49 protein-coding genes, 1 tRNA gene and 4 pseudogenes (1 of these 54 running past the window's edge) are annotated in these 49545 nt (G+C 69.3%); 28 read left to right on the top strand and 26 right to left on the bottom strand.

Going from position 1 to position 49545, the window contains the following annotated elements; all coding sequences use genetic code 11:
- Together ABD357_RS17640 and ABD357_RS17635 are read left to right on the top strand one after the other, a co-directional pair.
- Positions 1–564 (top strand): annotated as a pseudogene (locus ABD357_RS17640) (hypothetical protein); the annotation flags it as partial.
- A 138-nt stretch (positions 565–702) separates the two neighbouring features.
- Positions 703–1278, top strand: a complete 576-nt coding sequence (locus ABD357_RS17635) for a TerD family protein (protein ID WP_344391158.1) — start codon at positions 703–705, stop codon at positions 1276–1278.
- Positions 1279–1338: 60 nt separating this feature from the next.
- Here ABD357_RS17635 and ABD357_RS17630 read toward each other — a convergent pair whose 3' ends face one another.
- Together ABD357_RS17630 and ABD357_RS17625 are read right to left on the bottom strand one after the other, a co-directional pair.
- Complete coding sequence (locus ABD357_RS17630) at positions 1339–1530, bottom strand: DUF397 domain-containing protein (protein ID WP_344391157.1); 192 nt, start codon at positions 1528–1530, stop codon at positions 1339–1341.
- Positions 1531–1541: 11 nt separating this feature from the next.
- Positions 1542–2396, bottom strand: coding sequence for a helix-turn-helix domain-containing protein (locus ABD357_RS17625; protein WP_344391156.1), 855 nt, complete (start codon positions 2394–2396; stop codon positions 1542–1544).
- A 231-nt stretch (positions 2397–2627) separates the two neighbouring features.
- Here ABD357_RS17625 and ABD357_RS17620 point away from each other — a divergent pair, with 231 nt between their 5' ends.
- Entirely contained in the window at positions 2628–3095 is a 468-nt protein-coding gene (locus ABD357_RS17620; protein WP_344391153.1) for an ATP-binding protein, read from the top strand.
- Between the two features lie 165 nt (positions 3096–3260).
- Here ABD357_RS17620 and ABD357_RS17615 read toward each other — a convergent pair whose 3' ends face one another.
- On the bottom strand, positions 3261–3788 hold the full coding sequence (locus ABD357_RS17615; RefSeq protein ID WP_344391152.1) for a DinB family protein: 528 nt from the start codon (positions 3786–3788) through the stop codon (positions 3261–3263).
- Complete coding sequence (locus tag ABD357_RS17610; protein WP_344391151.1) at positions 3785–4339, bottom strand: GNAT family N-acetyltransferase; 555 nt, start codon at positions 4337–4339, stop codon at positions 3785–3787. The genes ABD357_RS17615 and ABD357_RS17610 overlap by 4 nt, the downstream gene beginning before the upstream one ends.
- 83 nt (positions 4340–4422) lie before the next feature.
- Here ABD357_RS17610 and ABD357_RS17605 point away from each other — a divergent pair, with 83 nt between their 5' ends.
- Positions 4423–4884, top strand: coding sequence for an NUDIX hydrolase (locus ABD357_RS17605; RefSeq protein ID WP_344391150.1), 462 nt, complete (start codon positions 4423–4425; stop codon positions 4882–4884).
- Positions 4885–4923: 39 nt separating this feature from the next.
- Here ABD357_RS17605 and ABD357_RS17600 read toward each other — a convergent pair whose 3' ends face one another.
- Positions 4924–6330 (bottom strand): M1 family metallopeptidase, encoded by a 1407-nt coding sequence (locus tag ABD357_RS17600; RefSeq protein ID WP_344391149.1) that lies wholly within the window; start codon positions 6328–6330, stop codon positions 4924–4926.
- 113 nt (positions 6331–6443) lie between these two features.
- Between ABD357_RS17600 and ABD357_RS17595 the strand changes: the two genes are divergently transcribed.
- Positions 6444–6944 carry a hypothetical protein gene (locus ABD357_RS17595; RefSeq protein WP_344391147.1) on the top strand — a complete coding sequence of 167 codons (501 nt, stop codon included), beginning with the start codon at positions 6444–6446 and terminating at the stop codon, positions 6942–6944.
- 224 nt (positions 6945–7168) lie between these two features.
- Here ABD357_RS17595 and ABD357_RS17590 read toward each other — a convergent pair whose 3' ends face one another.
- Entirely contained in the window at positions 7169–7855 is a 687-nt protein-coding gene (locus ABD357_RS17590) for a pentapeptide repeat-containing protein (protein ID WP_344391146.1), read from the bottom strand.
- 185 nt (positions 7856–8040) lie between these two features.
- Here ABD357_RS17590 and ABD357_RS17585 point away from each other — a divergent pair, with 185 nt between their 5' ends.
- The 4 genes from ABD357_RS17585 (at position 8041) to ABD357_RS17570 (ending at position 12555) form a co-directional block, all read left to right on the top strand.
- Positions 8041–9219 (top strand): FAD-dependent oxidoreductase, encoded by a 1179-nt coding sequence (locus ABD357_RS17585; RefSeq protein WP_344391145.1) that lies wholly within the window; start codon positions 8041–8043, stop codon positions 9217–9219.
- Between the two features lie 69 nt (positions 9220–9288).
- Positions 9289–10269 (top strand): zinc-binding dehydrogenase, encoded by a 981-nt coding sequence (locus ABD357_RS17580; protein WP_344391142.1) that lies wholly within the window; start codon positions 9289–9291, stop codon positions 10267–10269.
- A 67-nt stretch (positions 10270–10336) separates the two neighbouring features.
- A complete protein-coding gene (locus ABD357_RS17575) occupies positions 10337–11791 on the top strand; it encodes an NAD(P)/FAD-dependent oxidoreductase (protein WP_344391141.1) in 1455 nt (484 codons plus the stop codon).
- A 14-nt stretch (positions 11792–11805) separates the two neighbouring features.
- Positions 11806–12555 carry an alpha/beta hydrolase gene (locus ABD357_RS17570; RefSeq protein ID WP_344391138.1) on the top strand — a complete coding sequence of 250 codons (750 nt, stop codon included), beginning with the start codon at positions 11806–11808 and terminating at the stop codon, positions 12553–12555.
- A 63-nt stretch (positions 12556–12618) separates the two neighbouring features.
- Here the strand turns inward: ABD357_RS17570 and ABD357_RS17565 are convergent, their stop codons facing one another.
- The gene (locus ABD357_RS17565; RefSeq protein WP_344391136.1) at positions 12619–13860 is read right to left on the bottom strand and encodes a lactonase family protein; all 1242 of its coding nucleotides are present in this window, start codon (positions 13858–13860) and stop codon (positions 12619–12621) included.
- A gap of 251 nt (positions 13861–14111) precedes the next feature.
- Here ABD357_RS17565 and ABD357_RS17560 point away from each other — a divergent pair.
- A pseudogene (locus ABD357_RS17560) lies at positions 14112–14384 on the top strand (transposase); the annotation flags it as partial.
- A 147-nt stretch (positions 14385–14531) separates the two neighbouring features.
- Here the strand turns inward: ABD357_RS17560 and ABD357_RS17555 are convergent.
- A complete protein-coding gene (locus ABD357_RS17555) occupies positions 14532–15326 on the bottom strand; it encodes an SDR family oxidoreductase (RefSeq protein ID WP_344391134.1) in 795 nt (264 codons plus the stop codon).
- A gap of 191 nt (positions 15327–15517) precedes the next feature.
- On the opposite strand from ABD357_RS17555, the pseudogene ABD357_RS17550 reads away from it, so the two are divergent.
- Positions 15518–15727, top strand: a pseudogene (locus tag ABD357_RS17550) (GP88 family protein); the annotation flags it as partial.
- Between the two features lie 304 nt (positions 15728–16031).
- On the opposite strand, the gene ABD357_RS17545 reads toward ABD357_RS17550, so the two are convergent.
- From ABD357_RS17545 to ABD357_RS17535, 3 genes are all read right to left on the bottom strand, one after another.
- A complete protein-coding gene (locus tag ABD357_RS17545; RefSeq protein WP_344391131.1) occupies positions 16032–16925 on the bottom strand; it encodes an IS66 family transposase in 894 nt (297 codons plus the stop codon).
- A gap of 270 nt (positions 16926–17195) precedes the next feature.
- Complete coding sequence (locus ABD357_RS17540; RefSeq protein ID WP_344391130.1) at positions 17196–17480, bottom strand: hypothetical protein; 285 nt, start codon at positions 17478–17480, stop codon at positions 17196–17198.
- Between the two features lie 207 nt (positions 17481–17687).
- Positions 17688–18176, bottom strand: coding sequence for a TetR/AcrR family transcriptional regulator (locus tag ABD357_RS17535; RefSeq protein WP_344391182.1), 489 nt, complete (start codon positions 18174–18176; stop codon positions 17688–17690).
- Positions 18177–18207: 31 nt separating this feature from the next.
- Between ABD357_RS17535 and ABD357_RS17530 the strand changes: the two genes are divergently transcribed.
- Positions 18208–19335: a hypothetical protein gene (locus tag ABD357_RS17530; RefSeq protein ID WP_344391129.1), complete on the top strand. Its 1128-nt coding sequence runs from the start codon at positions 18208–18210 to the stop codon at positions 19333–19335.
- Positions 19336–19531: 196 nt separating this feature from the next.
- On the opposite strand, the gene ABD357_RS17525 is transcribed toward ABD357_RS17530, so the two are convergent.
- Entirely contained in the window at positions 19532–19657 is a 126-nt protein-coding gene (locus ABD357_RS17525) for a hypothetical protein (protein WP_344391127.1), read from the bottom strand.
- A gap of 141 nt (positions 19658–19798) precedes the next feature.
- The gene (locus ABD357_RS17520; protein ID WP_344391125.1) at positions 19799–19990 is read right to left on the bottom strand and encodes a hypothetical protein; all 192 of its coding nucleotides are present in this window, start codon (positions 19988–19990) and stop codon (positions 19799–19801) included.
- Positions 19991–20905: 915 nt separating this feature from the next.
- Between ABD357_RS17520 and ABD357_RS17515 the strand changes: the two genes are divergently transcribed.
- Both ABD357_RS17515 and ABD357_RS17510 read left to right on the top strand, forming a co-directional pair.
- Complete coding sequence (locus tag ABD357_RS17515; protein ID WP_344391123.1) at positions 20906–21430, top strand: cupin domain-containing protein; 525 nt, start codon at positions 20906–20908, stop codon at positions 21428–21430.
- A gap of 273 nt (positions 21431–21703) precedes the next feature.
- Positions 21704–22255: pseudogene (locus ABD357_RS17510) on the top strand (pyridine nucleotide-disulfide oxidoreductase); the annotation flags it as partial.
- Between the two features lie 45 nt (positions 22256–22300).
- On the opposite strand, the gene ABD357_RS17505 reads toward ABD357_RS17510, so the two are convergent.
- Positions 22301–22678: an ArsR/SmtB family transcription factor gene (locus ABD357_RS17505; RefSeq protein ID WP_344391122.1), complete on the bottom strand. Its 378-nt coding sequence runs from the start codon at positions 22676–22678 to the stop codon at positions 22301–22303.
- A 48-nt stretch (positions 22679–22726) separates the two neighbouring features.
- Positions 22727–23782: a flavin-containing monooxygenase gene (locus ABD357_RS17500; RefSeq protein ID WP_344391120.1), complete on the bottom strand. Its 1056-nt coding sequence runs from the start codon at positions 23780–23782 to the stop codon at positions 22727–22729.
- Between the two features lie 108 nt (positions 23783–23890).
- Between ABD357_RS17500 and ABD357_RS17495 the strand changes: the two genes are divergently transcribed.
- Both ABD357_RS17495 and ABD357_RS17490 read left to right on the top strand, forming a co-directional pair.
- Complete coding sequence (locus ABD357_RS17495) at positions 23891–25258, top strand: NAD(P)-binding domain-containing protein (RefSeq protein WP_344391118.1); 1368 nt, start codon at positions 23891–23893, stop codon at positions 25256–25258.
- A gap of 28 nt (positions 25259–25286) precedes the next feature.
- Positions 25287–25757 (top strand): ArsI/CadI family heavy metal resistance metalloenzyme, encoded by a 471-nt coding sequence (locus tag ABD357_RS17490; RefSeq protein ID WP_344391117.1) that lies wholly within the window; start codon positions 25287–25289, stop codon positions 25755–25757.
- Between the two features lie 102 nt (positions 25758–25859).
- On the opposite strand, the gene ABD357_RS17485 is transcribed toward ABD357_RS17490, so the two are convergent.
- The 3 genes from ABD357_RS17485 to ABD357_RS17475 all read right to left on the bottom strand — a co-directional run bounded on the left by ABD357_RS17485 (position 25860) and on the right by ABD357_RS17475 (position 28749).
- Entirely contained in the window at positions 25860–26870 is a 1011-nt protein-coding gene (locus ABD357_RS17485) for a hypothetical protein (RefSeq protein WP_344391116.1), read from the bottom strand.
- Between the two features lie 1125 nt (positions 26871–27995).
- Complete coding sequence (locus ABD357_RS17480; protein ID WP_425584899.1) at positions 27996–28481, bottom strand: DUF2637 domain-containing protein; 486 nt, start codon at positions 28479–28481, stop codon at positions 27996–27998.
- Between the two features lie 192 nt (positions 28482–28673).
- Positions 28674–28749, bottom strand: a tRNA-Thr gene (locus ABD357_RS17475).
- 115 nt (positions 28750–28864) lie between these two features.
- Here ABD357_RS17475 and ABD357_RS17470 point away from each other — a divergent pair.
- From ABD357_RS17470 to ABD357_RS17455, 4 genes are all read left to right on the top strand, one after another.
- Positions 28865–29248, top strand: coding sequence for a zinc ribbon domain-containing protein (locus tag ABD357_RS17470; RefSeq protein WP_344391115.1), 384 nt, complete (start codon positions 28865–28867; stop codon positions 29246–29248).
- 359 nt (positions 29249–29607) lie between these two features.
- A complete protein-coding gene (locus tag ABD357_RS17465; protein WP_344391114.1) occupies positions 29608–30744 on the top strand; it encodes an ABC transporter ATP-binding protein in 1137 nt (378 codons plus the stop codon).
- Between the two features lie 230 nt (positions 30745–30974).
- Entirely contained in the window at positions 30975–31457 is a 483-nt protein-coding gene (locus tag ABD357_RS17460) for a hypothetical protein (RefSeq protein ID WP_425584897.1), read from the top strand.
- A gap of 81 nt (positions 31458–31538) precedes the next feature.
- Complete coding sequence (locus ABD357_RS17455; protein ID WP_344391113.1) at positions 31539–32270, top strand: nucleotidyltransferase family protein; 732 nt, start codon at positions 31539–31541, stop codon at positions 32268–32270.
- Between the two features lie 92 nt (positions 32271–32362).
- On the opposite strand, the gene ABD357_RS17450 is transcribed toward ABD357_RS17455, so the two are convergent.
- From ABD357_RS17450 to ABD357_RS17425, 6 genes are all read right to left on the bottom strand, one after another.
- On the bottom strand, positions 32363–34069 hold the full coding sequence (locus ABD357_RS17450; protein WP_425584905.1) for a DoxX family protein: 1707 nt from the start codon (positions 34067–34069) through the stop codon (positions 32363–32365).
- Positions 34070–34156: 87 nt separating this feature from the next.
- Positions 34157–35098: a 23S rRNA (guanosine(2251)-2'-O)-methyltransferase RlmB gene (gene rlmB, locus ABD357_RS17445; RefSeq protein ID WP_344391110.1), complete on the bottom strand. Its 942-nt coding sequence runs from the start codon at positions 35096–35098 to the stop codon at positions 34157–34159.
- Positions 35099–35216: 118 nt separating this feature from the next.
- A complete protein-coding gene (cysS, locus tag ABD357_RS17440; RefSeq protein ID WP_344391109.1) occupies positions 35217–36617 on the bottom strand; it encodes a cysteine--tRNA ligase in 1401 nt (466 codons plus the stop codon).
- Between the two features lie 265 nt (positions 36618–36882).
- On the bottom strand, positions 36883–37386 hold the full coding sequence (ispF, locus tag ABD357_RS17435) for a 2-C-methyl-D-erythritol 2,4-cyclodiphosphate synthase (protein ID WP_344391108.1): 504 nt from the start codon (positions 37384–37386) through the stop codon (positions 36883–36885).
- Positions 37376–38119, bottom strand: a complete 744-nt coding sequence (gene ispD / locus ABD357_RS17430) for a 2-C-methyl-D-erythritol 4-phosphate cytidylyltransferase (RefSeq protein ID WP_344391107.1) — start codon at positions 38117–38119, stop codon at positions 37376–37378. The genes ispF and ispD overlap by 11 nt, the downstream gene beginning before the upstream one ends.
- 442 nt (positions 38120–38561) lie before the next feature.
- On the bottom strand, positions 38562–39044 hold the full coding sequence (locus ABD357_RS17425) for a CarD family transcriptional regulator (protein WP_003953493.1): 483 nt from the start codon (positions 39042–39044) through the stop codon (positions 38562–38564).
- 653 nt (positions 39045–39697) lie between these two features.
- Here ABD357_RS17425 and ABD357_RS17420 point away from each other — a divergent pair.
- A complete protein-coding gene (locus ABD357_RS17420; protein ID WP_344391105.1) occupies positions 39698–40423 on the top strand; it encodes a copper chaperone PCu(A)C domain-containing protein in 726 nt (241 codons plus the stop codon).
- Between the two features lie 91 nt (positions 40424–40514).
- Here ABD357_RS17420 and phoP read toward each other — a convergent pair whose 3' ends face one another.
- Positions 40515–41195 (bottom strand): two-component system response regulator PhoP, encoded by a 681-nt coding sequence (phoP, locus tag ABD357_RS17415; protein WP_033322296.1) that lies wholly within the window; start codon positions 41193–41195, stop codon positions 40515–40517.
- Entirely contained in the window at positions 41192–42535 is a 1344-nt protein-coding gene (phoR, locus tag ABD357_RS17410; RefSeq protein WP_344391103.1) for a two-component system sensor histidine kinase PhoR, read from the bottom strand. Before phoR ends, phoP begins: the two co-directional genes overlap by 4 nt.
- 340 nt (positions 42536–42875) lie before the next feature.
- Here phoR and phoU point away from each other — a divergent pair, with 340 nt between their 5' ends.
- The 7 genes from phoU to ABD357_RS17375 form a co-directional block, all read left to right on the top strand.
- Positions 42876–43553 carry a phosphate signaling complex protein PhoU gene (gene phoU, locus ABD357_RS17405; protein ID WP_344391102.1) on the top strand — a complete coding sequence of 226 codons (678 nt, stop codon included), beginning with the start codon at positions 42876–42878 and terminating at the stop codon, positions 43551–43553.
- A 163-nt stretch (positions 43554–43716) separates the two neighbouring features.
- Positions 43717–43869, top strand: a complete 153-nt coding sequence (locus ABD357_RS17400; RefSeq protein ID WP_344391099.1) for a hypothetical protein — start codon at positions 43717–43719, stop codon at positions 43867–43869.
- A gap of 186 nt (positions 43870–44055) precedes the next feature.
- Positions 44056–44304 carry an SCO4226 family nickel-binding protein gene (locus ABD357_RS17395; RefSeq protein WP_344391097.1) on the top strand — a complete coding sequence of 83 codons (249 nt, stop codon included), beginning with the start codon at positions 44056–44058 and terminating at the stop codon, positions 44302–44304.
- Positions 44305–44447: 143 nt separating this feature from the next.
- On the top strand, positions 44448–44654 hold the full coding sequence (locus tag ABD357_RS17390) for a hypothetical protein (protein WP_344391095.1): 207 nt from the start codon (positions 44448–44450) through the stop codon (positions 44652–44654).
- Positions 44655–44802: 148 nt separating this feature from the next.
- Positions 44803–46221 carry an ATP-binding protein gene (locus ABD357_RS17385; RefSeq protein WP_344391178.1) on the top strand — a complete coding sequence of 473 codons (1419 nt, stop codon included), beginning with the start codon at positions 44803–44805 and terminating at the stop codon, positions 46219–46221.
- Between the two features lie 275 nt (positions 46222–46496).
- Positions 46497–47651: a serine hydrolase domain-containing protein gene (locus ABD357_RS17380; RefSeq protein WP_344391094.1), complete on the top strand. Its 1155-nt coding sequence runs from the start codon at positions 46497–46499 to the stop codon at positions 47649–47651.
- 812 nt (positions 47652–48463) lie between these two features.
- Positions 48464–49545, top strand: the 5' portion of a protein-coding gene (locus tag ABD357_RS17375; protein ID WP_344391093.1) for a non-reducing end alpha-L-arabinofuranosidase family hydrolase. It continues 352 nt past the right edge of the window; only the first 1082 of its 1434 coding nucleotides appear in the window; the start codon lies at positions 48464–48466; its stop codon lies off the right edge, out of view.

The raw sequence follows: 49545 nt of genomic DNA, 5'->3' as shown, positions 1-49545 counted from the left end.
TTCACCGACGCTCGCGCCACCGGCCGCGAGACCATGGGGCGCGGACGGCGCGGCAAGACCTTCCGCCGCACCGTCTCCGGCATCCCCACCGCCCGCTTCCGCGAACGGCTGCGCAACATGGCCTACCACCGCGGCCTGGTCGTCATCGCGGTGGACCCGGCCTACACCTCACGCTGGGGAGCCGCCCACTGGCAGCAACCCCTCCAGCAGCAGACCACGACCACAGTGACGCGGCACCACGCCGCTGCCGTGGCCATCGGACGACGTGGCCTGGGTCACCGGATCCGGCGTCGGCCAGGTGTGACCGCCAACGGCCGGAGGATCGTTGCGCGGAGAGCTACCGGCCAGACCGGACCCGCCCCCAGACCGCGAGGGACCACGAGCCCACCCAGGACAACGGGCACGCCTCATCGGGGCGGTAAGACCCGGCTGGACCACGGTGACCAACTCGTGCTGTGCCCCGCACCCAGGACCGTTCGGGGTGCACCCGACGCCAGACGCCTCACACCTGGCCCGGAATGCGCTGACTCGGCCAGCACTCGCCGACAACGCAAGGAACGGTAAAGAAAGTAAAGTGGGCGGAACCCGGGGGACCCCCCGCGACGTTCATAGGGGTGACGGTAGCTTCGTCCCCGTACGAAGCACTGAGTTCAACGCACCGCACTTGCCGTACGTACGTCAACGAGGGAAGGACTCCCAACAATGGCTGTAAGCCTGTCCAAGGGTGGCAACGTCTCGCTCACCAAGGAGGCTCCGGGCCTGACCGCTGTCACCGTGGGCCTCGGCTGGGACGTCCGCACCACCACGGGTACCGACTTCGACCTGGACGCCTCGGCCATCGCGGTCAACCCCCAGGGCAAGGTCTACTCCGACGGTCACTTCGTCTTCTTCAACAACAAGCAGACTCCGGACCAGACCATCGTCCACACCGGCGACAACCGCACCGGTGAGGGCGCGGGCGACGACGAGGCGATCAACGTCAACCTCGCGGGCCTCCCCGCCGACGTCGACAAGATCGTCTTCCCGGTCTCCATCTACGACGCCGAGACCCGCTCGCAGAACTTCGGCCAGGTCCGCAACGCCTACATCCGCATCGTCAACCAGGCCGGCGGCACGGAGATCGCCCGCTACGACCTCTCGGAAGACGCCGCCACGGAGACCGCCATGGTCTTCGGCGAGCTCTACCGCAACGGCGCCGAGTGGAAGTTCCGCGCGGTCGGCCAGGGCTACGCCTCGGGCCTCGTGGGCATCGCCCAGGACTTCGGCGTAAGCGTCTGAGTTTCGGCACGCCTGTTTTTGCCGGAGCCCCCAGTCACTTGGTGACTGGGGGCTCCGCCGTCATTTCCCCGCTTTGAAATCCTCGGCTTTGATGTGGCGTATGAGGCACGCCAGGCCAAGAAGGGGCAGGGCGAGTATGTCGGTGGGGGCGTCGCTTTCGCGGAGGAGGAGGTGCGCTTCGGTGCGGGCGACCTCTATGCAGTTCTCACCGCCGGCCCCGGAGAAGGACGACTTCTGCCAGTTCACGGGCATGGTGTGGGCTCTCACAATTCTCGCGCGATGTCGTGGATGAACCGTCGGGAGCGCTCGGCGTCGAGTGCTGCTTGCTCCGCGAGGTCCAGCAGGGTGCCGTACTTCTTGAGCTGAGTGGCGATGCTGAGGAAGACGCCGCCCACGGCGCTGTCCACCTGGACTGTGTCCAGGTGGGGGACAACTCCCCCGGCGTAGAAGACCGGCTGTGTTGCCTCGACGAAGTCTTCGCTCGTGAAGGGGATGACCTTCAGCGTGACGGTGGGCCACTCGGAGACCTCCAGCAGGTGGCCGAGCTGCGCCTGCGCGACCTTGCGCCCGCCGATCCGCATCCTCAGGGCCGCCTCGTGGATCACGACGGTGAAGGGCGGCGGAGCGTCGCGCTCGAAGACCTGGCGGCGCTTCAGCCTGAACTCCACCCGGACGTCCACCTCCTCGGCAGGGAGGGGAGGGATGTGACCGCCGTAGATCGCCCGCGCGTAATCCTCCGTCTGGAAGACGCCGGGGAGCGTCATCGGCTGGAGCGCACGCAAGTACGTTGCGTGGTGCTCCAGTTCGGCCACGTCCAGGAAACCGGGAGCGAGGATCCCGCGGTACGCATCCCACCAGCCCTGCCCACGAGACTCCCGGGCGATCGCGCACAACGCGTTGACGAGTTCGGCGTCATCGCACGCATAGAACACCGCCAGCCGTCGGATCCGCTCCTCGCTGATGCCCAGTCGGCCCGCCTCGATGTGGCTGATCTTGGCCTGGTCGGTCGAGAGCAGGCCTGCGGTTTCGCGGGCCGTCCTGCCTGCGGCCTCCCTCAACTTCCTTAGTTCCGTGCCCAGTCGGACCTGGCGAGCGGAGGGGTTTTCTCTCAGTGGCATGGGTTCCGTTCCTCTCGGCGTCCGAGTCTGCCGTGTCACGACGAGCAGGGTCCACTCACTCGAGTGAACCTTTCGGGGCAACCTTGCTCCACTGCAAGGTTGCCCCTACCTTCGAAACGGTCAGCGCGCGGCGGGCCAGTGAATCCGCAGTGCAGGTGCCCGCCCCACGGTGCCCGAGCCACGGTGGCCCCCGCCGCGCAAACCCTCGACACGGACAGAGATTTGAAGACCATGAACGCCAACGCCGGCCCGCCGACGTACCAGCTCACCACCCCCAACTCGCCCCTCAGCCCGAAGATCTGCCGAGACACCGTCGCCATACTCCTCGCCGCCAACGGCCACGCCCCGCACCTCGCCGACACCGCCCGCACACTTGTCTCCGAGGTCGTCACCAACGCCGTACGGCACACCGGCACGCCAACCATCAAGCTGGAGACAGCAGTTCTGGCCGAAGGCGTACGCGTGGCCGTATACGACGACGGCCCCGCAGGGCTGCTGCTCCCCTCCGAAGCCGCACAGGACAGCGAAGGCGGGCGCGGCTTACTCCTCGTACAAGCCCTCGCGCACACCTGGGGCGTCGGCCCGGCATACAGCCCCGGCCGGGACGGCAAACACGTCTGGTTCGAGCTTCAAAGCCCAGTGTGCCGCTGTAGGGATGACAGCTCGCGGGCTCATCACCCCTACCGCGCAAAAACGTGAACACTCAGCGGGAGTTTGTTCACGAGACGCTCAAACGAGCGCCTCGTGGACACCGCGGCGCGAAGTGCTCACGAAAACGTGCACCAGCACCCACAGACCCGACCCCCGGACCCGTCGGAGAACCGCTGCACGCGTCCACGGTCCGCTCAAGCCTCGTTCCCCTGCTCAAGCCGCGGACGCGGCCCGCAGCAGCCGGAGTTGGCCGATCTCGGTGACGTTCTTCATCAGTTCCGCGTTCGCCCAGGCGAGCATGTGGGCGATGGTGTGCTCGGGGTCGTTCTGCCAGGGGAACGGGGCCGTGGCGTCCAGGTCGGTGTCGGTGAGGCGGTCCAGTACCGCCAGCCAGTCACCGCGGAGGCCGCGCAGCCACTCGACGGCCGCCGTCCCGTCACCCGGCCATGTGATCTCGGTCCGCTCCCGAGGCGTACGCCCCCGCGCGTGATCGATGCTCACGCTCCACCACCAGCCGATATGCCAGCTCAGCCAGCCGATCGTGGGGACCGGGACGGGCTCGGGCTCGGTTTCCGCCCAGTCCGGCACCCATGTCCCGTCCTGGTTCGGGCGCACCGTCCAGCAGTGAGGCGTCGGCTCCCACAGGAAGTCCTCGGGCTCCAGCCTCTCCAGGTGGTACTCGAAGAGCGACCAGGTCAGCTCGAACTGCCGGCGCAGCAGGTCACATCGGGATACGTTCATCGGTCGCCTCGGGCCTTCCTCACAGGTGCCCACTCCTCGGCGAGGAGACCGAGGACGACTTCGTCGATGAAAGAGCCGTAGACCCAGGCGGAGCGGCGCAGGGTGCCCTCGAGTGTGAAGCCGGTTCTGGTCGCGGCCGCGATCATGGGGGTGTTGTCGGCGAGGGTCTCGACCTGCAGCCGTTGCAGGCCGCGTACCGCGAAGCCGTACTCGCACAGGACACCGAGGACGTCGGCCGCCAGACCACGTCCTCGGAAGGCGGGGAGCAGGGTGATCCCCAGGTGGGCCGTCCTGTTGTGCAGGTCGATGCCCCACAGCACGGCCTCACCGGCCAGCTCCTGCGACTCCAGTTCCTCCACCGAGAAGTACGCCCTCTCGTCCGACGGCTCGGCGCCCGCGGCGGGAGACTCCTCCGCGTCCGGCGGGAGGGGCCGCCACGGACGGGGGTCGGTGCGCGATCGCGTCACCACGTCGTCGTACAACTCGGCCTGAAAAACCGGGACATCACTGTCTTGCCGAGTGCGCAACCCGACCCTGTCACCACGTATCACGCGCCCTTGCTATCCCAGATGCCGTGGCCGGACAACGAAATTAGCCGACCGCGATCGACCAGCACTGGGCCTAGCCTGCGGACATGTCTCTCGAACCGCGCACCCCACGTCCGGCCGCCCGTATCGCCGTACTCGACCCGGAGGGAGCGGTCTTCCTCTTCCGGTACGACAACGAAGAGGTCGGCATCCACTGGGCCATGCCCGGCGGCGGTCTCGAACCCGGCGAGAGCCCGCGTGAGGGCGCCCTGCGCGAACTCCGCGAGGAGACCGGCTGGGCCGACCTCACCCCCGGGCCCCTGCTGTGCACCTGGGAGCACGACTTCACGCGCGCCGGCGTCCCCGTCCACCAACACGAGCACATCTACGTGGCGTACGGACCACGCCGCGAGCCGGACGGCGGCGACCACATCCGCGCCATGCACAGCGAGGAGGGCGTGCTGGGCTGGAAGTGGTGGACGCTGAAGGAGTTGGCCGACGCGGCGGAATCCGTCTGGCCGCCCGAACTGCCGCGACTGCTCGCGGCGTTGGACGGGCGTGAGGCGTGACGCGCGGGGCGCAGGGGGCGAACCCTGAGGCGGGTGCGGTCAGGCGTGGTCCGGCTTTCCGTCCCCGTACAGCCAGTCGTCCCAGATCGTGGTGAAGTCCTCGTCCGGTGCCTGCTGTTCCACGTACGCCGTGAAGTCGGATGTGTTCGCGTTGCCGTGGCGGCGGGTGGCCGGCCAGCCGCGGAGGATGTCGTGGAAGGTGGCGTCGCCGGTCGTTTCACGGATCTTGTGGAGGACCATGGCGCCGCGCTGGTAGACGGGGTCGTCGGAGATGTGCGCGTCGCTCGTCGGGCTCGCGGGCGGGAAGGCCCACAGGTTTTCGTAGGTGTCCTCGCCGTGGTCGTACAGCGCGTCGACGGTGTCCTGGGCGGTGTCGCCGCCGTGGTCCTCCTGCCAGAGCCACTCCGCGTACGTCGCGAAGCCCTCGTTGAGCCACATGTCGCGCCAGGACTCGGGGGTGACGGAGTTGCCGTACCACTGGTGGGCCAGTTCGTGGACGAGGAGGGCCATGTCGGGGGCGCCGGGGAAGACGGGGCGGGTCTGGGTCTCCAGGGCGTAGCCCGCGTCGTTCGCCCGGTCGACGATCGCGCCGGTGGAGGAGAAGGGGTACGGGCCGAAGTTCTCCTCCGCCCACCGCATGATCTCGGGGATACGCGCGAGGACCTTGGCGCTCGCCTTCGACTGGTCGGGGTCGACGGCCACGTACACCGGCAGGCCGTTCGCGGTCTTCGAGCGGCCTACGTCGTACTCGCCGATCGCGACCGTCGTCACGTACGACGCCATCGGCTCCCCGACGTGCCAGGCGAAGGTCGTGCGGCCCTTCTCCGTCCCCTCGCGCCTCAACTCGCCGTTGGACACCGCTTTCAGGCCCTCGGGGACGGTGATCGTGATGTCGTACGTGGCCTTGTCGCTCGGGTGGTGGTTGCCGGGGAACCAGGCCATCGAGCCGGTGGGCTCGCCGAGGGCGAGGGCGCCGTCCGCCGTCCTGAGCCAGCCCTCCTGTGAACCGTCCGGGTCGGTGATCGTGCCGGGGCGGCCGGAGTAGTGGACGGTGGTGCGGAAGGTGGTGTTCCTGTCGAGGGCGTCGTGCGGGCGGATGGTCAGCTCGTGGTCGCCGCCGCGGTGGAAGCCGGCGGACGTGTCGTCGACTTCGGCCGCGGTGACCTTCATGCCCTTGAGGTCGAGGTTGAACGAGGTGAGGTCCTGCTTCGTCCGCGCCTCGATCTCCGCGGTTCCCGACAGGCGGCGGGAGTTGGGGTCGTAGGCGAGGGTCAGGGCGTAGTGGGTCACGTCGTAGCCGCCGTTGCCCGCCTTCGGGAAGTACGGGTCGTTTATGCCGGGGGCACCGGTCGTGTCCCGCGCGCTGCCGGTGTCGCACGCGGTCAGGGTGAGCGCGAGGGCCACGGTGGACGCGACGGCCGGTACGAAGCGGGCATGGCGGGGCACGTTCGCGATCCTAAAGGGATCCGGGCCGGAGGGCAGGGCTGGGACCAGGGCTGGGATCGGGGCTGGGATCGGGGCATGTCAGGGCCCCACGCGAGCGTGACACCATCACATACGTGCTCGACATCGGCTACGCCCTCTCCTCCCGTTTCCCGGATCCTCCGCAGACCGACTACCGCCGCGCGGACGTCCGCGCCCTGCGGCACGATCTGTTCTGCGGCGACGTCTATCTCGCCGACACCAAGGCGGACCGGGAACTGTCCACAGCCTGGGGATGGGTGCCGGTGCTCGACTTCGCGTGGGCGCTGTGCGACATCGTGGAGCGGATCGACCGGGATCCGGCGGGCTCGCGGGCCTCGCGCCCGCAGCGGGCCGAGCTGGACTTCACCGAGTCGACCGACCGGATGCTCTTCGAGCGGCGCTTCGGGTGGGTGGACATCGAAGCCGACTGGATGCCGGTGGAGGAGCCTGCGCTGAGCTTCTCGCATGCCGAACTCCGGCGTGAGGCGCGGGACTTCTTGCACGATCTGATCGCCGACCTGTGCGATCTGCATGACGCTCTCGCGGAGAACCCGGCGATCTGGACCCTCCAGGCACGCTTTCCGAGGGTGCCCTGACGCGGTGCAGGGCGGGGGGTTTCTTTACCCAAGCCCGCCCCTTCCCGGCTGTATCGATGTGCGGCTCCGCCGCGTGAGGGGGCTGCGCCCCCAGAGCCCACGAGCAGGGGGTGGGGGGTGACAGGGCGTGTCGCGGCTGCGGGTTCGTTGTGGCTGGTCGCGCAGTTCCCCGCGCCCCTTACGGGGCGCTCCCCGAGCCGTGACGTCCCAACGGGCCCGACCGCTCAGCCGTCGGCGACGACCCGAACCCCCATCTCCGCCGCCAGCACCGCCGCCAGATCCAGCAGTTGCGCCGGACTGATCACCGCCCCCGCCAACCGGTCCACCCCCCGCGCGATATCCACCTCAGCCGCCCCCCGAAGGTCCACATCCGTCAGCGTCGCCGCGCTGAAGTCCACTCCCTTCAGCACGCAGTCGACGAACTCCACCCGCTCCAGCCGCGCGCCTCCGAAGTCCGGCTCCACCAGCACGCAGCCTTCGAAGACGACGTCCCGGAGCCGACCCTTGCGCAGGTTCAGGTAGTCGATCTTGCCGCCGCGGATCAGTACCCGTTCCAGTACGGCACCGTGCAGTTGGACGCCGCCCAGTCGCGCGTCCACCAGCTCCACATCGCGGAGGGTGACCTCGGCCAGATCGGTGCCGACGCCCCGTATCCCCGTGAGGACGGAGTCCATCACGCGCGCGTGGCGCAGTCGTGTCTCGTCCAGTGCGCACCCTGTCAGCGCGCAGTCCATGAAGCGGGCCCCCGCGCCGTCCTGCGCGGCGAGGTCCGCCTCCCGGAACTCCAGGCCGTCATAGTCCCCGTCCGGCTCCAGCTCGCCGCGCCCGTACGGCACGAGCGGCGGCAGCCGCACCTCGGGACGCCGTGCCCTCTTGACCGCCGTCTTCTCATCCGTCGCCCGCCTCACCATGCCCACCATCCTGCACCCCACCACTGACAAACCCCTTGAGCTGCACATACGCCCGCGATGTCACACATCGGGCCCCTCAACGAGTCATACCTACGAGTCACGCACACGCGCGCACCCACCCACACGCACGAACCCACACCCACGAACCACACTCACGCACCGGACCAGTAGGGAGACCCCCAGCCATGCACCGCATCACCGTCGTCGGCGGCGGCTTCGCCGGACTGACCGCGGCCATCTCCGCCGCCGAGGCGGGCGCCAAAGTCACCGTGTACGAGGCCCACCACACCCTCGGCGGCCGCGCCCGCACCGCGGAGGGGCCGTACAAGACGAACGAAGGCCCGCACGCCCTCTACAAGGGCGGCCCCCACTGGACCTGGCTCAAGCAACGCGGCCTGATCGGCGAACTCGCCCCGCTCCCGCCCCTGGAAGCGGCCCGACTGCGCCTCCGCCACAAGGGCACCCTCCGCCGCACCCCGCCCTTCGCGATGCTCAAGCTTCTCCGCCGTACGGCCCAACAGGCGCCCGTAGACGTCGACTTCAGGACGTGGGCCACCGACATCGCCGGAGAAGAGGGCGCGAACGCAGCCGCGTACTACTCCGCCGTCGCCCTCTTCCACCACGACCCGGGCGCCCTCTCCGCCGCCTTCGTGCAGGAACGGCTGCGGCGCGCCACGAAGCTGCCCCCGGAGGCGCACTACCCGCGCGGCGGCTGGGCGAGCGTCATCGACCGGATGGCGGCACGCGCCTGGAACCTGGGCGTACGCATGGAGACGCTGTCCCGTGTCGAGAGCCTTGACGAGTTCGGCAGGCAGGGGCCCGTCATAGTCGCCACCTCCCTCGACGCCGCCCGCCGTCTCCTCCGCGACGAGTCGCTGACCTGGACGAGTGGTCGTACGGTCCTGATCGATCTGGCCGTACGGACCCGCCGGGGCGACGCGTTCGCCGTGTCCGACCTGGACGCGGCGGGCTGGATCGAGCGGTTCACCGCCCAGGACCGTACGCTCGCCCCGGCCGGCGAACAGCTCATCCAGGGGCAGATCCCGATCGCGCCCCACGAGCCGCGGGCCGCCGGCATCGCCCGCGCCGAGGAACTTCTCGACCTCGGCTTCCCGGGCTGGCGCGAGCGCGTGGCCTGGCGCAGCGAGGCCATCGCCAACGGACGTACCGGCGCTGTGGACTTCCCCGGCACCAGCTGGCGCGACCGCCCCGCCGTCGACCGCGGCGACGGCGTCTACCTCGCGGGCGACCAGGTCGCGGCCCCCGGCGTGCTCTCCGAGGTGTCCTTCAACAGCGCCCTGACGGCCGTGTCCCTCGCCTTCGACATCCCGCGCAGAGCAGGGCTTGACCTCAAGCAAGCTTGAGGTACGAGGCTGAGGGCGCGAGCACGACAGCTCACGAACGCGACAGCTCGAGAACCCCAGGAGCCCTTCATGCACGCCATCCGCCTGCACGCCTTCGGCCCTGCCGAGAACCTCACGTACGAGCAGGTCGAGGACCCGGAGCCGGGCCCCGGCCAGGTACGCATCGCCGTCGCCGCGGCAGGCGTCCACCTCCTCGACACCGCGATCCGCGAGGGCGACCGGGGCCCGTTCCCCGAACTGCCCGACCTGCCCACCATCCCCGGCCGCGAGGTCGCCGGCACCGTCGAGTCCCTCGGCGAGGGCGTCGCCCGACTCTGGCTCGGCAAGCGGATCGTGGCGCATCTGGGCCTCGTCCCGGGCGGGTACGCCGAACTGGCCGTCACCGACGCCGACCGCCTCCACGAGATCCCGGAGAACCTGGACTTCGCGCAGGCCGTCGCCATGATCGGCACGGGGCGTACGACGATGGGAATCCTCCAGTTCGCCGAGCTCGGCCCCTCCTCCGTGGCCGTGATCCCGGCCGCCGCGGGCGGCATCGGCACCCTCCTCGTGCAGTACGCCAAGCACGCCGGCGCCACCGTGATCGGCCTCGCCGGCGGCCCGGAGAAGGTGGCCCTCGTCGAGAAGAACGGCGCCGATCTCGCCGTCGACTACAAGGACCCGGAGTGGCCCGACCAGGTCAAGTACTTCCTCTGGGGCCGGAAGGCCACGGTCGTCTTCGACGGCGTAGGAGGCGAGGTGGCCCGTACGGCCGTCGGCTTCCTCGGCCCCGGCGGCAAGCACATCGTCTTCGGCTGGTCCGACGAGGGGCTGCACGACGGCAGCCCCCTCATAGTCGAGGGCGTGTCGGAGCAGGTCCTCGGCCCGGTGATGATGATGAAGGCGGGCGGCCCCAACCCCGTACGCACCCTGGAGCTCCGCGCCCTCACCGAGGCCGCCGCCGGCCGCCTCACCCCGGCCGTCCAGCGCTTCCCCCTCGCCGAGGCGGCAGCCGCCCACCGCGCGCTGGAGAACCGGGGGACGATCGGCAAGGTGGTTCTGGAGCCGTGAAGTAACCGATCCCACTTTCGGTCTCCGGAGGAGACACCCACGACCCTCAGAAGCTAACGTCCCGCGCATGAGCAGCACGCAGAGCGTGGGCGGCACGGAGCACACCGGCAGCACGGCCGGGGGAAACACCGCCCGCACCGTCGTCAACGGCGGCATATCGTTCTGGTACGCACAACAGGGCCTCCCCGCGCCCCGCGAACCCCTCCCCTCGGACGCCGCCGCGGACGTCGTCATCGTCGGCGGCGGCTTCACCGGCCTGTGGACCGCGTACTACCTGAAGAAGGCCTCCCCTTTCCTCCGTATCACCGTCCTTGAACAGAAGTTCTGCGGCTACGGCGCCTCCGGCCGCAACGGCGGCTGGCTCTACAACGGCATCGCAGGACGCGACCGCCACGCGCGCGTGCACGGCCACGAGGCCGCCGTACGCCTCCAGAAGGCGATGAACGAGACGGTGGCGGAGGTCGTCCGGGTCGCCGAGGCGGAGGTCATCGACGCGGACATCCACCGGGGAGGCGTACTCGAAGTCGCCTGCACCCCTGCCCAGTTGGCCCGCCTCAAGGCCTTCCACGAGGCAGAGCTCTCATTCGGCGAGAAGGACCGCGAGCTGTACGGCGCCCGCGAGACCGCCGAGCGCATTCGCGTCGCCGACGCCGTCGGCTCCACCTGGACGCCGCACGGTGCCCGCCTGAACCCCGTCAAGCTCGTCCAGGGACTCGCGAAGGCCGTCGAAGCGCTCGGCGTCACCATTCACGAGTCGACCCCGGTCACCGAGATCCGGCCGAAGCACGCGGTCACTCCGTACGGCACCGTCCGCGCGCCCTACGTCCTGCGCTGCACCGAGGGCTTCACCGCCTCGCTGAAGGGCCACAGACGCACCTGGCTCCCCATGAACTCGTCGATGATCGCCACCGAACCGCTCACCGCCGAGCAGTGGGAGTCAGTGGGCTGGGATGGCCGCGAAACCCTCGGTGACATGGCGCATGCGTACATGTACGCCCAGCGCACCGCCGACGGCCGTATCGCGCTCGGAGGCCGCGGCGTCCCGTACCGCTTCGGCTCCCGCACGGACAACGACGGCCGTACGCAGCCGGCGACCATCGAGGCGCTACGGGCGCTCCTTCTCCGCCTCTTCCCACAGCTCACCGGCGTCGAGGTGACCCACGCCTGGTCCGGCGTCCTCGGCGTGCCCCGCGACTGGTGCGCCACCGTCACCCTCGACCGTTCCACCGGGCTCGGCTGGGCCGGCGGCTATGTCGGTTCCGGAGTCGCCACCACCAACCTCGCCGCCCGTACCCTGTGCGATCTGATCCAGCAGGACTCCGGGCAGTCCGGCGCGACCGAGCTCACCGCCCTGCCGTGGGTCGGTCACAAGGTCCGCAAGTGGGAACCCGAGCCATTGCGCTGGATCGGGGTACACGGCATGTACGCGACGTATCGAGCCGCCGATCGCCGTGAACAGGGCACGCAGGCCGCGCAGTCGTCCCGGCTGGCACGTATCGCCGACCGGGTCGCGGGCCGCTGAGGCAGGGGGCACACATGGACACCACCGTCATCGACACCGTCCGCTACACCGCCGACGGCCAGCTCCTCGACATCCACCACGGCGCCGATCCCGACGCGCCCACCGTCCTTCTCTGGCACGGGCGCGGTCCCGCCGAACGCGACGTCCTCGGCGCCCTCGCCGCCACCGTCGCCCGCCTCGGCCCCACCGTGATCGTCCCCGACTGGCGGCCCGACGCCCCCGACGGCGGACGGCCTCAACTGGCGGCCTCCCTCCGCTTCACCTGGGATTACGTACCTGACCCGGCCCGTGTCGTGCTCGTCGGCTGGTCCCTCGGCGGCCGGGCCGCCATGGCCACCGCCCTCCAGCCCCACCCCCCGGAGGACTGGCGCCCGGCAGCCGTCGTCGGCATCGCCGCCCGCTACAACCAGCCCGAACCCCTCCTCGGCCTCCCCTCCCCCATGGCCGTCTGCGCCACCGCGCCGCCCCTGCCGATCCACCTGGTCCACGGCACGGCCGACAGGGTCTGCGACTTCAACAACGCCCTCGAGTTCCAGTCGGTCCTCGCCGACTGCGGCCGTCCGGCTCCACTCACCGAACTCACCACCGACCACGCGGGCGCGGTCATGGCCGAGTACGCCCCGGAACTGGGCCGCTGCCGCCCCGTCCACGGCGGCACTCCGTACGAGGAAGGCCTCCGCACCGCCCGCGTCATCGCGTCGGCGGCGGGCCTGAAGGTGCCCGACCTCGACAGCTCCGGCAGAAAGGCCCAGGTCAACGGGTGACGACCTGGGCCAAACGCCCGCCGTCTGACGGCGGGCGTCTGATGGCGACGTCTGATGGCGGCGTCACTTCGCGGCGATGCCCTCCATTCCCGCCTCCTCGAAGACCGGCAGGTCCTCGGCGGTCGTGACCTTCGTAAGCGCGCCGTTCTTCTCGACGCGGAAGCCGTCGACGGTGCCGGAGACCGCGTTCTGGACGTAGACGAACTTCTCGTCATCGGTCACGGCGAGGTCGATCACGCCCTGCGAGTTGGCGGAGGGCGGGGTGGCGATGCCCACGTCGTTGGTCAGGGCGAGTTCGCCGCTCTTGGCCATGCGGTAGCCGCTGACCGTGGAGTTCCCGGTGTTGCCGCCGTAGAAGTAGTTACCGGCGCGCACCAGCCAGCACAGCGTCTCCTGACCGTTGGTCAGCGGCTCCTGCAGGACCTTCAGCTTGCCGTTGCGCTTCACCTGGTACGCGGTCACCGTCGACTTCTCCGCCTCCGCGACCAGCATCCGCTTCCCCGACTTGTCGAAGCTGATCGCGAACGGCACACCGCCCGCGGACTTGTTGACGACCGGCTCGTCGACGGCGGGCAGCCCGTTGCGCTTCAGCGGGAACACCTCGACCGTGTTGGCGGCCTTGGTGGTGACCACCAGGTTGCGGCCGTCCGGGGTGAACTCGACCTCACCGGGCGAGGTGTCGAAGCGCGGCACGTTCTCGTTGTCCAGCCCCAGCGAACGCTGCGAGCCCTTCAGCGGCTTGAGCCCCTTCTTGGTGATCGTGAAGCCCTGAACGCTGCCCGCTCCGCCCGCATTCATCACGTAAGCCACCTTCCCGCGCACCGCGATGCTCGCCGGGAACTCCCCTCCGGAATCCACCTGCTTCGGATCCTTCAGCTCGGTGCCCTCGACCCGGAACGACGTCACCGTGCCGCTGCCCGCGTTGACGGCAAGGAGCATCCCCGACGCGTCGTCGTAGACGAGCGAGCCCTGCGAGGCAAGGGAATCGGTGGGCGCTTCGACCTGGTCACCGCCCTTGCCGCCGGTCGCGAACTCCCCCGCCGGCGACAACTTGCCGTCGTCACCCCGCGCGAACACATGGATCGTGTTCCCGGCCAGCTCGTTGCCCTGCACGAACACGGCCTGATCGGCTCCGGCGGACGTGGTGCGGGCGTACTGCCCCGCATTGGCCACGGAAACCGCCGCCGTCACCGCCCCCACCGAGGCGAGCACCCCGGCCCCGATCATGACCCGGCGCGACTTGGACTTCGCCCTGTGCCCACTCTTGTGCCCACTGCGACGGCCATTCCTGTCGTACGTACCCACGCCCGGCTCCTCGGTCTCTCGTCCCCCAACGTCCGCGCCCTGCGAACAGCACCAGAGTGACCAGTGGGGGACGTGAGACGAACCGGTTCCGGGCCCGCGTCAGGGTCTCGTAAGCGGTGCGCAAGGGTCTGGTAAGAACTCGTGAGAGCTCTTAGGAAACAGAACCGGAGGGCGTCAGCACTTCCAGGTCGCCCAGTACCACTTCCCCTTAGACGTCGTTTCCTTTGGTGTGCTCGTAAGTTGAGCCGTGCGTGAGGGATCTGATCGAGCGGTTGGTGCCGGATGAGTTGTGGGTCCTGTTCCGGCGGGTGGTGCCACCGACTGAGGTGAAGCGTCCGCAGGGCGGCGGCCGACGGCGGGCGGGTGACCGCGAATGCCTCGCCGCGATCATCTTCGTAGCCACCTCTGGTTGCACCTGGCGGCAGCTGCCCCCGGTGTTCGGCCCGGCCTGGCCGACGGTCTACCGGCGCTTCGCCCGGTGGAGCCGGGCTAGGGTGTGGGCTCGCCTCCACCGGGTCGTCCTCATGCCGAATGCGATCGAGCACGGCGACCGGAGCGCTGCCGGAGACGGTCGCCGCAGTCGGGGCCCCACGCACACGACCAAACGCTGAACGCGTTCGGTAATCCTGGTGTCGGTTCGTTGGCGTCGATGATGTCCTCGCCTAGGCGGCCTACGCGGTTGTGGCGATGCCGCCGTCGACAGGGATCACGGCGCCCGTTAGGTATGCGCCTGCCCGGCTGGCGAGGAACACGGCGACACCCGCCATGTCGTCGTCGCGGCCGATCCGGCCTAGTGGGGCCGACGCCGCGATCGCCTCGCCGAACTCATCGAGGGTTGCAGCCATCATCGTCGACGGGAACGGTCCCGGCGCCACGGCGTTCACGGTGACGTGCTGCGGTCCTAGTTCCTTGGCGAGCACTCTGGTGAGTTGATGCAGTGCGGCCTTGCTGCTGGAGTACGAGTAGTTGGGCCGCTGGGGGATGTGGATGGCGGCGATGCTGCCGATGTTGATGATCCGCGCGGGATCGTCGGCGGTGCCCGCCCTGCGAAGTGCGGGCAGCAGCGCCTGGACTAGCCAGAACGGCGACTTCAGGTTGAGGTCGACGACCGTGTCCCAGGCCGCGTCTGGGAACGTCGCCAGCGGCTCGTCCCACAGGGCGCCCGCGTTGTTGACGAGGATGTCGAGACGCTCCGAGTCGGCGGTGACGAGGTCGGACAGTCGCCGACACTCGTCGTGGCGGGACAGGTCGGCGGGGATGGCCCGCACCTCACCGAATTTGGACAGCTGTTCCTGCGCCCGAGCGCACGCTTCTGCGTTGCGTGAGCTGATGACCACGCGGACGCCCGCCTGGAGAAGGCCACGCGCGATCATCATCCCGATGCCTCTGGTGCCACCGGTGACGAGCGCGCGCTTTCCACACAGATCGAAAAGTTCTGCATGCGTTGTGAATTGGTTGTCTACCACTTGCCGCCTTTCTCGTTGGTCGTGCGGGATGATGCGTCGACGCGTCGGGTGTTCGGTTCAGCTGTCTCGACGTTATGGCCGTGGAGTGCACTCCAAGCAAGCGGATCAGGACCTCAAGACTTCATAGGCAATTGATGTCTTGGGTAGGAGAAACCCACACTGCCGTCGACGCCCTTGACTGGTGCAGAGAAGTGCTCGGGCCTCACCTGGTCGGCATCCCGGCCAACCGGATCCCCCACTTCCTCAAGCTTCTCGGCCGCACCTTTCGCTCCTGGCAGGCCGAAGTCGACGCCGAACGCCAGGCAGCCCGCCGCAGGCGTGGCGGCCTGCGGCTGGTGACCGGCCCGGTGCCGGACGCTCCTGGCCGCCCCTCGGCGGCGCAACGCGACCGCGCCGCCTGACAGTTCGGCACCGCCGTCCGCGTTTCCTCCCCACTCTTCCGGAGGCCCCTCGCCATGCTCATCGGCCATGTCATTCCCCCGTCTCAACTCTCGGCTCCTGCCGGTCCCGACTCCCCGCTGGGGGACTATCTGCGCGACCCGGCAGGCACCGTTCACGCCCTGCTCGACCACGCGACGCGCTGGGCCATCACCTGGGGACCGGCCGCAGGCCCGGCCGTGGCGATCGCTGCCGCCACGCTGGGCTGGGCGCGCTGGTGGTGGCGCCGCCGCTGCCGCCAGAGCCTCGCGGGCGACGCCCGGCTGGTCAGCGTGCTGCCGCCGCCCACCGCCGACCCGGCAGGCGCCGAAGCTCTGTGGGCGAATCTGCTGGGGCTCCTGCGGCCCGCTTGGCGCCGCTGGCTGACCGGCCAGCCTCATCTGGCCTGGGAATACGTCTTCGATCGCGAGACCATCCGCCTCCGCGTATGGGTGCCCGGCACGATCCCGCCCGGGATGGTCGAACGGGCCATCGAAGCCGCCTGGCCCGGAGCCCACACCCGCACCACACCCGCACCACGCCGCTGATCTTGGCTTGGAGCTTGGCCATCCTGATCGCCTGCTCGGCTGGGTTGTTGGTCCACTCGACGTGGAAGTCCAGGGTGAAGTTGAGGACTTGATCGACTCGCTCACGCATCCGTTTCGCCAGCTTGTAGGCGTCGTGGCTGCGGCCGGCGGTCCCGGGGGTGTTCGCGTCGATGCCCTGCTGCGCGGTGTTGAGATACAGATCCCGCAGGCTCCGGCTCGTGGTCGTGGACAGGCCGGCCGCGCCCTGCGTGATCGCGGTGTCGACGGTGCGTCGTGCCTTCTTCAAGGTCTGGCGCATCTGCTCGGCCCACGCCTGATGTTCGGGGTCGGACTCCCACACGGCCTTGAGGTCGCGCAGCAGGCGAGCGCAGCACAGTTGCACCTGGGTGACCTTCCCGCCACGGGTGGGGTCGCTGTATTTGTGGTAGCCGTGCCAGTCATCGCGGATGAGCACTCCGGCGAAGCGCGGCAGGATGTCGAAGCCGTCCACGGCGGCGTGGCTGCGGGTCTGGTGCGCGCCGTACCAGATCAGATTGTCGGTGCGGGCGGTGTAGACGTAGCCGGTCACGCCGTTGACCGGCACCGGGGTCTCGTCGTGGTGCAGCCGCGGCGCGGCGGCCAACGCGCGTTTCAAGGTCGGCCTCGAAACCGACCAGCCGCGTCGACAGTCGCCGCAGGCAGGAGGCGACGAACCCGGTGGACACCGGGCAGCCGAACAGTTCCGCGAGCATCTCAGCGGTCCGCTCCATGCTGACATGCCCACGATAAGCGATGTGCGCGGCGAACGCCCGCACGTTCGGGCCGTAACAGACCGGCCCGGACACCCCCGCCGGAGCCGGCGCCTGGGTGAGGTGCCCGGCCGAGCACCGCCGCCGCATCAGATCGAACCGGACCTTGCGCAGCGTCACCGGCGGGACGTCCCACTGCTGGACCGGGGTGAACCCCTCACCAGGGGCCTTCGAATCCAGACACTCGCCGCAGGTCGAGCACTCGGCGGGCTCTTCGAGTCCAGCCCCACCTGGCGCCGCAACGCCGCGTTCTGCTCCTCCACCAGGGCGATCAACCTGGCCTGCTCAACCAGCAACTCGTCCTGACCAGCCAACTGATCCCGCTGCAACCGAATCAGCGTGTCCTGCGAAGCGATCAGCTCATCCTTGTCCGCCACCACCTGGCGCAGACGAGCGTTCACCGCACGAAGATCGGACACAAGCCAAGATCGTCCACGAGTTCCGAACGAAGATCAAGCCAGCTCAACCCCACAGGTCACGACCCACCCTGAATGGACACCTCCATGCCATCCCTATTGGCAGGGAGTCCGCGCTCCGCGCGGAGCTCCTCTCAGACAAGCCCGTTGATCGGTAAGCGGATGGCTTCTCAGGTCGGCCGAGGCTCATTGTCAGAAGGGGCGCTTGGGTCTGACTCGTGTGGCCGCGATCGCCTGCGGTGTCAGGGCGCGGCGGTAGCGTTCGGCCGGCAGTTGGGAGAGTGCGTCGGACTTGATGACGTAGCGCCCGAAGATGATCCCCACGATCAGGGTCAGGACGGAGGCGGTCTGGTCGCGGGCACTGCCGCCGCCGAAAAATTCAACGAGGCGGTGGCTGATCTCGGCGTCTACGTACTCGCGAAACGCGGCGAGCAAGCGAGGATCCTCCAGTGCGGCGTGGAGCAGTTGCGCCAGACGCGGGCCCGTCTCGGGGTCTTCCCAGGCGATGATGACCTGACTGACCAGTCGTTCACCCAGCAGCTCGGGCGGCCCTGGCAGTGCCCGCTGCACCACCTCAGCTGGACTCAACAACAAGGCCGTGACCTGCGCAAAGAGTCCTTGCTTGGACCCGAAGTGGTAGGCGACGAGGGCCGGATCGCAGTCGGCGGCCTCGGCCAGCATGCGCACGGTGGTTCCCTTGTATCCGTGCTCGGTGAACAGGCTCGTGCCGGCGTCCAGGAGCCTGTCTCGCCCCGTCCGGGTACCCAGTGGCGGTCGGCCGCGGCGTTTATTCATCAGCGTTGAGTTTAGGCGCTTCGGCAGCGATGCTTCTTCGCGTTACGGACGCAACTTGGGAGGAACAATGCCGTTGCTGCTGTCCAGGTCTGACCTGAGCCCGCTCGCGGCGGACGACGAGGCACTGGACGACGTCATCGACGCGGTGCAGGAGTCGCTGCTGCGAAGTCATGCTGGTGATCGTGGTGAGTCGGTCTTCGCTGGGATCGGGCTGCCGAACGGGGACGAACTGGCGAGCCAGCTTGCGGCATCATCGTCGGGCGGGGCCAGTGTGCGGCTCTTTCCACGGATCGTCCGCGGTGCTCGGCGCAACGCCTGGCTCGGTATCCGGATCGACGGAGCGGCCGGTGAGATCGACAGCCTGATCGCGCTCGATGACCTGAACGAGCTACGCACGTCGGTGCCGGCCGCGGTCGGGGTGCGGCACCTCGCACCGGAACAGGCGACCACCCTCGCAGTGCTCGGCAGCGGCGCACAGGCGAGCAGCCACGTCCGCACCTTCGCCAGGGTCATGCCCGGCCTTGAGACCGTCCGGGTATGGAGCCCGACGAAGGCGCACCGCGAAGCGTTCGCCCACGACGTCATGGCCCGGCTGCAGGTGCGTGCGACGGCCGAGGACACCGTGGAGGCCGCGGTCGACGGCGCTGACGTCATCACCGCCGCTGGTCGCACCGCCCCCGGAGAGCCGGCCATACCGGATCCCACAGCGGTCCGGCCAGGCGCCCTGTTCGTGAGTATGACCGCAGCCGGCTTGAACCTGCTGCCACTCGGGGCACGGCTCGCGGTGCCAACCTCGCAGCAACCGGAACTGGTGGCGCACGGCTTTTCCAGCGGCTTCCTCCGGGGCGGCCCGCCACCAGCACCGCCGAACGCCATCGAGCTGGCGCAGATCATCGTCAACCATCAACCCGCGCGCCGCTCAGCAGCAGAGACGATGGTGTACGAGCTCGCCGCGCCCTACCTGTGGGACCTCCCGATCCTGACCTGGATCACCGACTGGGCGAAACGCAACGGCGTCGGCACAAACTTCACCTTCTCGGACTGAAAGCTGCATCCGTGGCCGCGCTGCCACCCGGGTCGCGTCTCTCAGTTGCGAAGTCGGCGGTCCGCCCCGCCGCCTGAAACGTGTTGAAGCGCGACGATCAGCTCTCCCCTTCCGGTGGGGCTACCGTTCAACGGTAATGCGCGCGCCGGGACCGGCCAGGATGGCACTGTGCGTAGCTGGCGAGTGATCCTCGGATTTAACCTGCGGCCAGGTACCGCTCGCCGACGGGCTTGATCCGTCCGTACCGCCCGGCCTCCTCCTCCTGTGTGTTCACCAGCGCCTTCCCGCCAATCGCGGACGGCTTCCCGGCTGTGCACCACATGGGCGCGTCAGTACGCCGAGCAACGTAGGCACCTCTGTCTGTGCCCTGGGCCACGGACGCGAAGCTTGGTCCTTCTGGCAGAGCCACTGACAGGCTGGTTCAGGAGCGACGTGCAGGTAGCGCTGCGACTCGACGCCACCATCACTGAGCGTGTCTCAGCCTGAAGTTGCTGGTCGTGGGCTTGTGTTCGACGTCGTCCGCTCGGCCGACGAGCCGGTCATGGCTCAGGATGTGTGCCGACTGCTCGGGATCAGTGCCGAGCCACGGTTCCGCGAGGCGATGCGGAGCCAGCTTGGCTTCGACGTCGGCAATCGGCCCCACCGAATTGGCCATGCGAGCGGCAGTGGGGCCGCTTGGAGACGTCCCGCGCCGCTCGCCGGCCAGGTGGGGCCAGGTGGCCAATACCGAGGGGCCGCTGAACGACGTCAGAGCCAGCCGGCTGAACCGGCTGGCCGACCGGGGTGGCTGCACAAGACCCCGACCGGACGGTTCCTCACCGTGCTGTGAGCACGGGACGGGGAACCCGGTGCTCTGCCCGTAACTGGGGTGCCGTGGCGGGAGCCGCGGTTGTACGGGAAAGAACCTGAACTCCGCCGAGGGCAGCGAGGCCCCTGTCTACCGAGTCCACCTGCCTCTGTCCACGGCCACCCTCTCCACCGTCACCTGCCTGATCCGCGCTCACCTCAAGAAGATCAACGACGTCTCCGCCAGCACGGTGCGCCGCTGGGCTGGAGTCGGCGATGCGGGTGTTTCTGCTGAGCGGGGTCGTGCTGGTGGTCATACGCCGTCCGTTCAGGCAGCCTGATGCCACCTGAGTTTGACCTCAAGTGCGGTAGAGGTCGTAGCGTCGTAGCTGAAGCCCGCCGGAACGCGACGGGAGGTCCCGGATGCCAGTTCTCTACCGAGTAGACAAGTTCGTAGTGCCTGACCATGTACGCGATGAGTTCTGGACCCATGTCAGACACACACACTCGGTGCTGCGGAACCAGCCGGGCTTTCTGGAAGACGCCCTGCTGGAGCAGCATTCCGGCCCTGGTCGCTTCAACGTGGTCACGATCGTCAAGGGGTCGTCACCCGATGCCCTCGCCGCTGCGAGAACAGCAGTCGAGCGCTCCCACCGGACGGCTGACTTTCAGTCGGCTGAATTCCTTGAGCAGACCGGTATCGAGACAGACCTGGGGAACTACCGTCGAGGCCGGGGCTTAAGCACCTCGCCGAGCACACGGCACCACAGCGAAGGAGTGCGGAATGTCCTTTCTCCCCTATCCGCCCCCGCGCTACCACGGCAACACGGGCCGGACCAACGCCCGCTTCCGATCAGCCGGAACCGCCCCCGACCTGGTCTCCGGTGGTGCAGATGGCACCGTGACCGGTGCTGACCAGGGTCAGCGCACCCACTATCTCGCCACCGGAGCCTCCACGGGAGGCGAGTTCGGCTTGTACCGCATCGACATGCCGCCGCACGGCCGCGGCCCGGGCACGCACTTTCACCGCACGATGTCCGAGTCGTTCTTCGTCCTCTCCGGTACGGTGCGTCTCTTCGACGGGGAGAAGTGGATCGACGCGACCCCGGGCGACTTTCTGTACGTGCCGGTCGGCGGCCGTCACGCCTTCCACAACGGCTCGGACAAACCCGCGTCGCTGCTGCTGCTGTTCTCCCCAGGAGCACCGCGAGAGGGCTACTTCGAGGGCATGGCCGAACTCGCCGCAATGAACGACGAGGAACGGGAGGAATTCTTCCTCTACCACGACACCTACTGGGTCGGCGCATAACCCACCACGCCCCGACGGACGACGCCGACACTTGCTCATCCGACCGGCGCTACTCGCGATGCCCTGGCCGAGCGCGGTGCACACGTCCTTGGCCTTCACCGGGCCGACCGCGGCCTGCACCATGTGCCGGACCTGCCGGTACTCCGGCGGCAGGGCGGCCTGGTCCATTTCCCGTTCCCGGTGCGGTACCAGCAGCACCGCCCACCCACCCGGGCGGTCCTGGCCGCAGGCGCCTCCGCCGCTACCTGTTCGTGCAGCCGCCGCAGCACCTTCGTCATCGGGGGCGGCAACTCCGGCGCCCAGATCGCCGCCGACCTCGCGCACGACACCCAGCTGACCTGGGTCGCCCAGCGCCCGCCGCGCTTCCTCGCCGACGACATCGACGGCCGCGCCCTGTTCGACGCGGCCACCGCCCGCCGCCGCGCCCTCGATCAAGGGAGCACGGACACGGGCGGGGTCGCCTCGCTCGGGGACATCGTCGCTGTCCCGCCCGTACGCGAAGCCCGCGACCGCGGCCTGCTCACCAGGCGCCCGATGTTCACCCGGCTCCACTCCGGCGGCATCGAGTGGGCCGACGGCACCCGTGCCGAGGCCGATGCGATCATCTGGTGCACCGGCTTCCGGCCCGCCCTCTCCCACCTCGCCCCGCTCCAACTCCGCGGCCCGCGCGGACGCATCGCCACGGCCGGCACCCGCGCGGTCGGCGAACCGCGGCTGCACCTGCTCGGCTACGGAGACTGGACCGGCCCCGCCTCCGCCACCCTCATCGGCGTCGGACGCCCGGCGCGGGAGACCGCCCGCGAGATCGCCGACCTGCTCGGGTAGGACCCAAGTCGGCCGAGGATCCTTCGGCGCAGGGCGCGCCTCGGGTCAGGCCGCGACTGGGGCTATGGTCAGCAGCTTGCCCATCGCCGCGAGCACCGTCGGCTCCACCCGGTAGTACACCCAGGTGCCGCGCCGCTCAGAGGTGAGCAGGCCGGCCTCCTTGAGCTTCTTCAGGTGATGGGAGACGGTCGGCTGAGAGACGCCGACGTCCGAGATGTCGCACACACACGCCTCGCCACCCTCGTGCGAGGCCACGGCGGAGAACAGCCGCAGCCGCACCGGGTCACCCAGCGCCTTGAACATCCGCGCAGCCGTCTCGGCCTCCTCCGCAGTGAAGGGGCGTTCCGTCAGCGGCGGGCAGCACGGCGCCACCTCCTCGCTGGCGGCGGCATCCAGCAACGGCAGCACCCTGGTGTTCGACATGCATCTATGTTGACATACGTCGAACCAGCGGGCGAGGGCCGGACCGCCTCAGGTGCGGGCGAGGTAGGCGGCGATGTGCCGGGCGGCCCGAGCGGCATCCCGCCCGACTCCGCGCAGGGAGTTCGACGACAGGCTGCGCTGCCACTCCAGCCCGACATACACCAGCCCCGGATGCGTCAGCGACATCCCCTCGCGGTGGCGAGGGTGCCCTGGGGTGTCGAGGGCGCCGAGCGGGGTGAGGTAGCCCAGGTCGGGGCGGTAGCCGGTGGCCAGCACGATCGCGTCCACTTCCTCCGTGCTGCCGTCGGCCCAAGTGACCTTCGCGTTGTCGATGCCGGTGAACACCGGTCGCCGGTCCGGCCGCCCGGAGGTGATGGCGGCCCGGTAGCGGCCGTCGTCGATGACCAGCTGGGTCGGCGGCGCGGAAAGGAAGCGGCCGACGGGCAGTGTGTCGAGGCCGGTGCGGGCCAGCCACCAGTGCAGGTCCCGGCCCAGGGTTCGCTGGCGGGCGAACCGAACCGGATGCCGCGCCGCGAGCGTCACCCGCGCCCGCCCGGCGAGTTCGGCGGCGATCTGCACCGCGGAGTTCCCGGCACCGACGACCATGACCCGCTGCCCGGCGAACGGCTCGGGCGTGCGGTAGTCGGCGGCGTGCAGCAGGGTTCCGGCGTAGGTCGCCAGCCCAAGAAGGTCCGGCCGGTATGGGCGGCCGAAGGTGCCGGTCGCCGCGATCACAGCGCGAGCCGCGAGCTCCCCGCCGCCCTCCAGGCCCAGTATGAACGCGCTGTCGTCGAGGCGGACGGCACGCACCCGGGTCCGGGTGCGGATCTCGGCGTCCAGCCGGTCGGCGCAGCGCAGCAGATAGGCGACGACCTCGTCGCGGTGCGGGTAGCGGTCCGGGTCGCCGCCGAACGGCAGGCCGGGCAAGCCGCTGTACCGGGCCGGCGAGAACAGGGCGAGGCTGTCGTAGTAGCGCGCCCACGACCCGGCCGCCTGCTCGGACGCCTCCAGCACCACCGGCTGAAGCCCCTGCCCGCGAAGAGCGTGCGCGGCGGCCAGCCCGGACTGGCCGCCCCCGATCACCGCGACGTCGACGTGTTCCACGACCCCAACCCCCTGGATTTGATGAATGTCTATGTTGACGCTCATCAATACAGGTGCCATGCTGGGCCACGCAAGCCATCGACGAATGTCGAAGCAAAGGGGAATCTCGTGAACGCGCCCACCACCGACCAACTGCCTGTCGTGGTTGTCGGAGCCGGCCCGATCGGCCTGGCTGCCGCAGCCCGCCTCGTCGAGCGCGGCCTCGAACCCCTCGTCCTGGAGTCCGGGCCGTCAGCCGGCACCGCGGTGCGGGACTGGGCGCACGTGCGGCTGTTCTCCCCCTGGGCCGAGGCCACCGACCCTGCCGCGGAGAAGCTCCTTGCCCCGACCGGCTGGGTCCGCCCCGACGGCGCCGCCTACCCCACCGGCGGTGACTGGGCCGAGCAGTACCTGCAGCCGCTCGCCAACATCCTCGGAGAGAAGGTCCGCTACGGCGCCACGGTGACCGGCGTCGCCCGCGCGGGCCGGGACCGCATCGTCGACTCCGGCCGCGACGAGCAGCCCTTCACCGTCCACATCCAGCTCGCCGACGGTCGCGAGGAGCTTCTTGCCGCCCGCGCCGTCATCGACGCCTCCGGCACCTGGTCGACCCCCAGCCCGATGGGCGCCGACGGCCTGCCCGCCCTCGGCGAGAAGACGGCCGCCAAGCGCATCTCCTACCAGGTCCCCGACCTGGGCGACCCGGCCGTACGCGCCCGGTACGCGGGCAAGCGCACCGCTGTGATCGGCTCCGGTGCCTCTGCCTTTACCGCCCTCGCCTACCTCGCCGATCTCGCCAAGGCGGAGGACGGGACCCACGCCGTGTGGATCCTGCGCCGCGGCATCGGCGCGAACACCTACGGCGGCGGCGAGGCCGACGAGCTGCCCGCGCGCGGCGCGCTGGGCCTGCGAGCCAAGGCCGCCGTCGAGGCCGGCCACGCGAGCGCGGTCACCGGATTCCGCATCCAGTCCGTGGAACGCGACGGCGACCTGCTGGTCCTCGTCGCCGACGACGGCCGCCGCCTGGACCCGGTCGACGAGGTCATCGTCCTCACCGGCTTCCGCCCCGACCTGTCCTTCCTCTCCGAGCTCCGCCTCGGCCTCGACGAACGCCTCCAGGCCCCCACCGCACTGGCCCCGCTCATCGACCCGAACGTCCACTCCTGCGGCACCGTCCACCCGCACGGCGTCAACGAGCTCTCCCACCCCGAGCAGGGCGTCTACCTGGTCGGCATGAAGTCCTACGGCCGCGCGCCCACGTTCCTCGCGATGACCGGCTACGAGCAGGTCCGCTCCATCACCGCCGCCCTCGCCGGCGACCGCGAGGCCGCCGAGCGCGTCGAACTCACCCTGCCGGAGACCGGCGTCTGCGGCGGCGCGGGCCTGTTCGACGACCCCGACCCCGCCCAGAGCACCGAAGGCGGCGGCTGCTGCGCCGCCCCGGCCACCCTCCAGATCGGCATCGGCGCCCCCGCAACCGCGTCCGGCGGCTGCTGAACTCCCCACCTCACCAAGGAGATTCGCCATGTCCCGCGTACAGCTGGCCCTGCGCGTCCCCGACCTCGACGCGTCCATCGCCTTCTACACCAAGCTGTTCGGCACCGAGCCCGCCAAACTCCGCGACGGCTACGCCAACTTTGCCATCACCGAACCCCCGCTCAAGCTCGTCCTCATCGAAGGAACGGCGGACGAGGCGACCCGCATGGACCACCTCGGCGTCGAGGTCGAAACCACCGAAGCGGTCCACGCCGCCACCACCCTCCTGGGCGAAGCCGGCCTGACCACCGACGTCGAGAACGACACCACATGTTGCTACGCCCTCCAGGACAAGGTCTGGATCCACGGACCCGGCCAGGAACCCTGGGAGGTGTACGTCGTCAAGGCCGACGCCGACTACCTGGCCAAGCAACAGGGCAGCACCTGCTGCGCCGGCTCGGCCGAATCCACCGCCGGCACCGGCGCGAAGGAACCGGTCGCCGCGGGCGGCTGCTGCTGACCCGCCGATGACCGACCTCCACACCAGCGGGGCCGTGGCCGGGACGGGAGACCGGTCACGGCCTCGCGCCGTGGGGGCCCGAGCCAGCCGTGTCCCCACAGGTCATTGCGTTGCTGGAGGCGGGTAGGCGTCGGAGTCGGCCAGGAGGCGGTCGAAGAACGTGCTCACGGCGTCCTCGGCCCCGGACTGCATGAGCTCGTAGCCGCCGAACCGGTAGACCTCGTAGCCCTTGAGCCGCAAGGCGCGATCCTCCGCGACCATGCGGGAGTAGAGGTCCGGCGCCGCCGTCCATGACTCCTGCCCCGTGGGGGAGGCTCGCTGACGTGCGTAGTGGTGCTTTCCGTCGACCTCGATGACGATCCGGACCCGGTTGGGGAGCAGGAGCAGGAAGTCCATGCGCTCGCGGTTCAACGGCCCCCGCCCGCCACGCTCGCGGCGCGTGTAGGGGTCGTAGTGCAGGTGTACCTCCGGGATGAGAGCAGGCTGGTCAAGACCGCCCGGCCGCCCGTAGCGGGAGCAATAGGCGATGAACAGCTTCTGGGCGGGAGGCGAGGTGGCGGGAACGGAGGCGAAGAGGCGCTTGTAGAGGGTTCGGCCAAGAGCGGTCGGATCGGTCGCGTCCACCTCCCCCGCCGTGTTGGCGAAGGCGCTGGTGGTCGGCCACCAGTCGAGCATGTTCCGCCAGGTCAGACCCTGGCTGGTGAGGGGCCGGTCGTAGAAGAGCCAGTGCTCGGCATTCGCGGTGATCTCCAGGTAGTTGCCCACCGAGTCGTCGAGCACCATATCCGGCTTGGGGCCGGTCCCGGCGAAGATGAGGTTGCGGAACGCTCCGGAGGCACCGCGGGGTCCCAGCTGGTCCAGCTCCCCCTCCAGCCGTTCGCTGCCGAGCTGCTCGACTACCTTCCTGGCCAGATCAATCAGTTCGGTGAGGTCGTGACCCTCCAAAAGCGCCCGAACGTACTTGCCTTTGCCGCCGCCGTGCCAGTCGGCCTGGTCGGGGGCGTCAAGGCCGAGGCGGCGGCATACCCCTGGCAGCGTGTGCCAAGTCGTGGCGCCTTCCAGCTCGTCGGTGATCAGGCCACGTAGCTGTTCCGGCCGGAGCGGGGAGTTCATCGGGGCGCCTTGAGGAGTTCCTGGGCACCTGCCGTCACTCGGAAGGCATTCACGACCTTCGGCCAGCTCAACTCCCCGCCTCTTCTGCGTCGTTGGGTGAACGTGCGATCGGTGCTCCGCCTGTTGCTACCCGTGGGGCATTCTCCGTAATCAGGCAGGATGAGGGCGCAGATCAGAACGTCGGCTTCAGGGGTTGTCGCGTGCCTTCGGTACGGCCCGCAACCTTGCGGCGACGTGTGTGCGTAGACGCTCGATCTCGTCGTGCTGGGCTGCCAGCCGGGAGATCGCCAGGGTCTGAACTCGGTCAGCGCCCAGTGATCGGACGACCAGCAGGCATGCAGCACTGTGCAGGACGGCCCCTGTAGGCAACGCAGTTCCATACTCCGGGAAGACAGATCGGCGCGGGCAGCACCGGTCAATTCGGGATATGACCTTCACCGCCGTCAGGGGCGGCGAACAGCAACGCGACTCGCGCCCCGCCGCCCCTTGGGAGGCCGTCATCAAGTTCTAACTCGCCGTGGGTAGGCATGGGTGACCGATCCCTTCCGGTGACTTTGGCGTGGCCGGGGCCAGGGCCGCATGCCCTTACCATCCCCGGGCTGTGCAAAGAGGACCCCGGCGCGATCGCTGAGGTCCTCTACGTTGCTCGCATCAGGCATTCAGGGGATAAACCCCGAACGCGATGTTCCGCGTTCTATCAACCGCCCGGCCCGTCCTTACTCAGGGTGACGAACCCGTTTGTCGATACCTCCTCTGGGGCGGCAGGGATGCGGCGCCGCCAGCGCGCGAGGACGGCTCGACCGTAGTTATTGGTGCCAGCCACTCGGTCCAGCTCCGCGCCTGTCGGCGTGCGGCCAGCGGCCCGCTGTTGCTGGAAGTGTTTCCACATGACCTCCTCAGCGTTCTGCCCAGCCTTGGGTGGCGTGACTGAGGAAGAGCGAGAGTCGCTGGTCTCGGTCGCGTCCCGCGAGGTGGTGTAAGCGATCATGCGCTTCGCCTTCCGGTACCTGGCTTCCGATGACCTCTCCGTTGGCGCGGCACGCGAAGTGGCCCGGTCAGGCGCCGGGAGTGCCTCAGCCGGTCGAAATACCCGGCGCGACCTGCGAGTTCCGATCCATTGATCGACTACACCACCTCGCGGGACGCGACCCTGGTCTCGCTCTCGCGCCCGCTCCGAGAGTCTCGCTGTGATGCAGCGATCCCGTCTCGCTTGGCTTCCGGTGCGCTCGGCCGTGGCTTTGGGACGAGACGCGAGGCCTGTTCTCGCGTCCAGCTCTCGGTTCGCTCTCGGTTGCTGGACCGATGCGCGAGGAGTTCCACCGAGAACAGGAGGGCGACCGGCGGCCACCCCGCGACGAGCACCGGCTTCCAAGCGAGGTCGGGAGCCGCAGCGACATTTGCCGCAAGCGACACTCCGATGCCGAGCAGAAACGCCATCCACACCACGGAGCGTGCCCGACGGCCGGCATGGTCGGCGGGCTTCAGCAGGCCGACCGTCGCCAAGCGCAGAAGCCCATCGACCGACAGGGGCCACAGCGCGGCGCTCGTGACGTCTGCCCCGCCCTGAAGGGCAAACGCCCTCTGGTGAACATAGGAGGCGTACGCAGCCACCGACGCCACGACCAAGGCACAACCGCGCCGCACCCAGGTCTCAAGGTCAGTCGCGCGAGAACCGTCCTTGCGGGGCTCCTCGGCGGCCCTCACCGAGGCTCACCGCCCTTGCGGCGACCAGCCCGCGGGACCTGGACCGTAGCCGAAACTACGAGCTCACGGGCCCTGCGGGCTGGTCCTCTATTTTCGTCGAGCCCCCTGTCGGATTCGAACCGACGACCTACGCATTACAAGTGCGTCGCTCTGGGCCGGACTGAGCTAAGGAGGCATCGCGCACTTCAACGCCGTACGCGAAGGCGGCTCCACTGTACACAGAGCCCGTTTCCCCAAGCCACGAAGTTCCCCGCTCCATGCGATCCAAGAACGGTGCGTAACCATCCGCAGTGGGTCTGCAACGAGGGACTGACTCTGCGGTCCAGGTCCAGGTCCAGGGCCAGGGCCTGGACCTGGACCTGGGAGCAGCATCGGGTCGACCCGACGGTGTTCGGCCTGCCAGGCCAAGGGGCCGAGGATGGACGCCTCGGTTCCGGGAGTGGATCTGCACGGAGTGCGGTGTGGTCCATGACCGTGATGTGAATGCCGCCGTGAATCTCCGCGATGAGGGGATGCGGTTGTACTGGCTGGCGGCAGCCTTGACTGCCTCCAGGGAAAAAGGCGCCGACGGTGATCAAGGCGTCGGAGCTGGAGAAGTGTTTGGCCGCGTAGGAGCGGCTGGTGCAGTACGGACCGACGGGCCGTCGGCCGGAATGCCTGTGGAGTCCGTGTGAGACCGGGCGTGCGCAGCTCACCAGGGCTGTGTGCGGTCGGCAGTGGACGATGAAGCAGGAAGCGTCGAGTAGGGCCAAAAGATCGCTGCTCTGCCCTTGCCCAAAGCATGGCCAAAAGGCGGTGGCTCTGGCCTTGAACGAGGCATGGCCAAAAGGGCCGTGCTCTGCCCCTCGAAAATTTCCGCGAAGTTCACGGCCCCCCGACTACTGACAGACCAGGCAACCGCCAGGTACCGTCCTGACCCAGTCCGCCCTGCGTGGACTACACCACAACACCACAACGGAATCACCCGTAGTGGCACCACCTTCCACAACGGATCGTCCGGCACGTTCCTGCCGGTAGAAGGGGGCCCATCACCATGGCCACTGTCTCGTTCGAAAAGGCGACCCGGATCTACCCGGGCACCGAGAAGCCCGCTGTCGATGGTCTGGACATCGAGGTCGGGGACGGCGAGTTCCTCGTTCTCGTCGGTCCGTCCGGCTGCGGCAAGTCCACCTCGCTCCGGATGCTCGCGGGGCTCGAGGACGTGAACTCCGGCGTCATCCGCATCGGTGACCGCGACGTCACGCATCTGCCGCCGAAGGACCGGGACATCGCCATGGTGTTCCAGAACTACGCGCTGTACCCGCACATGACGGTCGCCGACAACATGGGCTTCGCGCTCAAGATCGCGGGCGTCAACAAGGCCGAGATCCGCCAGAAGGTGGAGGACGCGGCGAAGATCCTGGACCTCACCGACTACCTGGCCCGTAAGCCGAAGGCGCTCTCCGGTGGTCAGCGGCAGCGTGTCGCGATGGGCCGTGCCATCGTGCGTGAGCCGCAGGTGTTCCTCATGGACGAGCCGCTGTCGAACCTCGACGCCAAGCTGCGCGTGTCCACCCGTACGCAGATCGCGAGCCTCCAGCGCCGCCTCGGCATCACCACCGTGTACGTCACCCACGACCAGGTCGAGGCCATGACGATGGGTGACCGGGTGGCGGTGCTGAAGGACGGTCTGCTCCAGCAGGTCGACTCGCCGCGCAACATGTACGACCGGCCGGCGAACCTGTTCGTCGCCGGGTTCATCGGCTCGCCGGCCATGAACCTCGTCGAGGTCCCGATCACGGACGGCGGCGTGAAGTTCGGCAACAGCGTGGTGCCGGTCAACCGGGAGGCCCTGTCGGCCGCTTCGGACCGCGGCGACCGCACCGTCACGGTCGGCGTCCGCCCGGAGCACTTCGACATCGTCGAGCAGAACGGTGGCGCCGCGAAGGCCCTGACCAAGGAGACCGAGGACGCCCCGGCGGGCCTCGCCGTCTCGGTGAACGTCGTCGAGGAACTGGGCGCCGACGGTTACGTCTACGGCAGCGCCCAGGTCGGCGACGAGCTCAAGGACCTGGTCGTCCGCGTCAGCGGCCGCGCGGTCCCGGAGAAGGGCGCCACGCTGCATGTTGTGCCGCGGCCGGGCGAGACCCACGTGTTCTCGACGTCCACGGGTGAGCGTCTCTCCGACTGAGGCGCGCGCTGAAGGCGCCCGTACCGGGTGAATTCGCCCACGTTGACGGAAGGGGCCCCGCAGCTTGCTGCGGGGCCCCTTTGTCGTCGTTTCGTTGTCGACAAATACCCCGGCAGACCGGTCATTTCGACCCCTGTACGTCAACCTCGCACCTGAATTTGAGCACCGGCCGTCGCTCGAACTGATTACCAAATGTCGCCAAATCATTACCCCGCGCTACCCTCACTCGCGTGAAGCACTCCACTAACCCCTCGACACGACGCGGCCGTCGCCCCGCCGACCGCCCGACGCGGCACGGCCGCGGTCCGGCCCACCGGATCGGCCGTACTCTCGCCCTCGTTCTGCCCGTCGTCCTGGTGCTCTCCGGGACTCTCGCGGTCGCCACGGTCCCCTGGTCGAGGAGCGACTCCTCGGCCTCGGTGCTTGCCGCCTCCGCCGAGAACGCGGCCTCGCGGCCTGCGTCCAGCACCCCGCAGGACGTGCTGCGCGACAAGCTCCTGCTCGAGCTCCAGGAGAAGGACGCGGGGGTGGCGCTCACGCACCTCCAGGAGGCGGTGAACGGCCGCCCGTCGCTCGCCAGGCACTGCGCCTCCATCGCCCGCGCGCTGGGCCGTGCCGCCGTCGCCAAGTACGGCCCGTCCCGCGCCCAGTCGTTCTCCCGCCCCGTCTGCGACACGTCCTTCGCCACGGGCGTCGCCGACGGGCACGGCTGACGGGCGGCAGGCTGACGGGCCGGGTGACGCGGCCCGACACCGGCACAAGCCCCGGGCGGGGCGCGTCGTACAGTGCGGTTCATGAAGCATCCGAACGCCGCGTCGCGCCCCGTTCAAGCCGTTGTCCTGGCCGGTGGCCAGGGCTCCCGGCTGCGTCCCTACACCGACGACCGGCCCAAGCCGATGGTCGAGATCCCCGGCACCGGGACCCCGATCATCGGCCATCAGCTGACCTGGCTCGCCGAGGAGGGCGTTACGGACGTGGTCGTCTCGTGCGGCCATCTCGCCGAGGTCCTCCAGCAGTGGCTGGAGTCGGCCGAACTCCCCGTCCGCGTCACCACGGTGGTCGAGAAGGAACCCTTGGGCCGCGGCGGCGGCCTCAAGTTCGCCGCCCAGCATCTGCCCCACCCCGATCAGCCCTGGTACGCGACGAACGGTGACATCTGGACCCGTTTCTCGCTGCGCGACATGGCGGACTTCCACACCGAGCGCGACGCGGTGGCAACCCTCGCGCTGGCCCGCCCCCGCATCCCGTGGGGTGCCGTCGAGACCGACAACTTCGGTCACATCACGGACTTCATCGAGTCCCCGCCGACGTCGTACGAGATCAACGCGGGCGTGTATGTCTTCTCCCCCGAGTTCACCGACATGCTGCCCGACCTCGGCGACCACGAGCGCACCACGTTCCCGCGCCTGGCCCGCGAGCGCCGCCTGTTCGGCTGCCCGATCCCGCAGGGCGCGTACTGGCGCGCCATCGACACCGCGAAGGACCTCGCAGAGGCGGCGAAGGAGCTGGCGGCACTGGGGCGTTGAGCCTCGCGGCTGTACGTACGTCACTGGGGCCCCGCACTCGTGAAAGTGCGGGGCCCCGACTGCGTACCGGCGAAAGGCCGTTACCCGAACCGCTAGCCGAGCAGACCGCCCACGAGGCTGCCCTCGTCCGAGCCTCCGCCGCCGCCACCACCGGAACCGCCGGCACCACCACCCGAGGCGCCGCCCGAGTCGCTGCCGCCGCCGGTGCCTCCGGGGGAGCCCGTCCCGCCCGTGGCGGTGCCGCCCGAGGAGGACGGGCCCGCGCTGGTGCTGGGCGCCTCGGCGGGGGGTGCCGTCTGCTGGGCGGGCGGGACCTGGCCCGTGCCCTGGGTTTCGCTGGGCCGGCCGGCGCCCGCGGTGGCGGACTCGCGGGAGGCGCCCGGGGTGTTTGTGGCGTCCTTCTCGGAGGGGCTGGCCGAAGTCGCGCCCTGGGTGGGCGAGTTGGCGGCCGAGGGGCTCTCCGAGCGGCGGTCGTCGCCGGACTCCTCGGGGAGTGGGGAGCCGGGGAGTTCGTTGCGCGGTGCCTCGCCGGGGCCGGGGACGACCACGCGGTCGGCGTCGCGGACGGCACCGCCGAGCATGGAGCCGACGAGCAGGGTGAGCCCGACGACGAGGGTGCTGATGAGGGCGCCGCGGCGCAGGACGTAGCGGCGCAGGTCCCAGATGTCGGCGCGCGGTCCGAGCCGGCGCCAGGCGCCGCCCGCGAGGCGGCCGTCGACGGAGTAGACGGGGGCGCCCGTGATGATCAGCGGGGTCCAGGCGGCGAGGTAGATGATGTCGGTCGCGTCGTAGGCGGGGTCGCTCTTCCAGCTGATGGTGATCAGGAGCGCGGCCGACAGCAGCGCGCCGACGACGGCGGCGGCCCGCTGCCACAGGCCGAGGACGGTGAGGACGCCGACGATGACCTGGAAGAAGGCGATGAGGAGTCCGGAGCCGACGGGGTGTTCGAGGGCGAACTGCCGTAGCGGCTCGGCGGCTTCCCAGGGCTGGAGGGTGCCCAGCCACTTGACCATGGAGCCGCGCTTGCCGCCGTCGAAGAAGTGCGGGTCGCAGAGCTTGCCCATGCCGGCGTAGATCGAGATGAAGCCGAGGATGAGGCGCAGCGGGAGCAGGACGACGCCGAGGTTCATCCGGCGGCCGGGGTAGTACGCGTGTCGTACCGGGTCGGCGTGGCGCCCGCGCGGGGCGTACTCGTCGGTCTCGTAGTCGTACGCGTCGACCTCGAACTCGCCCTCCTCGTACGGGTGTTGGCCGTACTCCTCGTCCGCGCTGCCCGAGGTGCGCATCTGGGGAAGGATGGGGGTCTGGCGGGTCTGGGGGATACGGGGGCCGCCGATGGTGGGGGTCGCGACGGTGGCGTCGGGGTCGGTGTCGTATCCGCCGTAGCCGCCGTATCCGGAGCCGCTGTAGCCGCTGTCGTCGAGGCGCGGGATGACCTGGGTCGCCCCGGCCTCGCCCGTCGGATCCTCGGCGCCGTGGTGCACGGTGGTGCTCCGCGCGGCCTGCAGCAGGCGCGTGGCGCCGGTGTCGTCGGGTGCGGACCTCCCGCTCCAGACGACAGGGGCGCGGCGGCGGGCGCCGGCGACGGGCGGCCTGCGCGAGGGGTCGGCGGAGCTCAAGTGGCTTGCGACGCGCGGGGACTGCGTACGGGAGCCGGTGCCCAGCTGCACGCGGAAGCTCGCATGATTGACGATGACCTGCGCCGGATCGCTCGGCACCTTCACCATGCTCAGCGCGGGAGCGTCGTCGAAGCCCGACGTGCGGTCCCCCGTGGGTGTGCGGGGTGTTCTGGTGTCCACACTCATCTAACCGAGTGACGTGTCGTTAGGACACTGCCTTGACCGTCCCGATCTGTCCGGACTCCGTCAAGATCACCCCGCCCACCGTCAGGCCCGGCGCCGAGCCGCCTCGTACAGCACGACGCCCGCCGCCACACCCGCGTTCAGCGACTCGGCGCCGCCCGGCATCGGGATCCGTACGCGGAAGTCGCAGGTCTCGCCGACCAGCCGTGACAGGCCCTTGCCCTCGCTGCCGACGACGATGACGACGGGTCCTTCGAGCGCCTCCAGCTCACCGATCTCGCCGTCGCCGTCGGCGGCCAGGCCGACGACGATGATGCCCGCCTTCTTGTACGCCTCCAGGGTGCGCGTCAGGTTGGTGGCGCGGGCGACGGGCGTACGGGCGGCGGTACCGGCGGAGGTCTTCCAGGCGCCGGCGGTCATGCCGGCGGCGCGGCGCTCGGGGACGACGACGCCGTGGCCGCCGAAGGCGGAGACGGAGCGGACGACGGCGCCGAGGTTGCGCGGGTCGGTCACGCCGTCGAGTGCGACGATCAGCGGGTCCTCGCCCGCGTCGTACGCGGCGGCGGCGAGGTCCTCGGGGTGCGCGTACTCGTACGGCGGGATCTGCAGGACGAGGCCCTGGTGGTTGAGGCCGTTGGTCATGCGGTCGAGTTCGGGGCGGGGGGCCTCCATGAGGTGGATGCCGCCGCGCTCGCCGACGAGCTGGAGCGCCTCGCGCACCCGCTCGTCGTTGTCGATGAACTGCTGGACGTACAGCGTGTTCGCGGGCACGCCCTCGCGCAGCGCCTCGACTACGGGGTTGCGGCCGACGACGAGTTCGGAGGTGGACTTGCCGCCGCGGCCCTTGGGGGCGGGGCGGCGGGCGGTCTGCTTCGCCTTGGCGGTGGCGACGCGGTTCTTCTTGTGCCCCTTGCGCATCTCGGCGGGCGGGGTGGGGCCCTTGCCTTCCAGGCCCCGGCGTCGCTGGCCGCCACTGCCGACCTGCGCGCCCTTCTTGCCGGACATGCGGCGGTTGTTTGCGGCCATGACCTACCTGTCTGTGTGAAAGCGTGCGTGTGTACGTCTCTGAATGCGTTGTGCGTCTATGAAGTGTGCCGCCCGGAAGGCCGGACGGCACAATCGATCAAGGAAGCCGCCGAAGGGATCAGCGCGGGCCGAGTGTCCAGCGGGGTCCCTGGGGACCGTCCTCGATGACGAGGCCGGACTGGTTGAGCTGGTCGCGGATGGCGTCTGCGGTGGTCCAGTCCTTGCGGGCGCGGGCCGCCTGGCGCTGGTCGAGGACCATGCGTACGAGGCTGTCGACGACCCCGTGCAGATCCTGGCTCTGGTCGCTCTCCCCGGCCCACTGCGCGTCGAGCGGATCGAGGCCGAGGACGCCGAGCATGGCGCGCACCTCGGCGAGCCGGGCGACGGCCGCGTCCTTGTCATCGGCGGCCAGCGCGCTGTTGCCCTGCCGGACCGTGGTGTGCACGACGGCGAGGGCCTGTGGCACTCCCAGGTCGTCGTCCATGGCCTCGGCGAAGGCGGGCGGCACGTCGGCCGCGGGCTCGACCGGCTTCCCCGCCAGCTCCACGACCCGCTGGATGAAGCCCTCGATGCGCGCGAACGCCGACTCGGCGTCGCGCAGGGCCTCTTCGCTGTACTCGATGGTGGAGCGGTAGTGCGGGGTGCCCAGGTAGTAGCGCAGCACGATGGGCCGCCAGTGCTTGACCATCTCGCCGACCAGCACGGAGTTGCCGAGCGACTTGGACATCTTCTCGCCGCTCATGGTGACCCACGCGTTGTGCACCCAGTACTTGGCGAACTCGTCGCCGTAGGCCTTGGCCTGGGCGATCTCGTTCTCGTGGTGCGGGAAGACCAGGTCCAGGCCACCGCCGTGGATGTCGAAGGCCGAGCCCAGGTACCTGTGAGCCATCGCCGAGCACTCCAGGTGCCAGCCGGGGCGGCCGCGGCCCCACGGCGTCTCCCAGTCCGGCTCGCCGGGCTTGGAGGCCTTCCACATGGCGAAGTCGCGCGGATCCCGCTTGCCGGTGATGCCCTCTTCGGCGGGCTGTCGCATCTCGTCCAGGTCCTGCTTGGACAGCTCCAGATACGAGGGCCACGACCGCACGTCGAAGTAGACGCTTCCGTCGGCCTCGTAGGCGTGCCCGCGCTCGATGAGCGTGCGCATCATCTCGACCATCTCGGTCACGTGGCCGGTGGCACGCGGCTCGTACGTCGGCGGCAGGCAACCGAGGGTGATGTAGGCGTCGCCGAACGCCCGCTCGTTCTCGTAGCCGATGGACCACCAGGGGCGGTTCTGCTCGGCCGCCTTCCAGATGATCTTGTCGTCGATGTCGGTGACGTTCCGGATGAACGTGACGTCGTAACCACGGAATTCGAACCAGCGGCGCATGATGTCGAAGTTCAGCCCCGACCTGATGTGCCCGATGTGCGGGGCGGCCTGCACGGTGGCACCACACAGGTAGATCGAGACACAGCCCGCTGAGAGCGGGACGAAGTCACGGATCTGCCGGGCGCTGGTGTCGTACAGGCGAATAGTCACGGGTCCAAGGGTAGTGGGTGTCCATCCGGGGGTTTGTGCGGATGCCTTTGGCGGTTGGGCGGCTTGGGTTCGTGGTTTGGTGCGGGCACGTAGTGGCTGATGAGCATGATGGCTGACGGCTCCGGGAGCGCCCCTTTAGGGGCGCGGGGAACTGCGCGACAAGCCACGACGCACCCGCAGCCGCGACACGAGGTGTCACCCCCACCCCCTGGCGCAGCCCCCGGTTTCGGGAAGGGGCGCGGCTGGGGAAAGGACGACGCCAAGCTCAGCCCACGCGAACGACCAGCGCCGTGGCAACCGCCAGCAACCCCTCGTCCCGCCCCGGGAACCCAAGACCATCCGTCGTGGCGCCCGAGACCGAAACGGGCGCCCCCACCGCATCAGAGAGCAACTTCTGCGCCTCACCGCGGCGTTTGCCGATCTTGGGCCGAGGCCCGACGACCTGAACGGCAACGTTGCCGATGTGAAAGCCGGCGTCGCGGACGATACGCGCCGCCTCGGTGAGCAGCGTGATCCCGGACGCCCCGGACCACTCGGGCCGCCCCGTACCGAAATGAGCCCCGAGGTCACCGAGTCCGGCGGCAGAGAAGAGCGCATTGCAGGCGGCATGCGCGACGACGTCCGCGTCGGAGTGCCCAGCCAGCCCCGGCCCCTCCCCCTCCCACTTCAGCCCGGCACACCACAGCTCCCGCCCCTCCTCGAAGGCGTGCACGTCGGTACCGATCCCGACCTGCGGCAACAAGAAGGGCGGGGACGTCTCAGAAGCCATCGTTCGCCCTCCGCCGCGCGAGTACCGCCTCGGCCAGCACGAGATCGAGCGGCCGGGTGACCTTGAACGCCTCCTCGTGCCCCGGCACGACCACGACGGGCTTGCCCAGCTGCTCGACCATGCTCGCGTCGTCGGTGACTCCGTCCGTGACGGTCTCGTGGGCGTGCAGCAGGGTGTCCCGGTCAAAGCCCTGCGGAGTCTGTACGGCCCGTAGCCGCGCCCGCTCGGGAGTGGCGACGACCGGCTCGGGCGAGCCGTCGGGACGCGGCTCGACTTCCTTGACGGTGTCCGCAAGAGGCAGCGCCGGCACGACGGCGGGGGCTCCGTCCCGTACCGCCTCGATGACCGCGTCGACGGTGTCGACGGGCACCAGCGGCCGGGCAGCGTCGTGCACGAGCACGATGTCGATGCCGGGCGGCAGCACATCGAGGCCGAGCTTCACGGACTCCTGCCGGGTGTCACCGCCGGGCACGACGAGGAAGTCGGTGCGCTCGGGCAGCGAATGCGTGTCCAGGAGCGACTTCACCTCGGCGGCACCGTCGGGCGGCGCCACGACGACGACCAGCGAGACGGCGCGCGACGCGGCCATCGCGCGTACCGCATGAATGAGCATGGGAGTGCCGTTCAGCGCGCGCAGCGCTTTGGGGGCGCCCGGCCCGAGGCGCACGCCTCGGCCCGCGGCCGGAATCACGGCCGCCGTACCGGCCCCGGGACGGCGGGAATCGTCAGACATCGGTTCCTGTCGGGTTTGTGTCCGTATGGGTGTATACGACCAGGCCCTGTCGCGGCTCTTGTCATCAATCCGGCGTCCACCGGACGTCAATCCAGTGCCCGCCGGACGCCGTTCGGCGCGTCCGGTTTGACCCGCCGGTTGACGTCGGTTTGACGACCGGGCCCGTGTGGGTATGGCCTCAGCGTGCCGGGCGCGACGCCTTGACCGGGGACCCTTCCGTGACATCTGGTCGAGCCAGCTGCCCGGGCCCGGCACGCCAAGTATCGGTGGCCGGAAATTCATTACCCAGCCGCTGACGTACGGTCGTACGGTGTTCTGAGTACGAGCATGCCGCAGCGCCCGGCGACAGAACTTACGTCATCGGGCACCGCGGCATTTCAATTGCGTACGCCGGACCGCTCGTTTCGCCTCTGGTCGGGAAGCGATCAGAGAGTGACGTGCGTCAGGACGCGAGGACCTCGTCGAGCAGGGCCTCGGCCTTGTCCTCGTTCGTGTTCTCCGCGAGGGCGAGCTCGCTCACCAGGATCTGCCGAGCCTTGGCGAGCATGCGCTTCTCGCCGGCGGAGAGTCCACGCTCGCGCTCACGACGCCACAGGTCACGGACGACTTCCGCGACCTTGATGACATCACCGGAGGCGAGCTTCTCGAGATTTGCCTTGTAACGACGCGACCAGTTCGTGGGCTCCTCGGCATACGGCGCGCGCAGCACTTCGAAGACCCGGTCCAGCCCGTCCTGACCGACCACATCACGCACGCCGACGAACTCCGCATTGTCCGCTGGCACACGCACCGTCAGGTCGCCCTGGGCGACCTTCAGCACCAAGTAGGTCTTGTCCACGCCTTTGATCTGGCGAGTTTCGATGGCCTCGATCAGCGCGGCCCCGTGATGGGGATAGACCACGGTGTCGCCAACCTTGAACGTCATGTGACAGGTACCCCTTCCGTGGCTATCCAGAGTAACACGAGAACCGCATCTTCTGAATGGCGTTTTCGCAGGTCAGGGCACATCTCGGGGCTTGACAACAACGACAGGAACGTGCTTCGAGGGGGCAGGACGAGGGGGTATTCGCAGGTCGGAGCGGTTCCTCGAGGGAGGCGAAACCCGCCCGTTACAAGCTTTCGAAGGCCTACTCGCGTGGCCGAACGTCCAGATTTGTCGGGTTCCGGTGACGGGGCTTGCGCTACTCCGTTCGGTGACCGGGGGCGGGTACGAGACGAATCCGGAATTGATCACGCCAGACCGAAGATCAATTCTCTTGCGCACTCCCGATCGCATTCCTTATGGGAAATGTTGTCAACGTGGCTTGGGTTACGAGGACGTGCTCTTGTGCTCTTTGTGTGCAGAGTCATGCAAAGTCATGTCGAGTGACTTGAGGAGCGCCCTCCTCGGCGCGATGGGCGCAGCGACGCCAGAACCGTAGGTGGGGGTCCCCCCGGTTCGAGCGAAGTCGAGAACTGGGGGAGGGTCGGGTGCGGGGGCTCGGTGGAGGATCGGTAACCTGAGCCGCCGACAGACCTTAGGGCGGCTTTACACGTACGCCGCCCTGCTCCGCCCACGTTCAAGGAGTTGCCGCCGCCGTGAGCAGCAGCCTTCGACGCGGCGCCCTCGCCGCCGCCGCCATCGCGTTCTCGATCGCCTCGCTCGCCGCGTGCGGCGCCGGAAGCAACGCCCAGTCGCTGGAGATCAAGCCGGACAACGCGGCGACCAGCGTCGGCGACATCCAGATCCAGAACGCCGTGGTGATCACCCAGCCCGACCCTGAGTCGACGGGCCCGGCCGCGATCTCCGCGACCCTGTTCAACAACGGCAACAGCGACGAGACGCTGGAGTCGATCCGCGTCGCGGGCATCGAGGACCCCGTCACGCTCAAGCCCGCCGAGGGTTCCGGCCCGATCACGGTCCCGGCCGACGGCTCGGTGATCCTCGGTGGCAAGAACAACGCCTCCGCCGTGCTGAACAGCAGCCGCGAGGCCCTGGAGGACGGTGACGCGCAGCAGGTCACCTTCACCTTCAGCGAGACGGGCCAGGTGAAGCTGCGGGCGTTCGTCGTCCCGGCCGAGGGCTACTACGCCGAGTGGGGCCCGTCCGAGACTCCCCAGGCGCCCGGTTCCGAGGGCTCCGGGAGCCCGAGTCCCACCCGGTCTCCGGCCTCTCCGTCGCAGTCGCCCTCGGGAACGCCGACCGAGCCGGGTTCCGGTGAGGCCGGCGCCGACGGGGCCGGGCAGGGCGCCTCGGACGCGGCCTCGCAGAGCGCGTCGCCCACGGCTCCCGAGGCCGGCGAGGACGCGGTCGCGGAGGACTGAGCGGCGTACGGCTGCGGAATTCTCGTACGTACGAAGGGCGGGACCCCAGGAGGGGTCCCGCCCTTCGTCGTGAGTGCGCGAGAGGTTCGGTTTACGGCTCGAACTTGTACCCGAGGCCTCTGACCGTCACCAGGTACCGGGGCGCGCCAGGGTCCGGCTCGATCTTGGCGCGGAGTCGCTTGACGTGGACGTCGAGGGTTTTGGTGTCGCCCACGTAGTCGGCGCCCCAGACGCGGTCGATGAGCTGCATACGGGTCAGGACGCGGCCCGCGTTGCGCAGCAGCATCTCCAGGAGGTCGAACTCCTTGAGGGGGAGGTCGACCTTGGAGCCGGAGACGGTGACCACGTGGCGGTCGACGTCCATGCGGACCGGGCCGGCCTCCAGTGCGGCGGGGGTGACCTCCTCGGGCTCCCCGCGGCGGCGCAGTACGGCGCGGATGCGGGCGACCAGTTCGCGCGAGGAGAAGGGCTTGGTCACATAGTCGTCGGCTCCTATTTCCAGGCCGACGACCTTGTCGATCTCGCTGTCCTTGGCGGTGACCATGATCACCGGGACGTTCGAGCGGCTGCGCAGCTGGCGGCACACCTCGGTGCCGGGCAGTCCGGGCAGCATCAGATCGAGCAGGACGAGGTCGGCGCCGTTGCGCTCGAACTCGTCGAGGCCGTCGGGCCCGGTGGTCGCGATGGCGACCTCGAAGCCCTCCTTGCGGAGCATGTAGGACAGAGCGTCGCTGAAGGACTCCTCGTCCTCGACGACGAGCACTCGGGTCACGGAAGGACCTCCGGGGCAGAAAGCGGTTCGTACGGGGATGTTGTGGGGGTTGTGACGGTGGTCGTTCCGTCGGGCGGCCCGGCGTCGACGTCGTCGGCGAGTCCGGACGTGTGGTCGGTCGCGCGGTCGCGGGCCACGCCCGCCTCCGGCAGCCGGAGGGTGAAGGTGGAGCCCTGGCCCTCGGAGCTCCACACCGTGACCTCCCCGCCGTGCGAGGCGGCCACGTGCTTGACGATCGCCAGGCCCAGCCCCGTGCCCCCGGTGTGGCGGGAGCGGGCCGGGTCGACGCGGTAGAAGCGCTCGAAGATGCGCTCCCGGTCCTTCTCGGAGATGCCGATGCCCTGGTCGGTGACGGCGACCTCGATGAGGTCTCCGCCGGGCGCGGGGACCCGGCGCGCGGCGATTCCCACGCGCGTACGGGCGGGCGAGTAGTTCACGGCGTTCTCGACGAGGTTGCCGAGGGCGGCGGCCAGCTGGCCGCGGTTGCCCCAGATCTGCAGGTCGGCGGTTCCGTCCGCCCGTCGCCTGCCACCATCCTCGTCCGAGGCCCCTATGGGCCCGCCCCCCACATTGGCGGCCATGGTGATCTGCTTGGTGCCGGCCTGGTGGCGGCAGCGGTCGATGGCCTCGGCGACGAGTTCGTCCACGCGTACGGGCTCGGCGTCCTCGAGGGGGTCGTCGTTCTGGACCCGGGAGAGGTCGATGAGTTCCTGGACGAGGTTGGTGAGGCGGGTGGCCTCTATCTGCATGCGTCCGGCGAAGCGTTCCACGGCCTCCGGGTCGTCGGAGGCGCCCATGACCGCCTCGGAGAGGAGGCTGAGCGCGCCGACGGGGGTCTTGAGTTCGTGGCTGACGTTGGCGACGAAGTCGCGTCGTACGGCCTCGATGCGGCGGGCCTCGGTGAGGTCCTCGACCAGGAGGAGTACGAGGCGGGAGCCCAGCGGTGCGACGCGGGCGGACACGGCGAGGGCTTCCCCGCGGCCGGTGCCGCGGCGTGGCAGGTCCAGCTCGACCTGCCGTATCTCGCCGTCGCGCCGGGTGTCGCGGGCCATCTGCAGCATGGGCTCGACGGCGAGCTTCCCGCCGCGTACGAGACCGAGGGCGTATGCGGCGGAGCTGGCCTTGACCACGGCGTCGGCCTCGTCGAGTACGACGGCGGAGGAGCGGAGCACGGACAGGACCGTGTCGACTCCCGGCGGAAGCACCGGGTCCGTGTGCAGCGAGGTGCGCGTCGGCCGCTTCTGCTCCCGCTCGCTCCAGCGGAACGCCAGCATGGCGATGACGCCGGTGAGTACACCGGCGATCGCTGCCGCTGCGGCGACCGCCGCGTTCACGTCCATGGCTCCAGGTTAGGCATGACGTACGACCCCCTTACAGCGTCCAGAGTGTCAGCTCGAACACTCGTCGCCCAGAGTTCACCGTGGGGACCGTGCCGGTTCACTTGTCCCGAGCGGCTTCGGAGGAAGGCATACCGACAGGGAGGGGTCATGTCGCTCACAGTTCACCTGGGTGATAGGGATGGTTCATTTGAGGTGGCGGAAACGGACGCGTTCAGGCCGGACCGTGGGAGCGTGGGGTACGCGAGCCCCTCGGAATCCCGCAGGGGACTCGTGCATGGGGAACCGTGTACGGGGATCCGTGTACGGGAGCCGGAAGCAGACGTAAGAGAGGGACATCCTGATGCGCGACGCGTACCACGAGGAACTTGACTCGATCGGCGAGGGCCTGGTCGAGATGGCCCGGCTCGTCGGGTCGGCGATCGGGCGCGCCACGACGGCGATCCTCGACTCCGATCTGAAGCTGGCGGAGACCGTGATCGCGGGCGACCAGAAGGTCGACGATCTCCAGCACGAGCTCGAGGCGCGGGCGATAGCCCTGCTGGCACGGCAGCAGCCGGTGGCGACGGACCTGCGGATCGTGGTCACGTCGCTGCGGATGAGCGCGGACCTCGAGCGCTCGGGCGACCTCGCCCAGCATGTCGCGAAGCTCGCCCGCCTCCGCTTCCCGGAGCGCGCGGTCCCGCACGACCTGCACGCCACGATCCTGGAGATGGGCCAGCTCGCGCAGCGCCTGATGGCGAAGGCGGCGGAGGTCATCGTCACGAAGGACGTCGACCTCGCGCTCCAGCTGGAGCAGGACGACGACGCGATGGACACGTTGCACCGCGCCCTCTTCCAGCACCTCATGGACGACCGCTGGAAGCACGGCATCGAGACGGCCGTCGACGTCACGCTGCTGGGCCGCTACTACGAGCGCTTCGCGGACCATGCGGTGTCGGTGGCGAACCGGGTGGTGTACCTGGTGACGGGGGAGCACGCGGACGAGATTCAGCCTGTGACGGGTGTCGAGGGGGCGTAGGCGCTCCGCTGCGGGGCGTACGGGCCGGGTTGCGAGGGCGTGCGGGTCTGTTGCACGGGCGTACGGGTTTCGTGGTCGTTGCCTGGGAGCCTCCGTGCGCCGTTGCCGCGCCGGACGGTGGGGGCCTGCAATGGGCGTAGGCACAAGCCTTCGAGGAGGGACCATGGCCGAATCCCCCACCACCCCCGACCCCACCCGGGATCGCGAGACCGAGCAGCCCGCCGAGATCATCAGCCTCCCGCTCGTCGCCGCCTGCGGCTGCGGGGCGGGCTGCAAGTGCGGCTGCCAGTCGGGCAGTCCTTGCCAGTGCGGTTGAGTTCGCAGGGCTTGTACGGCTTGTACGGCTTGTACGGCTTATAGGGCTTGTGCGACGGCTCGGAGCCCGCGTCGTCGCACAGCCCGGTCGCACGAGCTGCCGTGAGCGGTCGCCCGCGCGGCCATACGGGCGCAGCATGGAGGAGAGGGAGCCGGCGAACTCGTAAGCGCAAGGTGATGCGGGGCCATGGCTCACTTCATGGACGTCCACCGCGGAATGCAGGGCATCACGGCCGAACAACTGAGGCAGGCCCACCAGGCGGACCTCGCCATAGAGCGGGAAGAGAACGTGCACTTCGAGAAGGCCTGGGCAGACCCCCAGTCCGGCACGGTCTACTGCCTCTCCGAGGCCCCCACTGCCGAAGCCGTCCGACGCATCCACGAACGCACCGGCCACAAGGCCGACGAGATCCATCCGGTGCCGCTGGAGGTTTGAGGGGGGAGAACGGCCCTCTCGGGGTGCAGCTACCTGCACCCTCGATCCGGCAGAGCACTCCATGGTTCCGGCAAGCGGGCGACGGCATGGTTGAACCCGTCGAATCCAAGAGGTTCACAGCTCCCGAGCCGGAAGGAACTCCCATGAACTCGCTGCTGTCCACAAAGACAAGCACCACCAAGGACGCCCTGCCCGAGCCCTCCGCCGAGAGCGACCTCGCCCCACTGCTCACCGCCTGGGAACTGGCCCACTCCACGGCCACCGACCCCGACTGGCGCCACCTCCTGGACGAACTCGCCCACCCCGACACCACCCAGGCGTTCCACCGCCTGGCCGCCGCCGCGGCTTGAACTCGTACGTCCGGCGGGGCACCGCCCAGGCCCTCCGCCACCGCCCCTTCTTCGAGAGTCCAGCAAGTTACTAACATTGATGTTAGTAACAACGCTGTTAGTATCTCTCGTATCTCCTTGAGTGTGGCGACGTGTGGAGGACAACACCGTGGGCGACTTCGTGGGCAGGACGCGCGAACTCGATACGCTCGACCGCGAGTTGGGCAAGGTGGCAGCGGGGCTCGACAGGGAACGGCCCGGGCGGTGCGTGATGCTCCGGGGGCGGCGCCGCGTAGGGAAGTCACGGCTGGTCGAGCGATTCGCCGAGCGGTCAGGCGCGCCTTTTCTCTTCTACGCCGCCACCGGAGCGGCGCCGAGGGCTGATCTCGAGCGTCTCAGTCAGGACGCACAGTCATCGAACCTTCCGCTGGCCGGTCTGTTGGCCTCGGCCCGCCCGGAAAGCTGGGATGCAGCCTTCGACGTGCTGGCGGCGGCTCTGCCGAAGGACCGGGCAAGCGTGGTGGTCATGGACGAAGTGCCCTACTTGATGGATGCGGAGGGTGCGTTCGAGGGCACGTTGCAGCGGGCCTGGGACAGGGCGCTGGAGACCAAGCCGGTTCTGCTGATCCTCATCGGCTCGGACCTGTCGATGATGGAGGCGCTGAACAGCTATGGCCGTCCGTTCCACCAGCGCGGACGGGAGATGGTGCTCGGTCCTCTCAATCCTGCCGAGGTGGGCGGAATGCTGGGCCTCGATGCAGCCTCGGCATTCGACGCGGCACTGATCACCGGTGGACTGCCCTTGATCTGCGCGGAGTGGGAGCACGGCGCCGGGACGGAGGACTTCCTGGCGGCGGCCCTCAGCGATCCGGTATCGGCCCTGCTGGTCTCGGCGGAGCGGTCACTTGCCGCGGAGTTCCCGCAGCAGTTGCAGGCGCGCGCGGTACTGTCCGCGATCGGCAGCGGGGAGCGGACCTTCACCAACATCGCCCGCGCGGCCGGCGGCCTCGGAGCAACCCCCCTCCAGCGCTCACTGGGGATACTCACGGACAAGAGGGTGATCGCGGCCGAACTCCCGGTGTCCACACGCCCCTCGAAGGACCGCCGCTACCGGGTCGCGGATCCCTACCTCCGCTTCTGGCTGAGGTTCCTGGGCCCGGCGATGGAGGAGATCGAACGAGGCAGGGGCGACCTGACGCTGGGCCGTATCCGCGAGAACTGGACCAGCTGGCGCGGCCGGGCCGTCGAACCCCTCGTACGTGAGGCCTTGGCGCGCCTGCTGCCGGATGCGAAGCTGCCCGCAGCCCCCGCAATCGGCGCCTATTGGACCCGCACCAACGACGTGGAGATCGACATCGTGGGGGCCGACCGCGGGCCCATTGCCAAGGAGTTGCTCTTCGTCGGCTCGGTGAAGTGGCTGGAGAATTCCCCTTTCGACCGCCACGATCTCGCCGCGCTGCACCACCACCGCGCGGCACTCACGCCCGACCCCGTGCCCGTGGTCGCGGTATCGCGCAGCGGGACCGACTGCACGGGGCTCGATGCCGCATACGGGCCGGCGGATCTTCTCGCCGCGTGGCCTTCCTGACCAGGCAGAACGGCAGGAAGGTAGACGAAAAACCTCAATCTGCACCGTAAGCGCAGGTCAAATCTCGCGGTCCATCTTGGCTCGCACCGCCTCATGCGTCCTGTCGTACATCTCGCGGTCCATATGGGCCCGCATTCCGGATCGAGCCCGCCTTCGAATCGGGCCTGGGACGCGTGCGGTACAGCGACTTCCATCCAGTCCGACCAGTCGGTATGTTCAGGGAAGCCGGGGCCGCCCTTCCGCGCCCGGTGTTCCCGGCGGACGACGGAGGACCCATGTCCCAGGTTCAGGGCCACTGCGAGACACGTTTCGAGGCGGTGCGCGTCGCGTTCGAGGAGAACTTCCGGGACCGCGACGAGCTGGGCGCGGCCGTGACCGTCACGGTGGGCGGCGAGACCGTGGTTGACCTGTGGGGTGGCTGGGCGGATGCGGCGCGGACGCGTGCCTGGGAGCGGGACACGCTGGTCAACGTGTGGTCGACCACGAAGGGGCCGACGGCGCTGTGCGCGCACATCCTGGCCGACCGCGGGCTGCTCGACCTCGACGCGCCGGTGGCCGCGTACTGGCCGGAGTTCGCGGCGGCGGGCAAGGAGTCGGTGCTCGTAGGGCATCTGCTGTCGCACCGGGCGGGCCTGGCCGGGCTGCGTGAGCTGCACTCGCTGGAGCAGCTCTACGACTGGGAGCTGACCACGAAGCGCCTCGCGGCGACGGAGCCCTGGTGGGAGCCGGGCACGGTCTCGGGTTATCACGCGCTGACGTACGGCTTCCTGGTCGGTGAAGTGGTGCGGCGTGTCTCGGGGCTGCTGCCGGGCGCGTTCCTGGCGCGGGAGGTGACCGGCCCGCTCGCCATCGACTTCACCGTGGGACTGCCGGAGAAGGAAGCCGGGCGCACGGCCGAGCTGGTGCATCCGCCGGCCGCCTCGTCGAGTGAACAGGCGGCGATCTTCAGCCAGTTGGCGCCCGTGGCGCTGGCCGCACTGGCCAATCCCCTGGCGGGCGCGACCGAGGCCAATACGGCGGCGTGGCGGGCCGCCGAGATCCCGGCCGCCAACGGGCACGGCACGGCACGGGCGGTCGCCGCGCTGTACGGGATCTTCGCCGGGCGGGGGTCGTACGGTTCGCACCGCGTCCTCTCGCCGGCGGCTGCTGAGCGGGTCCGGGAAGGACAGGGCGCCTGCCGCGATCTGGTGCTCGGCGCCGGCTTCGAAAGCGAGACGGAGATCGGCCTCGGCCTCTGGCTCAGCGGCCCCAACAACTCCTACGGCCCGAATCCGAGGGCTTTCGGACACGACGGGTTCGGCGGCTCCTGCGGTCTCGCTGATCCGGAGGCAGGCGTCTCGCTGGGCTACGTCATGAACCGCATGGGGCCGCACATCGCCGACGACCCTCGGAAGATGGCGCTCATCGACGCCCTTTACAGCGTGCTCTGAGAGGCGGGGACACGCCGGCTGCGGGGAGGCGGGTCACGCTGCCCCGTGACGGTGATTTCGGAACACCTGCAGGACAGGCCACCGCCACAGCCGCGTTCCGAAACCTCCCCGCACCCGCGCATCGGGTGCGGGCACGCCACTTGACCTGCGTGGATGGCCGATGCGAAAAGCCCAGCCCAGGACACGCAGGATCGTCGCCGGCGACGGTGTACACCGCCATCCGATCGGCGACGGCGCACACCGAGGGCCGCGAGCGGCCCGCCCGACGAGGCCTTGGCACCCCGCTCGGCGAGTTCGTCGATGCTCCTTGCGCCGGAAACGACCGCGCGGGCACACGCCGGCAGGATCGCCGTCAGTGAGTACCACCGGCCCCGCCGCGAGCGCGGGTCGGGCACCGAGTCGAAGCAGGGACGCAGGTCAGCGAGCTGGCCGAGGTCAAGCGGACCCAGCTTCACAAGCACGGCAGGGACCCGGGGAAGATGCATCAGCAGGCACGGGACACTCTCGCGATCGTCAGGTGCAGGTCACCCGTAATGATCACCAAGCCAGTGCCCGTACTGCTACCTGCCCCTCACGCCAAAGACCCGTACAACCACGGAACTTGAAGCCGCCTGGTTTCAGCCTGCGGTCGTTTCGGCTCGCGAATTATGCGAGAAGTATTGACGCTGATCACCGGAACTTTATCATCCATGTTGCTCGACACTTCGACCCTTGTTCGGCATATCGAACACCTGGGGCCGCATCACACCGGCATCCGAACAGCCTCTGCCGGGGCAAGCCGGAGCCGCTTGCTCAAGGATGACGAGGTCCTTATGCACAGACGTAGTTTCAGCCGCAGACATCCGTCTGCGGTGCTCGCCGCCGTGGTTGCGGCCCTGGCCGCGTTGGGGGCGCTGCTCGTCGCCAGCCCGGCTCAGGCGGCCACCAGCGGCGACTTGCGCAGTGTTGCTTCCGGCCGGTGTCTCGATGTGGCGGGCTTCAGCCAGACCGACGGCACGAACGTGCATATCTGGGACTGCCACGGCGGAACCAACCAGCAGTGGACGTTGACGGACAGCAACCAACTGACCGTGTACGGCAACAAGTGCCTGGATGTCCCGGGCCACGCCACCACGTCCGGGACCCGGGTGCAGATCTACACCTGTAACGGCGGTGCGAACCAGCAGTGGCGGGTGAACTCCGACGGCACGATCGTCGGCGTCCAGTCCGGGCTGTGCCTGGACGTCTCGGGCGGAGGTACGGCCAACGGCACGGCGGTGCAGATCTGGTCGTGCCACGGCGGCAACAACCAGAAGTGGACCGGCCTGTCCGGGACGGGCAACGCGTGTGCTCTTCCGTCGACGTACCGGTGGACCTCGACGGGTCCGCTGGCGCAGCCGGCGAACGGGTGGACCTCGCTGAAGGACTTCACCACCGTGACGTACAACGGCAGGCACCTGGTCTACGGGACCACCTCCAACGGATCGTCGTGGGGCTCGATGGGGTTCAGTCCCTTCACGAACTGGTCGGACATGGCGTCGGCCACCCAGACCGGCATGAACCAGCTCGCGGTGGCGCCCAAACTGTTCCACCTCTCGACCAAGAACATCTGGGTGCTGGTCTCAAATGGGTGGGGAACCAACTGGCCCTTCGCCTACCGCACGTCCAGCGACCCCACCAACCCCAACGGCTGGTCCGCCCCGCAGGCGCTGTTCACCGGCAGCCTCCCCGAAAACTCGGGAGGCTCCCTGATCGACCCGACCGTGATCGCCGACGACCAGAACATGTACCTGTTCTTCGCCGATGACAACGGCAAGATCTACAGGTCGACCATGCCGCTCGGGAACTTCCCCAGCAGCTTCGGCTCGTCGTACACGACGATCATGAGCGACACGGCGAAGAACCTGTTCGAGGC

Source organism: Streptomyces vastus (assembly GCF_039532825.1).
GTDB classification, from domain to species: Bacteria; Actinomycetota; Actinomycetes; order Streptomycetales; family Streptomycetaceae; genus Streptomyces; species Streptomyces vastus.
This window is presented reverse-complemented; position numbering and strand designations above follow the sequence as displayed.

What these genes read in the sequence shown, in the direction of transcription:
- ABD357_RS17490 (WP_344391117.1), top strand. Translation starts at nt 25,287, where the DNA reads ATGTCCCGCGTACAGCTGGCCCTGCGCGTCCCCGACCTCGACGCGTCC.
- ABD357_RS17455 (WP_344391113.1), top strand. Translation starts at nt 31,539, where the DNA reads ATGAAGCATCCGAACGCCGCGTCGCGCCCCGTTCAAGCCGTTGTCCTG.
- ABD357_RS17620 (WP_344391153.1), top strand. Translation starts at nt 2,628, where the DNA reads ATGAACGCCAACGCCGGCCCGCCGACGTACCAGCTCACCACCCCCAAC.
- ABD357_RS17380 (WP_344391094.1), top strand. Translation starts at nt 46,497, where the DNA reads ATGTCCCAGGTTCAGGGCCACTGCGAGACACGTTTCGAGGCGGTGCGC.
- phoR (WP_344391103.1), bottom strand. Translation starts at nt 42,535, where the DNA reads ATGGACGTGAACGCGGCGGTCGCCGCAGCGGCAGCGATCGCCGGTGTA.
- ABD357_RS17580 (WP_344391142.1), top strand. Translation starts at nt 9,289, where the DNA reads ATGCACGCCATCCGCCTGCACGCCTTCGGCCCTGCCGAGAACCTCACG.
- ABD357_RS17525 (WP_344391127.1), bottom strand. Translation starts at nt 19,657, where the DNA reads ATGTGGTGCACAGCCGGGAAGCCGTCCGCGATTGGCGGGAAGGCGCTG.
- ABD357_RS17520 (WP_344391125.1), bottom strand. Translation starts at nt 19,990, where the DNA reads ATGGCCAATTCGGTGGGGCCGATTGCCGACGTCGAAGCCAAGCTGGCT.
- ABD357_RS17590 (WP_344391146.1), bottom strand. Translation starts at nt 7,855, where the DNA reads ATGGTGAGGCGGGCGACGGATGAGAAGACGGCGGTCAAGAGGGCACGG.
- ABD357_RS17485 (WP_344391116.1), bottom strand. Translation starts at nt 26,870, where the DNA reads ATGAACTCCCCGCTCCGGCCGGAACAGCTACGTGGCCTGATCACCGAC.
- ABD357_RS17575 (WP_344391141.1), top strand. Translation starts at nt 10,337, where the DNA reads ATGAGCAGCACGCAGAGCGTGGGCGGCACGGAGCACACCGGCAGCACG.
- ABD357_RS17390 (WP_344391095.1), top strand. Translation starts at nt 44,448, where the DNA reads ATGAACTCGCTGCTGTCCACAAAGACAAGCACCACCAAGGACGCCCTG.
- ABD357_RS17615 (WP_344391152.1), bottom strand. Translation starts at nt 3,788, where the DNA reads ATGAACGTATCCCGATGTGACCTGCTGCGCCGGCAGTTCGAGCTGACC.
- ABD357_RS17625 (WP_344391156.1), bottom strand. Translation starts at nt 2,396, where the DNA reads ATGCCACTGAGAGAAAACCCCTCCGCTCGCCAGGTCCGACTGGGCACG.
- ABD357_RS17515 (WP_344391123.1), top strand. Translation starts at nt 20,906, where the DNA reads ATGTCCTTTCTCCCCTATCCGCCCCCGCGCTACCACGGCAACACGGGC.
- ispD (WP_344391107.1), bottom strand. Translation starts at nt 38,119, where the DNA reads ATGTCTGACGATTCCCGCCGTCCCGGGGCCGGTACGGCGGCCGTGATT.
- ABD357_RS17585 (WP_344391145.1), top strand. Translation starts at nt 8,041, where the DNA reads ATGCACCGCATCACCGTCGTCGGCGGCGGCTTCGCCGGACTGACCGCG.
- ispF (WP_344391108.1), bottom strand. Translation starts at nt 37,386, where the DNA reads ATGGCTTCTGAGACGTCCCCGCCCTTCTTGTTGCCGCAGGTCGGGATC.
- ABD357_RS17605 (WP_344391150.1), top strand. Translation starts at nt 4,423, where the DNA reads ATGTCTCTCGAACCGCGCACCCCACGTCCGGCCGCCCGTATCGCCGTA.
- phoU (WP_344391102.1), top strand. Translation starts at nt 42,876, where the DNA reads ATGCGCGACGCGTACCACGAGGAACTTGACTCGATCGGCGAGGGCCTG.
- ABD357_RS17635 (WP_344391158.1), top strand. Translation starts at nt 703, where the DNA reads ATGGCTGTAAGCCTGTCCAAGGGTGGCAACGTCTCGCTCACCAAGGAG.
- ABD357_RS17630 (WP_344391157.1), bottom strand. Translation starts at nt 1,530, where the DNA reads ATGCCCGTGAACTGGCAGAAGTCGTCCTTCTCCGGGGCCGGCGGTGAG.
- ABD357_RS17535 (WP_344391182.1), bottom strand. Translation starts at nt 18,176, where the DNA reads ATGCTGGCCGAGGCCGCCGACTGCGATCCGGCCCTCGTCGCCTACCAC.
- rlmB (WP_344391110.1), bottom strand. Translation starts at nt 35,098, where the DNA reads ATGGCCGCAAACAACCGCCGCATGTCCGGCAAGAAGGGCGCGCAGGTC.
- ABD357_RS17505 (WP_344391122.1), bottom strand. Translation starts at nt 22,678, where the DNA reads ATGTCGAACACCAGGGTGCTGCCGTTGCTGGATGCCGCCGCCAGCGAG.
- ABD357_RS17570 (WP_344391138.1), top strand. Translation starts at nt 11,806, where the DNA reads ATGGACACCACCGTCATCGACACCGTCCGCTACACCGCCGACGGCCAG.
- ABD357_RS17400 (WP_344391099.1), top strand. Translation starts at nt 43,717, where the DNA reads ATGGCCGAATCCCCCACCACCCCCGACCCCACCCGGGATCGCGAGACC.
- ABD357_RS17465 (WP_344391114.1), top strand. Translation starts at nt 29,608, where the DNA reads ATGGCCACTGTCTCGTTCGAAAAGGCGACCCGGATCTACCCGGGCACC.
- ABD357_RS17395 (WP_344391097.1), top strand. Translation starts at nt 44,056, where the DNA reads ATGGCTCACTTCATGGACGTCCACCGCGGAATGCAGGGCATCACGGCC.
- ABD357_RS17425 (WP_003953493.1), bottom strand. Translation starts at nt 39,044, where the DNA reads ATGACGTTCAAGGTTGGCGACACCGTGGTCTATCCCCATCACGGGGCC.